The sequence below is a fragment of the Peterkaempfera bronchialis genome, from assembly GCF_003258605.2.
Taxonomy (GTDB): Bacteria; Actinomycetota; Actinomycetes; order Streptomycetales; family Streptomycetaceae; genus Peterkaempfera; species Peterkaempfera bronchialis.
On record NZ_CP031264.1, the window covers coordinates 1,139,075 to 1,194,889 of the forward strand.

Genomic DNA, 55,815 nt, shown 5'->3' on the forward strand with positions numbered 1-55,815 from the left:
GCGGCGCTCGGCGCGGTGGCGAGGGCCGAGACCAGCGCGGTGGCGAGGGCCAGGGCGGGGGTGAAGCGGGTCAGGACACGCATGCGTACCTCCTGAGACGGCATCCCGACCGTTCTTTCACGGCCACCACGCAGGGCACAACAGCGCCCCGTCACCATGCGTCACAACTCGGCCACCCACCACAGCCGCCCCCCGCACCCCCCACACCCCCACCCGGGTGAACCGCGCCGAGACGGCGCGAACCTGTGCGCGGAGCGGAATCCCGCACCGGGCCCGGCTCAGGACGGCCGGCCCGTCGGCATGCGTCAACCGCCGTTCCGACCCGGCGAGGGGCGCTGACGCTCTCCAGTGGCCCGACAACCACCGGTTGATCCCACTGTGGGGAGGCCCCTGTGTTCCAGTTGCGCCGGGCGACCGCCGATGGCCGGGGCCCGGTCGAGGCGATGATGCCCGCCCGCGCACGCTGGATGGCCGACAACGGCCTCGCCGACGCGGAGGCATGGCGGCGGTCGGCGCCGGAGCTTGCAGCGCAGGCGTGCGAGGAACCGACCTACATGTGGGTACTGCTCGACGGGGAGCGGATCGCAGGCTGCACCTCGGCCTACGACGAGACCGCGCCGACCGGCTGGATACGGCAGGAGCGCGCGGAGTCGGCGGTCTTCCTGGCGACAACCGTGACCGGTCCGGACTACCGGAGGTTCCGGCCGGGCCGACTGATCGCCTTGTGGGCGCTCGACCACGCCGCACGCATGGGGGTCGAGTGGGTGCGCCGTGGCACGACCAAGGACGGCTTGGTCCGGTACTACCGGGACGTGCAGGGCTGGGAGCGGCGGTACTCGGTGCCGGTCGGGGAAAGGACGGTGCACATGCTCGGGCGGCGCGCGGAGCGGGTGCCGGAGCTGCCGCAGCTGATGGCGGGCACCGTCCTGGCGTAGGGCGGCCGGGCGCGGCAGTGGATGCGCCCACTTCCGCCACGGACGTCGCAGACGGTTCCGTCACTCTTGGCGCCGCTGCCACCGCAGGCGCCGCACACCCCGGCGAGGATGCGGGCGCTCCACGCGAATGCTCGTAGGGCTGCGTCAAGGACGATAGTGAAGATCGCTTCCCGGTCCTGCTCTGTGTGCTGCCCGCTCCCCAGCCGGTCGGCGACGGCAGCCAGCGCGTCGGGACGGACCACCTCGGCGCAAGGAGACCTGGCCCGCGAAGCGAAGGTCAGCCACGCGACCGTGCACCGGGCCGAGGAGATCCTGGCCGAGTGGAAGGCCAAGGTCGACCGGCCGGTGCTGCGAACGCCCGGCGAGGTCTCCCGGGACGAGCCCATCGACGATCTTCGCAACCAGTTGCGCAAAGCCAAGCAGCAGGTCACCGAGGTGAACGGGAAGCTCGACGCGCTCGCCTCGGTGACCGCGAACCTGTACGTCGAAGAAACTGCAGCTCAAGCAGAAGCGGCAAATGGTCACGTCCCGAGGACGACAGGCTCCGGTGTCAGCTCGATCCCGGTGGCCTTGTGCACGTCCTGGGCGAGCGTGCCGAGCACCGCCCGCAAGGACGCGGCAGTGGCGCCGTCGTGGACGGTCAGGGTGAGCGTGCGCCGCTGGGAGCATCGGATCCCGTCGGCGAGTCGGTGCCCGGGACGGCAGCCGATGTGTTCCAGCAGCCAGCCCGCGCTGGCCCGCAGCCGGCCGTCGCTGTCCGTGTGGACGGGGCAGCCGACGGCCGACCAGCGAGGCGCATCGGCGGCGGTGACGGGCGGGTTGAGGAAGACCGAGCCGACCTGGCGGGCGTCGGGCCCGTACGGGTGAAGCAGGAGGCCGCGGCCGTGCCGGTTGGCCAGCACCGCCGCCGTGACCTCCGCCACCGGCGGCCGGGCGCCGACCGGGACGCCCAGCTCGTCCGCCAGCGGCCGGTAGGCCACCGCTGCCGCCTGATTGGTGCGGGTGAGGTGGAAGGTGGCGGTGAGGATCGTCCAGCGGCCGGGACGGGCCTTGAAGAGGCTCTGGCGGTAGCGCAGGTGGCAGCCGTGGGCGGGCAGGACCTGGAGGGCGCCGTCCTGCCAGTGCCAGGCGGTGACGTGGTGCAGGGTGTCGGAGACCTGCTGGCCGTAGGCTCCGGCGGTGCCGGGTATGCCGGCCAGACACTCGATCCCGGCCAGATGCTCGGCAGCGGCCCAGGCTACGAGGTCTGTGAGCGGGTGGCCGGCCTGGACGGTGACGGCCACCGTGCGGTCGTCCACCCGCTCGGCGGTGATGCCGCGGGTGTTCATCACCACGACGGTGCCCCGGTGCCCGGCGTCGGAGGCGATGACGTTGCTGCCGCCGCCCAGGACGGCCGGGGCCGGCTCGTCGTGCTGGTCGATGGCATGGACGGTGTCGGCCCAGTCGGCGGGGTCGGCGACGGTCAGGACGCGGTCGGCGGGGCCGCCGAGCCGCAGGGTGGTCAGGGGTGCGAGCGTGGTCGGTGCCACGGCCGGGTCCTCCCTAGGGTTCGGCGGTGATCGCCTTCAGGGCGAGGTCCCGCAAGGGCGTGAGGCGGGTGCGGTTGTCCTGGTGGTGGTAGACCGCGTTGGTGCAGATGACCAGGTAGCGGCCGGTGGCCGGGGCCAGGTAGAGGCTGGTGCCGGTGAAGCCGTGGTGGTAGGCGACCTGGCCGTTGTCAGCGATGATCCAGGCCAGGCCCCGGTAGATGCCCGGCTCGATCGCGGCCTGCGGGGTCATGCTGCGGGCCAGCCAGCGGCCCAGCTCGGTGTCGTCGCGGTGCCCGGTCAGGAGGGCGGTCGCGTAGGTGGCCAGGTCGGCGGTGGTGGTGAAGACGCCCGCGTGCCCGGCGACGCCGCCCAGCAGGGCGGCGTTGTCGTCGTGCGGGATGCCCCACAGCCGAGGTGTCCCGGCGAGTCGCTGTTCGGTCGGCGCGACGCGGCTGGAGCGAGCCACGGGCCCGTAGACGGTGCTGGTCATGCCGAGTGAGGTCCACAGGTCGGCGGCCAGGTCGTCCAGGCGGCGGCCGGTCGCCTGGGCGAGCAGGAGGCCGGCGAGGATGAAGCCGCGGTTGATGTACCGGTGCCCAGCACCGGGATAAGCGATCAGGTCCTCGCCGCAGATCAGGGCGGCCAGGTCTTCGGTTCGGCCTCGGTACTGGTCCAGGCGGGTGTCGGCCCGAAGGCCCGTGGTGTGAGCCAGGATCTGACCGACCGTCACCTGTCCGCCCGGCGCCTCGGCCGCGACGGCGGCCAGGAAGGTGCGGACCGGGGCGTCGAGGTCGATGCCGGTGCTGCCGATCAGCGGCCAGGTGGCGACCACCTTGGTCAGCGAGGCCACGTCGTAGACGGTGTCCGGGCCGGGGCGGGCGTCGCCGCACTCGGGTGCGACGACGCCCGCCGTCAGGAAGCCGGGCTCCCCCTCCAGGGTGCCGTGGGCGATGACGCCGCCGGGCACGGTGCCGTCGGCGGTCATCAGCTCCAGGCACTCGCGCAGGTCGGCGAGCTGGGCGGGCTTCCACGAGGTGGTCACGGCATCTCCTGATCGATCGTCAGCCTGGCACCGAGCGACGCGAGTTTGGGCAGCAGGCTGTCGTAGCCGCGTCGCAGGTGGTACATGCCTCGGATCGTAGAGGTGCCCTCAGCCGCCAGGGCTGCGATCAGTGCGGCGGTGGCCGCCCGGATGTCCTCCCCGGCCACGTCGGCGGCGGCCAGCGGGCTGGCACCGCGGACGGTGATCGTGGCGCCGTCGGCGTTGACGGCAGCCCCGAGGGCCCGCAGCGGGCCGATGTGGGTGGCGCGTTCGCGGTAGACGCGTTCCTCGATCCGGGAGGTGCCCGGGGCCTGGGTGAGGAAGGCGGTCAGCTGGGGCTGCACGTCGGTCGGGAAGGCGGGGTGGGGGCCGGTGGCCATCTGCACCGCGCGCGGGCCGGCAGGGCAGCGGGCGAGGGTGCCGCCGTTGACCGGGACCAGCTCGATGCCGGCGTCGGCGAAGACGGCCACCAGGCCGTCGGGGAACTCGGTGATCGGGAAGTTGTCGAGCTGGACGGTGCCGCCGGTGATCGCGGCGGCCAGGGCGAGGGTGGCGGCCTCCAGCCGGTCCGGCGGGACCTGGAAGGCGCCACCGGTGATGCGGTCGGTGCCGGTGACGTGCAGGGCGGTGGTGCCCTCCCAGGTGATGCCGACCCCGCTGGCCGCCAGCACGGCGGCGGTGACCAGCACCTCCGGTTCGACGCTGGGGTTGAGGATGGTCGAGGTGCCCCGCAGACGCGCGGCCAGCAGCATCGCGGTCACGGTGGCGCCCAGGCTCGGCCCCCAGGAGTGGGTGAGGACGTCGGTGGTGAAGGCGGCCTGGTCCCAGCTGGCGATGCGGGCCTTCACCTTGGTGCCGGTCACGGCCACGGTCGCGCCGGCCGCCTCCATCGCCGCGAGGTGGCGGTCGATCAGGCGGTGGCAGAAGGCGTCGCCGCCCGGCAGCGGGAAGCTGACCTGCCCGGCCCTGGTGAGGAGGGCGGCGGCCATGACGGGGGTGGTGCGGATGCGGCGGCCGAGTTGGTCGGGGATGACCGGGTACCAGGCGGCAGCGGGTGCGGTCTCGAAGCGGTCGCCGACCACCTTGGTCGGGGTGCCGGTGTGGTTGAGGATCTCCGCGCAGACCAGGGTGTCCAGGATCTCCGGGGCACCGGTCAGCGTCCGCGGCTCGTCGGCCAGCAGGGTGGCGGCGTACAGGTGCAGGGCGATGTTCTTGCTGCCCTGGACCGTCACCGTGCCCTCCAGGCGGTGGCCGCCGGTGACGCGGACGGCGCGGGAGTCGGTGGTGGGCGGCAGCGCGGGCTGGTCGTTCATGGTCACCTTCCTTGGCTTCCGGCGGGGAAGAAGCCCCCGACCTGGGTTTTGGGGTAGAGCACGGTGTGGGCGCCGATCAGGGTGGCGGGCTGCAGGACGGTACCGGCCGGGAGGATGACGCCGTCGCCGATGACGGCGCCGAACTTGGTCTGGCCGGTGGCGATGCGGTGGCCGTCCAGGTGGGCGCACACCTCCTCGGTGGCCGGCTCGCGCACCGGGCCGGAGGTGCAGCGCAGGCCGGTGGTGGAGACGAAGGCACCGATGTTGACGCCCAAGCCCAGGACGGAGTCGCCGACGAAGCTGGTGTGCTTCATGAAGACGCCGCCGACCAGCAGGCTGCGGGTGACCTCGGCGCCGAAGCCGATCCGGCAGTCGGGGCCAATGACGGTGTTGTCCCGCACCCGTGCGCCGGCCTCGATCACCGCACCGGGGCAGATCAGAGCGGGGCCGGTGACGAACGCGCCTTCGGCGATGACGGCTCCGGCCGCCACGATCACCTGGCCCCGGACGGTGGCGCCGGGCTCGATGACGCCCTCGGAGGCGGGCAGGGCGATCTCGTCCTGGCCGGCGAGCAGGTCGGTCACGGCCTTCTTGAGGCCGAAGACGGTGGGGCAGCGGTCGAGCAGGTGGAGCACGAGCGGGTCGGTGATGCGCTCGGTCTCGAAGTAGTACTCGGGGGTGGTGCGGTAGTCCACGCGCGCGAACTCGACGCTCATGGTGGGGACTTCGGTGAGGTTGTGCATGGCTGTTCTCCTCTCGGACGAGCGAGTGAAGAGGTGCCGGGCCTGGACCAGGGGCAGGTCCGGGGTGGCGGCGGCCGGGGCCGCCGAGGGCGCGGCCGGCTCGGGCTGGTGGGCGACCAGGCCGAGCAGCACGAGCACGGGGATGTGCGGCGCCGCCCAGGAGGCGGTCAGGTAGTCGCCAAGCCGGTCGCGGTCGGGCGCACGGTGGCGCGGGCCGGAGACGGCAGGGGCGGAGGGGCTGTCCGTCGGCATACAAGGGCCTTCGTCAGCGGGGACGGGAGTGGGTGTCCCCAGTGAAAGGCCCCGGCGAAGACCGGATCCGTAACTCGCTTACGAGCCCGTAACCGGATTACGGGTCAGCCGAGTTGCACGCCGGATCGGGCGGCGAAGTCGCGGATGCCGGGCAGCGAGCGGTCGTGGCGGAGCAGGTCGGTGGCGACCTCGCGGACCGCGCTGCGGCGGATCTCCTGCGGAGCGGCCTGCTCGGCGGCCAGCAGCGCGCGGAAAGCCTGCTCGGGCTTGCCCCACTGGTCGAACGCGCGGGCGACGTCGGTGAAGAACCGGGCTTGCCGCTCGGCGGTCGGCAGCGCGGCCGGGTTGACGGTGCGGGCCAGTTCGATCGCCTGGCCGGAGTCGCCGAGCTCGTAGTGCACCGACAGGTGGTGCAGGGCGACCCCCTGGATCCCGTCCACCTGACCGGACGCGCGACCGGCGGCGCGGGCGGTGTCGGCGGCCTCGGTGATCAGCGCGTGCGCGTACGAGCGGTCGCCGAGCTTCGCGGCGGTGTAGGCCGCCGTGGCGAACAGGTCGCCCTGGGCGGCCAGGCGGGCCGACTCGGGGACGCCGGCATCGCGCTGCAGGTCGTGGGCGGCGCGAACCGCGATGTCGGTGGCCCGGCTCAGGTGGCCCTGGCGCCGCCAGGCACTGGAGACCATGCGCTGGGCCTCGGCGATGATCAGCCCGTCGCCACCCGCCCGCGCGGCGGTCAGTGCCCGGTCCGAGGTGATCGCGACCATGCCGTTGTCGCCGATCTTGATGCACAGCCGAACCGCGATGTTGTAGAGCGCGGCCACGTTCCGAGCCGACTCCTCGGCAGGCCCGATGCTCTGAGCTGCGGCGATCCACCCTGGCAGGGCTTGGGCGAGGGCGTCGTAGCGGGCGGCGCGGAAGTCCTGGCGTGCGGTCAGGACAGAGGACTGGACCGAGGCCGCGGTGGGCTCGCGCCGGTCGGGGATGCTGGCGGTTCCGTAGAGCACCAGGTCCTCCAGCGGGGCCAGCGGTGCCGGGCTCGCGGCAGCAGGCTGGGCGCCGATGACCGGAGTGAAGACGGCGGCAGCGGCGGCCAGCAGTTCACGGCGTCGCACCTCGTCGTCATCCTCCTCGACAGCCGGACCGGGCGTCAGCCTAGCGGAGCTGACCTTTCGTCGAGGCGAACTGGGCGCGACCCGCACAGGTTGCGGGTGGGCCAGTAGCTCTTCCAGGGTCGTGCCGAGCACCCGTGCGAGCAGGGTGAGCATCTCGACGTTGCGGACCGGGATCAGGCCGCGCTCGACCCCGGATACCCACTCCTCGCTCCGGCCCGCCTCGGCCGCGAGATCGCGCTGGTACCAGCCCTTGCGTGTACGTAACTTGGCGATGAACTCGCCGAAGGTGACTTCCCTGCCCCCAGCCACGGCCAGCCCCCGCCGCTCGTATCCGGACAGCTACAGCAAGCAACCGTACCCACTGGCGCGAACTCGATGTAGAGGCAATGAGCCTCTTCCAACCTGGCTGTGAGGTAGAGCTGTTGGCATGACGGAACGATGAAGCTCCTGGTAGATGGGTTGTCGACCAAGATCAACCTTCTCTGCCAGGAGCTTCGCGTGCTTGTCCACCCGTCCGGGCTGGATCTGTCCACTTCCGCACCGCGGCTGCTGCGCAGGGAGTTGGCCGCCCGACGGCGGCGGATCGGCACCCGATGGCGGCGGCTGACCTGCGGCCGCCAGGCGCTGCCGGCCCTGGCCCACCTGCGCTGCGGTCACACCTTCGCCCAGCTCGCGGCCGGTTTCGGCGTCGGCTTGGCCACGGCCCACCGCTACGTCACCGAGGCCGTGGACGTCCTGGCCACCCTCGCCCCGACACTCCAGGAGGCCATGACCGTCGCCGCGCGCAAGGCGTTCGTGATCCTGGACGGCACCCTGCTGCCCATCGACCGCATTGCCGCCGACCGCCCGTTTCACTCGGGCGAGCACCGCAAGCACGGCGTGAACGTCCAGGTCCTCACCGACCCGTTCGGCAAGCCGTTCTGGGCCTCGCCGGCCCTGCCCGGCGCCGTCACCCGCATGTCCCACCAGATGATCTACCTCGGCCGCCCTCAGGAGGCGCTGGCGCTGTTGGAGGTCGCCGGAGCCCGCGCTGCCGTCGAGAAGGAGACTGTGGTCCGCGCCCTCGTCCACTCCCAGACCGGCCGTGTGCACGCGGCCCTCGGTGACGCCCGCAAAGCCGCCGCACACCTGGACGCCGCAGACGGACTCTTCGACCAGGTCCAGGAATCACCCCCGGCGTGGGCGGCCTACTTCGACGCGGCCGAGCACGCGGGTGCCCGCGCGGTCAGCGCCCGCGACCTCAGAGGGCTCGGCGTCAAGGGGTGGTCGGCGAGTCCGCACTTCGAAGCCGCTCTGCGGCTGCGCGCCCAGGCTGGGAAAGGGTGCGCACGATGGACCGACTCGGGCTCGCCGGAGCGCTGTTCGATGAGGGCGAACCCGAACGTGGCGTCGCCGCCGGGCATACGGCTCTGGACGCGACCGGCGCGCACTCCGCGCTGATCGCCGCCCGCGTCAATGCCCTGGTCGCCGCAGCCGCGCGCTACCGGACCCCCGCGGTGGAGGAACTACGGGTACGGGCCCGGGACTTGGCCACACGCACCGCGCAGGCGGCGCAGTTCGTGGCCTGAGCGGCGGAACCAGCCTCCGGTGGAGCGGTTTCATGGCGGACGCACGGGTGACGGCACCGACCCGGCGTCGTGCTTCTTCGAGCTGATGGGCGTGGTCGCTGGTCGCCGAGGAAGGGGTCCGGCGCCACCGGGTGGTACGTGCGCGGCGGCGAGCGGGTCCGGTCGGCCTTCGAGTTTTCGCGGACTCCGGCGCCGTAGGAGTCGCACCGGAACCGCTCACCCAAGGATGAGTACCGCCCCGTGGGCCTTCCCCCGAGGTGAAAGTTGCCTGAAGCAACCAAGTGGGGTTATGGTTGCTTCAGGCAACTAGACGGAGGTGGTCATGATCTCGCGGGACAGCTGCGGGGAGCTGCTTCTCCAGCTCAGCAGCACCGACGCGATGATCAGGACCCTGAAGCGTGAGCTGCGGCCCGGTGGGCCGCGTGGGGGCTTTGCGGTGCTGGCGGCGCTGCATCGGTGCGGTGAGCTGCGGGTGGGCGAGCTGGCGGAGCTGTTCGAGATCGATGTGTCGGTGGCCAGCCGCCACCTCGCCGATCTTGAGGAGCGGGGCTGGGCGGAGCGCACGCCCAACCCGCACGACCGGCGCTCCTGGTATGCCCGGCTGACCCCGGAGGGCGAGCACGCCGCTCTGGAGCGGTTCGCCCGGGCCCGGGACCTGCTGGCCGAGCTCCTGGCCGACTGGCCCGACGAGGACGCCGCAGAGCTGGCCCGCCTCCTCTCCCGACTCCGTACGAGCTTCGACGCACGACGCGTGCGCACACCGGACACCTCCCGCGCCGCAGCGGGAGCGAAAGGACTTTGATGGAAACCGCAGCCACTGCGGAGGTGCGGGAGGCCGCACCGACTGAGGCCGCAGCCGCGGCCGCCCCGATGACCCACCGGCAGATCATGGAGGCGCTCTCCGGTCTGCTGCTCGGCATGTTCGTCGCGATCCTGTCGTCGACCGTGGTGTCCAACGCCCTGCCGACGATCATCGCCGACCTGGACGCGAGCCAGACCGCCTACACCTGGGTGATCACCTCGACCCTGCTGGCGACCACCGTCTCCACCCCGATCTGGGGCAAGCTCGCCGACCTCACCAGCAAGAAGGTCCTGGTCCAGCTGGGACTGGTGATCTACGTCATAGGCTCGGCGGTGGCCGGTCTGTCGCACAGCGCCGGGATGCTGATCGGCGCCCGGGTGATCCAGGGCATCGGCGCCGGCGGCCTCACCGCGCTGGCCCAGGTGATCATGGCCGCGATGATCTCGCCCCGGGAGCGCGGACGCTACTCCGGGTACCTGGGCGCGGTCTTCGCGCTGGCCACCATCGGCGGCCCGCTGATCGGCGGCGTGATCGTGGACACCTCCTGGCTGGGCTGGCGCTGGTGCTTCTACGTCGGGGTGCCGTTCGCCGTGATCGCCCTGATCGTGCTCCAGAAGACGCTGCACCTGCCGGTGTACCGGCGGAAGGTCCGGGTCGACTGGGGCGGCGCCACGCTGATCGCCGCCGCCGTCTCGCTGCTGCTGGTCTGGGTCTCCTTCGCCGGTGACCGGTACGACTGGTTCTCCTGGCAGACCGGCGCGATGGTGGGCGGCGCCGCAGTGCTGGGGCTGCTCTTCCTGCTGGTGGAGTCCAGGGCCTCCGAACCGATCATCCCGCTGCGCCTCTTCCGCAACAGCACCATGAGCCTGGCCGTGGTCGCCAGCCTGCTGGTCGGCGTCGCGATGTTCGGCGCCACCACCTTCCTCAGCCAGTACTTCCAGCTGGCCCGGGGCGACTCGCCGACCATGGCGGGCGTGATGACGCTGCCGATGATCATCGGCCTGGCGCTCGCCTCCACCATCGCCGGGCGGATCATCACCCGCACCGGCCGTTGGAAGGTCTTCCTGGTCGTCGGCGGCTTCCTGCTCACCGTGGGCTTCGGCCTGATGGGCACCCTGCGCCACGACACCGGCTACTGGCTCGCCGCCGTCTATATGTTCCTGATCGGCGTCGGCCTCGGCACCACCATGCAGAACCTGGTGCTGGCGGTGCAGAACCAGGTCCGGCCGCAGGAGCTGGGCGCGGCCAGCTCGGTCGTGGCGTTCTTCCGCACCCTCGGCGGCGCCATCGGCGTCTCGGCGCTCGGCGCGGTCCTCTCGCACCGGGTCGCCGACTACACGGCCGACGGCCTGGCCGAGCTGGGCATGCAGAGCGCCCCCGGCCACGGCGCCATCCCCAAGCTCTCCGCGCTGCCCGCCCCGGTGCGCGGTGTGGTGGAGAGCGCCTTCGGGCACGGCGTCGGCGATGTGTTCCTGTACGCCGCTCCGGCCGCGCTGCTGGCGCTGGTCGCCATCCTCTTCATCAAGGAGGTGCCGCTGCGTACCGAGAGCGCCGAGCAGCAGCGCAACGGTGTGCAGACCCCGGCTCCGGCCACCGCCGCTCTGGCCCCGGCCCCGGCTCCGGCCGAGGGCGCGGCGCACGGCCGGCACGCCCAGCGTGAGCAGCCCGCTCCGGCGGCGGCGACGGTGGCCGCCGACGGCCCGGGCGGCGGGCTGGTCCGCGGGTTCGTCCGCCGCGCCGACGGCGCCCCGGTGGGCTCGGCCATCCTCACCCTGATCGATGTACGCGGCCACCAGCTCGGTCGGGCCACCGCGCGGCCCGACGGCGGGTACACCCTGCCGACCCCGGGCAGCGGCACCTTTGTGCTGATCGCCGCCGCCGGGGAGCATGAGCCGCAGGCCGCGACGCTGGTGGTCGGCGACCAGCCGGTCGACTTCGACCTGGTGCTGGCCGGTGCCGGCGGTCTGGCGGGCACCGTACGCGCCGGGGACGGCACGCCGGTCGAGGGCGCCATGGTCGTGGTGGCCGATGGGCGCGGCGAGGTGGTCGCCGCCGGGACGACCGACGCCGGCGGCGGATTCGCCTTCGCCGAGCTGGTCGCGGGCGCGTACACGCTCGCGGTGAGCGCCGCCGCGTACCGCCCCGCCGCAGTGCCGGTGGAGGTCGCGGGCAGCGGCCAGACCGTGCACGACCTCGAGCTGCTGCCCGGCGCCCGGGTGGCCGGGACGGTGCGGGTACGGGACGGCGGACCGGTCGCGGATGCGCGGGTCGCCCTGCTGGACGCGGGCGGCCAGGTGGTCGCCACCGCGACCACCGGACCGGACGGCCAGTACGCCTTCACCGATCTGACGGGTGGTCAGTACACCGTGACGGCCAGCGGCTACCCGCCCGTGGCGACCGCGCTGACCCTCGCCGCCGAGGGCGCCGACGCCCATGACCTGTGGCTGGGCCACCCCGCCTGAGCCCGGCGCAGACACCCGGGCCGAGGGGCATCCGGCCCGGCCGTGTCCCGCCCCACCCGCGTGGGACGGGACCGGGGGCCCGCCCGGGACCGAAGGGCATCCGGTCCCGGGCGGTCCCCGCCCGCCAGCGCGGGGCAACCGCGCCCGACGAAAGCAGGAGCACCATGCAGATCGGCGCCGAGGCCGCCGAGGCCGCCGGAACCACCGGGAGCGCCCCCAGCGGGCCACGCGGGCTGCACGCCCGGGTGTGCACCAGGGACGGCTGGGCCGTACCGCACGCGGTGGCCACGGTCACCGACGCGGCCGGCCGTCAGGTCGCCCGGGCGGAGGCGGACGACGACGGCACCCTCGCCACCGCCCCGCTGGCCCCCGGCCCGTACACGGTGGTGGTGACGGCGGCCGGCTATCTGCCCGCCGCCCGCACCGCGCTCGCCACCGGGTCCGGCGCCGCCGAGCTGGGCGCCCTGGTACTCACCCGGCAGGGCGGCGTGCAGCTGCCGCCGCCGGGCACCTGGACCGTCGACCCGGCGCACTCCGCCGTCGCCGCGACCGCGCAGCATCTGGGACTCTCCAGCGTGCACGGGCGGTTCGCGGAGTTCACCGGGCGGATCGTGATCGCACCCCGGGTGGAGGAGTCCACCGTGGCGGCGGAGATCAGGGCCGCCTCCATCGACACCGGCAACCCCACCCGCGACGCCCATCTGCGGTCGGCGGACTTCCTGGACGCCGACCGCCACCCGGTGGTCGGCTACGCGTCCAGCGGCCTCACCCCGGCCGGTCCGGACCGCTGGACGGTGCACGGGCAGCTGACCCTGGCCGGGGTCACCCGGCAGGTGGACCTGGACCTGGCGTACCTGGGCACCGGACCCGACCCGTGGGGCGGGGTGCGGGCCGCCTTCCGGGCCACCACCGAGCTGCGCCGCGAGGACTTCGCGATGAACTGGAACCAGGTGGTGCGGGCGGGCGTCGCCGCACTCGGCGCGACCCTCCGGGTGGAGCTGGACATCCAGGCGGTGCAGGGCGAGGCGCTTCCGCCGGAGTGACCCCGGGGCGGGCGCCGTCAGGCCAGGTCCACGCCCTCGCCGGGGGCCAGCCGCCGGTAGTGCGCCTCCGGCTGCACGGCGTCGATCAGCCGTGCGTAGACGGCCAGGCCGACATCCTGGAGCAGCCCGTCGTGGAGCGCAAAGGCCCGCTGCGGCTTGACCTCGCCCACATAGTCGATCACCTCCGACGCCTTGGACCACGGCGCGTGCACCGGCAGCAGCAGCGTCTCCACCGGCCGCCCGGGCACGGTGAGCGCGTCGCCCGGGTGGAAGACCGAACCGTCCACCACAAAGCCGGTGTTGGCGATCCTCGGCACCGCCGGGTGGATCACGGCGTGCAGTTCGCCGTGCGCCTCCACCTCGAAGCCCGCAGCGGTGAAGGTGTCGCCGTGGCCCACCACCGCCACCCGGTCCCCGTAGCCGGGCAGCTGCCGCGCCACCGCCCCGACCGTCCACAGCCGCAGCGCGGGGTTGCCGTCCAGCGCCCGGCGCAGCCGCTCCTCCTCGAAGTGGTCGAAGTGCTCATGGGTGACCAGTACCGCGTCGGCGCCGTCCAGCGCGGACTCCTCGGTCAGGCCGCCCGGGTCGATCACCAGCACCTGCCCGTCCTTCTCCAACCGGACGCAGGCATGCCCCATCTTGGTCAGCCGCACTGGCCGTCACCTCCTCCTCCGGGGGCAGCCGGCCGCCACCCGCGCACACACTTCCCATCATGCACCCGCAAGATCGGCCGCCGCCTGCGTGGCCGCGTGGGCGGCGAGGTCGGGGTGGTACGCCTGGTAGACGGTGATCGTCTCTTCGTCCCAGCGGGCGCGGATCGCACGGTATGGGGGGTGGTCGTCCATGCGGCCATCGTGGGGGCGGCGGGGGTCGGCGGTCGAACGGTTATCGGCTGCGCGTCGGGACCGGCGGAGCGGCGGAGCGCGGTGGGCGGTGGGCGGTCAGCGGAGTTGGCGGAGGCCCGGGGTGGCGGGGGTGGGGACGGGGGTGGGCGCTGCCGCCCAGGTGACCGGGACGGCGTCGGCGGTGCGGGCCTGGACGGCGGTGCGCCATGCCTCCAGGCGGGCGGAGAGCAGGGCCGGGTCGACCTCCGGGTCGACCGAGCGCAGTTCGACGCCTATGCGGGCGGTCGGCCAGTGGTCGGGGCCGGTGCGGTGGACGCCCATGTGGGCCAGCAGTACGCCCTCGGCCCAGAAGGCGCGGTCGAGCAGTTCCAGGGAGACGTCCACCGGGTCGGGGCGCTCGGGGACGGCGCAGAGCACCACCCGTTCACGGCCGCCGGAGGGGTTCAGCGGGCGGCTGTGCAGCACCCTCGGTCCGTAGGCGGCGTGCGGGCCGGTGGCCGCGATGTACAGGGTGCGGTCGGCGCCGTGCCGGACGGTACCGACCCCGGCGCTCACCAGTTCGCCCAGTGCGGGGAGGAAGGCCGCGGTGGCGGCGACTCTGGCGTCCAGATAGGAGGCGGCGGCCTCCGGACGGAACGCGGTGTCGGTCATCGCCTACGTCCCACCGCTCTCCCCTCCCGTCGCACCCTCGCCTGTCGTGTCCGCACCACACTGCCCGAACAGTTGACGCCGCGTCCACCACATCTTCACGCTTTCTGCCGGATTCCCGGCGTCGGAGGCGGGGCGGCAGGGGCCGGAGGGGCGGCAGAGCAGTGGGGCCGCAGGGGGCAGCAGAACCTAAGGGGGGCCGCGAGGGCGGCGGGGCAGCGCGGGAGGCAAGGGCCAGCAGGGGCCCGGGGCGGCGAGCTCTCAAAGGCGGCAAGGCAGCGGGGGCGCCGGGGCGGGCGGGGGCGGAGGGGCGGCAGAGCAGTGGGGCCGCAGGGGGCAGCAGAACCTAAGGGGGCCGCGAGGGCGGCGGGGCAGCGCGGGAGGCAAGGGCCAGCAGGGGCCCGGGGCGGCGGGCTCTCAAAGGCGGCAGAGCAGCGCGGCCGCCGGGGCGGGCGGGGGCGGAGGGGTGGGGGCGTAGGGTCGTGCGCATGCTGAACCGCGCAGATGTCGAAGAAGCAGCGGCCCGCATCTCCGGCCATGTCCGGCGGACCCCCGTGGCGGTGCTGGAGCCGGAGGACGCAGGCGTGGCGGTGGGGCCCTCGCTGTTCAAGCTGGAGATGTTGCAGCACTCCGGGTCCTTCAAGGCACGCGGCGCCTTCAACCGGCTGCTCGCCGCCCGGGAGGCGGGCGCGCTGCCCGAGGCGGGGGTGATCGCGGCCTCCGGCGGCAACCATGGGCTGGCGGTCGGGCATGCCGCGGCCCGGCTGGGCATCCAGGCGGAGATCTTCGTACCCACCACCGCCCCGCCGGTGAAGCTGGCCGCGCTCAAGGCGACCGGGGCGGTGGTCGGGCTGCACGGTGCCGAGTACGCCGAGGCATACGGGGCCGCGAAGGAGCGGGCGGCGGCCACCGGGGCGCTGTTCTGCCATGCGTACGACCAGCCGGAGGTGTGCGCCGGGCAGGGCACCACGGCGCTGGAGCTGCTGGAGCAGGCCGGTCCGGACGGGCTGGACACGGTGCTGGTGGCGGTGGGCGGCGGCGGGCTGCTGGCGGGGATCGCGGCGGCGGTGGACGGCCGGGCGCGGGTGGTCGCCGTGGAGCCGGAGGCCATTCCCACGCTGCACCGGGCGCTGGCGGCGGGCGGGCCGGTCGATGTGCCGGTCTCCGGGATCGCCGCCGATGCGCTGGGTGCCCGGCGGCTGGGCGGTCTGGCCCATGAGACGGCGGTACGGCACGGGGTGCGGAGCGTGCTGGTGCCGGACGCGGAGATCGCCTCGGCCCGGCGGGCCCTCTGGGAGCGGCGCCGCCTGCTGGTGGAACCGGCCGGGGCGGCGGCGCTGGCCGCGCTGCGCTGCGGCGCGTACCGGCCGGAGCCGGGCGAGCGGGTCGGCGTGGTGCTCTGCGGCGCCAACACCGACCCGTCGGACCTGGGGAGCGGCCTCGGCTGAGGTCAGTAGCCCTCCGCCGGGTCCACCACGTGGTGCAGCGGTTCGCCGTCCAGCCACCGCCGGAGGTTGTCCAGGAAGAGGTCGGCGAAGACCTGCCGGGACCGCTCCCACTCCCAGGAGACATGGGCGCTCACCCGTACCGAGGGGTGCTGCCAGAGCCAGTGCCCGGACGGCAGCGGCTCGGGGTCGACCACATCCAGTGAGGCCCGGGCGACGGTGCCGTCCCCGAGCGCGGCGCGCAGCGCGTCCTGGTCGACGATGGCGCCGCGGGCGATGTTCACCAGGTGGGCGCCGGGCTTCATCAGGCCGAACGCCTTGGCGTCCAGCAGCCCCCGGGTGGCGGGGGTGAGCGGCGCGGTCACCACCACATGGTCGGCGCCGTCGAGCACCTCCGCCAGGCCGCCGACCACCTGGACGCCCGGCACCGGGCTCGGGCCGCCGCTGCGGCGCAGCGCGCGTACCTCCATGCCGAAGGCGAGTGCGCGGACGGCGACCGCGCTGCCGATGCCGCCGAGCCCGATCAGACCCAGCCGCTTGCCGTGCAGGCCCTGGATTCCGTAGGGGCCGCCCCAGGAGCGGCCCTCGCCGGGTTCGCCCCAGCTCTCCGGCAGCCGCTTGGCGTGGGCGAGCATCACCGCCAGCACCCATTCGGAGATGGGGATCGCCCCGGCACCGGAGGAGTTGGTGACGGTCCGGCCGCCGGCGGCGAGCCGGGGCAGGTCGGCGCGGTCCAGACCGGTGCCGTACAGGTGCACCCAGCGCACCCCGCGCGCCAGGGCGTCGTCCAGGTTGGACGTGGCGGCGTTGAAGGTGAACAGCACCTCGCCGGTAAGACCGGCAGGCAGCGGGCCCTCGGTGGGGATCTCCACCGCCTCGGCCCGGCCGGCGAGGTCGGGGGGCAGCTCCGGGCCGGGGAGCAGGCCGGTGTGGTACAGGACGCGTAGCGGGGTCATATCGGAGCCAACGTACGGCGGGACCGAGCCATTTCAGCCGGTCGGCCAGGTCGGGTCGGCCAGTGGGCCGGTCGGTTCAGCCGGTGGGGTGGTCCGGCGTCCCGCCCCGGCGTTCCACCCGGCGCCGCTTGACGGTGCGGAAGCGGCGGGCGACCTGGCGGGCCAGGTCGGCGGCGCCGACCAGCCCGGCCTCATTGCCCAGCTCGGCGAGGACCAGCTGGGCCTCGGGGCGGAAGCCGCGCCCGGTGAGGGTGCGGGCGAAGGCGTCCTGGGCGGGGCCGAGCAGCAGGTCCCCGGCGGCGGAGACGCCGCCGCCGATCACAAAGCGGCCCGGGTCCAGGGCGGCGGCGAGGTTGGCGATGCCCACGCCCAGCCAGCGGCCGACGTCGTGCAGCAGTTCCACCGCGACCGGGTCGCCGTCCTGGGCGGCCTCGGTGACCAGCGGGCCGGTGATCGCGGAGACATCGCCGCCCACCCGCCCCAGCAGCGGTTCGGCCACCGGGGACTCGGCGGCGGCCAGCTCGCGGGCCTCCCGCACCAGGGCGTTACCGGAGGAGTACTGCTCCCAGCAGCCCCGGTTGCCGCAGGGGCAGCGGTGGCCGCCCGGCACCACCTGCATATGGCCGAACTCGCCTGCCATGCCCCACTTGCCGCGCTCCAGCAGGCCCTCCCTGACGATGGCGCCGCCGATGCCGGTCCCGAGGGTGATCATCACCAGGTCGTCCTCGCCGCGACCGGCGCCGAAGCGCCACTCGGCCCAGGCGGCGGCGTTGGCGTCGTTCTCCACGATCACCGGAAAGCGGAGCCGTTCGCTGAGCGCCTGCTGGAGCGGTTCGCCGCGCCAGTTGAGATGGGGGGCGAAGAGCACCGTGGAGCGGTCGGCGTCCACCCAGCCGGCCGCGCCGATGCCCACCGCGTGGACGTCATGCCGGTCGGCGAGGTCGAGGACCAGTTCCACGATGGTGTCCTCCACCACCCGGGGGCTCTTGCTCTTGTCCGGGGTCTCGGCGCGCAGCCGCTCCACCACCCGGCCGTCGGCGTCCACCACCCCGGCCGCGACCTTGGTGCCGCCGATGTCGACGCCGATGGTGGGCAGCCGCAGCGAGCTGAGGTGCACCGAGCGCCGGCGGCGGCTGGCGCTGCGGTACGCGGTGCGCCCGCCCCGGCCGCCGAGGCCGCCACCCGAGCCCGACCCCGAGCCGAGCATCGAGAACCGGCCGTACTTCTCCCGCTTGGCGTCGCCGTTGCCGCCGTTGCCGCTCACCGCTGCTTCTCCACCTCTGCCGTGCCGGTGTCCGCGTCCGTCGCCGGGGCGCGGCGGCCTCGGTCGCCACCGTTCTCCACCGTTCGATACGCCCCGGCGAGCATACGCAACCCGGGCCCGGCGCCGTCTGGGGCGGGAGTTGGCACGGGCGCGCGCCGGTGCACGGCAAGCCGGTCGCACAGTGTGCACGACCGGTGACAGGAGCGCAGCCGGGCGCTTACAGTCTGGGGACACCTCCCGCCGAGCGCGGAAGGCCGCCGGACCGGGAAAATGGGGGCACCACCGTGAAAACGCTGCTGCGCCGCTCCGCCGAGCCACCCGAGCCCGTGTACCAGGACGGGCTGCTCCAGGTCGTCCGAACCGGCCACGCCGGCCGACTGGCGCTCAGAGGGGATGTGGACGCCTCCAACGTCAACCGGCTGGCCGGGGTGCTCTCGGCGGAGGCCCGCCGCCCGGCCGACCCGCAGGGCGGGCCGGGGAGCCTGCATCTGGAGCTGTCGGACCTGGAGTTCATGGATGTCGGGGGGTGCCGGCTGCTGGTGCACACCGCGCTGGCGCTCTTCGGCGACGGCGAGCGGCGGCTGGTGCTGCACGGGCTGGCGCCGCATCTGCGCCGGGTGATGCGCGTGGTGGGGTGGGACCGGACCCCCGGGCTGGACATCGTCCTTGACGGCCCCTACGGGTTTCCGACGCCGTCCGCACACTGACGTTCAGCAGGTCATCACGTTCCCGTCACAACTGGACGGGGAGTCTGACAGTTCGGACACCCACCCTCTGTGTCATCACTTTCATACGGTACTTTCAACGTCCTAGCATCAGCCGCCGGCGAGACCCCTCACACATGCTCGCTCCCGGCCCACCCCGACCGCCCGTCAGCGCAGTCCGTCAGCGGACGCCCGGATGCTCGACCCGGCCGCCGCAGGGTCGGGCCATCTGCGCGCACCCCGAAAGGCTTATGCCCTCCGTGACGACCCCGCCATCGTGGGCTCCGCGCCGGCGCTCCGCCCAAGGGGACATACCCCAGCACCCCCTGCCCGACGGAGCGGACGTCAAACTCGTCAAACCCGCCCCGGACGACTGGGACGGCGGGGGTGTCGAACAGCCCACCATGGAACTGCGCGCCGCCTCCGTACCGCCCCAGGCCATACCGGCCGAGATCTCCATACCGCCCCAGGCCATACCGCCGGAGATCTCCATACCGGCCCAGGCATCCGCCCCCGCCGTGGAGGAGGCCGCACCGGGCCCGGTCTTCGTGGACAGCACCGGCCGCCGAGGCCGCAACTTCCGCCGGGTGGGATGGCTGATCGGCGTGGTCTGCGTGGGGTTCGCCGGGGTGCTTGCCACCGCCGTGATGAGCGCCGGCTCCGGCGCCCCCGAGCTCGACATCCCCGACCCCGCGCAGCGCGGCCCCGCCGCCGCCCCGCAGAGCCCCTCGGCGGCCGTCCCCGGCAGCGGCACGACCCCGGCCCCCGGCGGCAGCACCGCGCCCGGCGCGTCCAACGCGCCGTCCCCGGCGGGCGGAACCGGCCCGCAGCGGGAGACCGCGCCCGCCACCCGGACCAGCGCCGACCACCCCACCGACCCGTCGGCGACGGCATCCCCGCCGACCGGGACCACCGCCACCCCCGCCCGGACCGCCACCGCCCCGGCGACCACCGCCGCCACGGCCGCACCGCCGCCCCCGCCCGCCACCACCGCGCCGGGCTCCGCGACGGACCCCCACTCCCCCGTGCCCGGCGACCCCGACCCGTCGACGCCCGCCGACCACACCCAGCAGGAAGCACCCTGATGTCCCGCCACCAGCGTCTCCGGTCCGCCGCCCGATCGGGCCGCAAGGCCGTCCCCCCGCTGCGCTTTCTGCTCCCCTCGCTGGTCCTGGCCGCCCTGATGGGCATGCTGATGCTGCGCGGCCTGGTGACCAACGAGGTGTTCCACGACAGCCGGGTCGCCGAGTCGGTGGACAAGACCACCGTCCCGCGCCACCTGCTCACCGGCGGCCCCATCGTCGACTCCCGCGACGGCAAGGAGCGCAGCTACCGGCCCGCCGACCACACCATGGCGCTCACCTTCGACGACGGCCCGGACCCGGACTGGACCCCCAAGGTGCTGGACATCCTGGCCAAGCACGATGCGCACGCGACCTTCTTCGTGACCGGTTCGATGGCCACCCGCTACCCGGAGCTGATCCGCCGCATGGTCGCCGAGGGCCACGAGGTCGGCCTGCACACCTTCAACCACCCCGACCTCGCCCTGCACTCCACCACCCGGCTCTCCTGGGAGCTGGCCCAGACCCAGCTGGCGCTGGCCGGGGCCGCGGGCATCCACAGCTCGCTCTTCCGGCCGCCGTACTCCTCCAAGGCCAGCGCGCTGGACGACCTGACATGGCCGGTGGTCAAGGAACTGGGCAAGCGCGGCTACATCACCGCCTTCATCGACACCGACACCGACGACTGGAAGCGGCCCGGGGTCGACGCCATCGTCAAGGCGGCGCTGCCCAAGCACCCCGGCGAGGGCTCCGTCGTCCTGATGCACGACTCCGGCGGCGAGCGGTCGCAGACCGTGGCCGCGCTGGACCGGCTGATGCCGCTGCTGGAAGCGGAGAAGTACCGCTTCACCACGGTCACCGAGTCGCTGGGCGCCCCCAGCGCGCACACCCAGGTCACCGGGTTCCCGCTGTGGACCGGCAAGGTGTTCATCTGGTTCGCGTCCGCCTCGGTCGTCCTGATGCCGATCCTGGTGGCGCTGCTGGCGGTGGTCGGCGGCCTGGTGCTGGCCCGGTTCGCGCTGATGCTGCTGCTCTCCGCGCTGCATGTGCGGCGCACCCGCCGGGCCGGCTTCTCCTGGGGCCCGCCGGTCACCGAACCGGTCACCGTGCTGGTCCCCGCCTACAACGAGCAGGAGTGCATCGCCAACACGGTGCGCTCACTCGCCGAGAGCGACCACCCCATCGAGGTGATCGTGATCGACGACGGGTCCAGCGACGACACCGCCGACATCGTGGAGGCGCTGGCGCTGCCCTGGGTGCGGGTCATCCGGCAGGCCAACGCGGGCAAGGCCGCCGCGCTCAACACCGGCCTGGCGCACGCCTCCCACGACCTGGTCGTGATGATGGACGGCGACACCGTCTTCGAGCCGTCCACCGTGCGCGAACTGGTGCAGCCCTTCGGCGACCCCGGTGTGGGCGCCGTCGCCGGCAACGCCAAGGTCGGCAACCGGGACACCCTGATCGGCGCCTGGCAGCACATCGAATATGTGATGGGGTTCAACCTCGACCGGCGGATGTACGACGTCCTCGGCTGCATGCCCACCATCCCCGGCGCGGTCGGCGCCTTCCGCCGCTCGGCGCTGGTCGAGGCGGGCGGCATGAGCGACGACACCCTCGCCGAGGACACCGATGTCACCATGGCCCTGCACCGGGCCGGCTGGCGGGTGGTGTACGCGGAGCGCGCCCGCGCCTGGACCGAGGCGCCGCAGTCCATGGACCAGCTCTGGTCGCAGCGGTACCGCTGGAGCTACGGCACCATGCAGGCGATGTGGAAGCACCGGCACGCGCTGCTGGAGCGCGGCCGGGCGGGCCGGTTCGGCCGGATCGGGCTGCCCCTGGTGGCGGTCTTCATGGTGGTCGCGCCGCTGCTGGCTCCGCTGATCGACGTCTTCCTGGTGTACGGGCTGCTCTTTGTCGACCTGGGCAAGACGCTGCTGGCCTGGCTGGCCGTGCTGGCCGTGCAGGCGGTCTGCGCCGGGTACGCCTTCCGGCTGGACCGGGAGAAGCCCTGGCATCTGATCAGCCTGCCGATGCAGCAGATCGTCTACCGGCAGCTGATGTACCTGGTGCTGCTCCAGTCCTGGATCACCGCGCTGACCGGCGGCCGGCTGCGCTGGCAGAAGCTGCGCCGCACCGGCGAGGTCGAGGCCGCCCCCGTCGTCGCGGCCTGACGCCGCCCTGTCGCTTCCGCCCCGAAAGGCATCCCCCATGACCATGCCGGCAACGGCTCCCGCCCCGGCTGCGGCGGTCGCGTCCGCGTCCGGAGCCGCCAGGCCCTCCGGGCGCGACCGCTACCTGGACCTGCTGCGCGCGCTGGCACTGGTCCGTGTGGTGGCGTACCACGAGTTCGGCTGGGCCTGGCTGACGGTGGCCTTCCCGTCGATGGGCGTGATGTTCGCCCTCGCCGGGTCGCTGATGGCGCGCTCGCTGGAGCGGCCCGCGCTCAAGGTGATCCGCAGCCGGCTGCGGCGGCTGCTGCCGCCGCTCTGGGTCTTCGGCGCCCTGGTGGTCGCCGGCATGGTCGCCCAGGGCTGGGGGCCGGGCGGCAGCCCGGACGTCGGCCGCTGGTGGGCGAAGGCCGCCTTCTGGGTGGTGCCGCTGAGCGACCCGCCGTACTCGCCGGAGCTGCCCGGGATCAAGGGCGTACTGGAGAGCAGCTGGGCCGACCAGGTCGCGGTGCCGCTCTGGTACCTGCGCGCCTACCTGTGGTTCGTACTGCTCTCGCCGCTGCTGCTGAAGGCGTTCCGCCGGCTGCCGTGGCCGACGCTGCTGGCCCCGCTGGGCCTGGTCCTGCTGCTGGGCACCGGGGTGGTGGACGTCCCGGGCCGAGCCGGGGACGCGCTGCTGGACTTCGCCATCTTCGGCTCCTGCTGGCTGCTGGGGTTCGCCCACCACGACGGGCTGCTGACCCGGATTCCGCGCTATGTGGTGCCGTCCATCGCACCCTTCATCCTGCTGGCCGGGCTGTGGTGGGCGCTGGGGCACCAGGACTCTGAGAGCGGCTACAACCTGGACGAGATCCCGATCGCCCAGGCGATCTGGTCGTTCGGCTTCGTCCTGCTGCTGCTCCACCTGAGCCCCTCATGGACCAGCTGGCCGCCCCGGCTGCAACGCTGGAACGGGGTGATCAGCCTGCTCAACGCCCGCGCCATGACCGTCTACCTCTGGCACAACGTGGCCCTGATGGCGGCGATCCCGCTGCTCGACCCGCTGTGGCAGGTGCCGGTGCTGGAGCAGCACTTCGCCTGGCTGCTGGACAGCGACTGGCTGCCCTTCCTGCTGGTCTGGCCGCTGCTGGCGATCTGCATCGTGCTGGTCGGCTGGGTCGAGGACGTGGCCGCCAAGCGCAGGCCCCGGCTCTTCCCCTGGCCGCGCCGGACCGCCTCGCGCGCTCGGTGACGGCGTTCTGCGGGCCGTCGCCGGTCTACTGCTCAAGCTGCGGTGTACCGAGGCCCGGGCCGGTGATGTAGCGCCTGCGCCGGTCGGAGAACCGGGTCACGTCGGTGCTGTCGACAAACTGGTCGATCGCCCCGACGGGCGGAAGCCCCCGCAGCCGGGGGTCGTTGATCGTGGCCGTCAGGGCACCGGTGAAGCGGTTGCCGTCCATGACAAGGAACGGCCGGGTGTGGAAGCAGCGTGGCTCCGTCTCCAACGGTTCGGTCAGGCCCAGGTCGTTGTGCGTACCCGCTCCCAGCACGTCGGGTGCCGTCGCCTCAGGAGAGTTCCAGGGCCAGGTAGAAGTCGACCCGGTCGGCCAGGCGGGAGAGGTCGCGGCCGGTCAGCTCCTCGATCCGGCCGATCCGGTAGCGCAGGGTGTTGACGTGGACGTGCAGGGCGGCGGCGCAGCGCGTCCAGGAGCCGTCGGCGTGCAGGAATGCCTCCAGGGTGCGGACCAGGTCCGCCTGGTGTGCCAGGTCGTAGCGGACCACCGGGTCCAGCAGCCTGCTGCGGAAGGCCCGGCGGACCTCGTCGGGGACGGCGGCCAGCAGCAGTACATGGGAGGCCAGCTCCTCGGGGCCGGCGACGCAGATCCGGCCGGTCCGGGCGGCGGCGATCCGGCGGGCGTGGCGGGCCTCCTCCCAGGCGCCGCGCAGGGCGTCCGGCTGCGCGGCGGGGGCGGAGACGCCGACGGTGATCCGGCCCTGCGCGCCCAGCCCGGCCTCCAGCGGGCCCAGCAGTGCCCGCAGCGTCCCGGCGGGGTCGCCGTCCTGCGGTGCGGGCAGCACCGCCACGGCCGCCGGACCGGCCCCGGCGACCAGGGCCTGGTCCGCGAGGCCGGTCAGCGCCTCCTCCAGGGCGGCCCGCAGCGCGCCGTCGGGCAGGCCGGTGCTCTCGGCGGCGAGTACCAGCCAGGCGGCGGGCGGGCGCTGCGGTCCGGGGCCGGACATCGCCTCGGCGGCGTACAGGGCGCGGGCGACCTCCGCCGATCCGGCGTCCCGGCGCAGCAGGGCGGCGAGTTCGCCGGCCAGTCGGCGGCGCAGGGCGCGGCCCTGGTCGCGGCGGGTGCGTTCGGCGGCGACCAGCCGGGCGAGGCTGTCGGCGAGTTGGCGGCGCTTGCCGGTCCACTCGGTGACGTCGCCGGCGACGGCCAGCAGCCAGTCGGCGAGCGGGGTCTCGGCGGCCGGGTCGGCGGGGGCGGGCAGCAGGGAGTACGGGCGGCCGTGCAGCCGGGCGTGGTGCGGCGGGGCGCTGCGGCGGCGGCCGGCGGTGAGGTGGGTGCGCACCAGCCGTTCGCGGTCGGCGGGCGGCAGCCGGTCGGCGGGTCCGGCGACCACCCGGCCGGTGGGGGTGAGGACCCAGCAGTCCAGGTCGAGGTCGCCGCCGAGCAGGTCCAGTACGGCGTCCAGGCCGCTGCCGCCGGTGGCGGAGACCAGCAGCCGGTGGCGTTCCACCAGGGCGGCGAGGTCGGCGGCGCGGTCGGCGGAGACCTGCCGGCCGACGTACTCGGCGACCGCCGCGAAGGCGGTGTCCTCGGGGACGGCGAAGAGCGGCATCCGGTGGCGGCGGCAGGCCGCGACCAGGTCCTGCGGGACCGGGCCGACCTCGGCCTCGCCTGCGGCGAGGGCGACGGCCCCGGCGGCGGCGATCACCCGGACGAACCGTTCGGAGTCCTCCGGGGCCGCGCGCCAGAGCATGCCGGTGAGGACCAGTTCACCCCCGTGGAGGTAGCGGCCGGGGTCGTGCAGGTCGGTGGTCATCACCCCGGTGACCTGCCGGTCCAGCTCCTCCTCGGCGGCGAGCAGCCGCAGCCGGGGGGCTCCGGGGGCCAGCAGGGCGGCGACGCGCATCCGCTGCCTCCTCCGACAGCCGGGTCCGGGCCGGTCCAGGCCGGGCGGCGGTCCGTTTTGGAGAAAGCTACAGCAGGTCGGGCGGCGCGGCCCTCCGGGGTTCATGCCATCGGTGACTGCCCGTGAGCGCCCGATTGCGTGTGTACTGGCAGGCAGGGGCATGCCGATGTGCATAGGGAGACCCGGATGGAGTTCCTGCGGCCCGCCACCTGGGACGAGGCGCTTGCGCTGAAGGCGGAGCACCCGGCCGCCGTGCCGATCGCCGGCGGTACGGATGTGATGGTCGAGCTGAACTTCGACCGGCGGCGCCCGCCCGCGCTGCTGGATCTCAACCGGGTCGCGGAGCTGTCCCGCTGGGAGTCGGACGGTGCGGTGGTGCGGCTGGGCGCCTCGGTGCCGTACGCCCGGATCGTGGCGGAGCTGTCCGGGCCGCTGCCCGGGCTGGCGCTGGCGGCCCGCACCGTGGGGTCGCCGCAGATCCGCAACCGGGGCAGCGTCGGCGGCAACCTGGGTGCGGCCTCCCCGGCGGGCGACGCGCATCCGCCGCTGCTGGCGGCGGGCCGGGGGGTGCGGGTGGAGGCGGCGTCGGTGCGCGGCACCCGGCTGATCCCGATCGACGCCTTCTACCTGGGGGTGAAGCGCAATGCGCTGGAGCCGGACGAGCTGGTCCGGGCGGTGCGGATTCCGGTCGCGGACGGCCCGCAGCAGTTCTCCAAGATCGGTACCCGCAATGCGATGGTGATCGCGGTCTGCGCGTTCGCGCTGGCGCTGCACCCGAGGGACGGCACCGTCGGCACCGGCCTGGGCTCCGCCGCGCCCACCCCGCGCCGCGCCCCCGAGGCCGAGGAGTACCTGGCCGGGGAGCTGGCCGGGCGCGGCCTGTGGGAGAGCGGCGGCGGGCTGGACGGAGCGGTGGTGGCGCGGTTCGGCGAGCTGGTCGCGGCGGCGGCGTCGCCCATCGACGACGTACGGGGCAGCGCCGACTACCGGCGGCACGCACTGGCGGTGATGGCCCGCCGCACCCTCGGCTGGTGCTGGTCCGCGTATGCCGGGCAGCGGGAGGGGAGCGCCGTATGAGGGTCACCTTCATGGCCAACGGCCGCCGGGTGGAGGCCGATGACGTCTGGGAGGGCGAGAGCCTGCTGTATGTGCTGCGGGAGCGGCTGGGGCTGCCGGGCTCCAAGAACGCCTGCGAGCAGGGCGAGTGCGGTTCCTGCACGGTCTACCTGGACGGGGAGCCGGTCTGCTCCTGCCTGGTGGCGGCCGGTCAGGTGCAGGGCCGGGAGGTGCGCACGGTGGAGGGGCTGGCCGGGCCGGACGGGCTGGACCCGGTGCAGCAGGCGTTCCTGGACGCGGGCGCGGTGCAGTGCGGTTTCTGCACGCCGGGGCTGCTGGTGCAGACCCACGCCCTGCTGGAGCGCGACCCGGCGCCGGGCGACGCCGACATCCGCGAGGCGCTGTCGGGCAACCTCTGCCGCTGCACCGGATACCAGAAGATCATGGAGGCGGTGCGGCTGGCCGCCCTCCGCCGGGCCGAGCGGGGCGAGCGGGGCGGGCAGGCCGAGCAGAGCGGGCAGGCTGAGCGGGGCGGGGTGGCCGAGCGGGGCGGGCGGGGCGGGCGGGGCGGGCGGGCCGAGCAGAGCGGGGCGGCGGGCTGATGGGCACCGGTACCGGGCTGCGCGCCGAGAAGAACCTGCGGCAGATCACCACCGACCATCCGCACGGCGTGGGCACCGACGCGGTCCGCCCGGACGGCGTGCTGAAGGTGCGGGGCGAGTTCGCCTACTCCTCCGACCTCTGGGCGGAGGACATGCTCTGGGGCGCGACGCTGCGCGCACCGCACGCCCGCGCCCGGATCAGGGCGGTGGACGTCTCGGGCGCCCTGGCGCTGCCCGGGGTGCACGCGGTGCTCACCCATGAGGACATCCCGGGCGCGCTCCACTACGGACTGGAGATCCGGGACCAGCCGGTGCTGGCGGTCGACCAGGTGCGCTACCACGGCGAGCCGGTGGCGATCGTGGCCGCCGACCATCCGGAGACGGCCCGCCGGGCGGTCGCCGCCATCGCGGTGGAGTACGAGGTGCTGGAGCCGATCTGCACCGAGGAGCAGGCGCTCGACCCGGAGCGCTACGGGTATGTGCACGCCCCCGGGGAGTACCGGGGGAAGGCGTCGGGCAATGTGCTGCACCGGCAGCGGGTGGTGTCCGGCGGCGGTGTCACCGACGCGGTACGGGCGCTGGCCGAGGTGGTGGTGCGCGGCGAGTACCAGGTCGGCATGCAGGACCAGGCGTTCCTCGGCCCGGAGTCGGGGCTGGCGGTGCCCGCCGAGGACGGCGGGGTGGACCTCTATGTCGCCACCCAGTGGCTGCATGTGGACCGGCAGCAGATGGCGCCGGTGCTGGGCCTGCCGGAGGAGAAGGTGCGGATGGTGCTGGCCGGGGTGGGCGGTGCGTTCGGCGGGCGCGAGGACCTGTCGATGCAGATCCACGCCTGCCTGCTGGCGCTGCGCACCGGCCGCCCGGTGAAGGTGGTGTACAGCAGGGAGGAGTCGTTCTTCGGGCATGTGCACCGGCATCCGGCGCGGCTGCGCTATGAGCACGGCGCCACCCGGGACGGCCGGCTGGTCTATGTGGACGCCCGGATCGTGCTGGACGGCGGCGCCTATGCGTCCTCCTCCCCGGCGGTGGTCGGCAATGCGGCCTCGCTGGGGGTCGGCCCCTATGTGGTGCCGCACGTCCGGATGGAGGCGCTGGCGCTCTACACCAACAACCCGCCGTGCGGGGCGATGCGCGGCTTCGGCGCGGTGCAGGCGTGCTTCGCGTACGAGAGCCAGCTGGACCGGCTGGCCGCCGCGCTGGGCATGGACCCGGTGGAGCTGCGGCAGCGCAATGCGGTCTCCGAGGGCGATGCGCTGCCCACCGGGCAGCGGATCGACTCCCCCGCCCCGGTGGCGGAGCTGCTGCGGCGGGTGCAGGCGCTGCCGCTGCCGCCGGCCGCCGGGAGCGATCTGCGGGAGCTGCCGGGCGCGCTCTCCAACACCACCCATGGCGAGGGGGTGGTGCGCGGGGTCGGCTATGCGGTGGGGATCAAGAACGTGGGCTTCTCCGAGGGGTTCGACGACTACTCGACGGCCCGGGTGCGACTGGAGGTGATCGGCGGCGAGCCGGTGGCCACGGTGCACACGGCGGCGGCGGAGGTCGGCCAGGGCGGCGTCACGGTGCATGGGCAGATCGCCCGGACCGAGCTGGGGGTGGAGCGGGTGACCATCCAGCCCGCGGACACCCGGGTGGGCTCGGCCGGGTCCACCTCGGCCTCCCGGCAGACCTATATGACCGGGGGCGCGGTGAAGCTGGCCTGCGAGGCGGTGCGGGCGGAGGTGCTGGCGCGCGGCCGGGCCCGCCATGGCTGGCACCAGGGGGATCTGGCGCTCTCCGGCGGCAAGGTGGTGTCGGCCGCCGACGGGGTGCTGGCCACGGTGGCGGACCTGCTGGGCGAGGACGCCGTGGAGCGGACCCGCGTCCACCGGCACCGTCCGACCCGGCCCTTCGACCCGGAGACCGGCCAGGGGCTCGGCCATGTCCAGTACTCCTTCTGCGCGCACCGGGCGGTGGTGGACGTGGATGTGGAGCTGGGCCTGGTCAAGGTGGTGGAGCTGGCCGCCGCCCAGGACGTGGGGCGGGCGATGAACCCGTCGGCGGTGCTCGGCCAGATCCACGGCGGCTCGGTGCAGGGGCTGGGTCTGGCGGTGATGGAGGAGATCGCGGTGGACGGGGGGAGGGTCCGCAATCCGTCCTTCACCGACTATCTGATCCCCACCATCCTGGACACCCCGCCGCAGCCGGTGCAGCTGCTGGAGCTGGCCGACCCGCACGCCCCGTATGGGCTGCGCGGTGCGGGCGAGGCGCCGACGCTCTCCTCCACCCCGGCGATCGTCTCCGCGATCCGCGCCGCCACCGGCCTACCGCTGAACCGGGTGCCGGTGCGGCCGGAGCATCTCACCGTGCAACGGCCGCAGCCGGGCTGACATGCTCATGGGTGGGGGGTGACCCCTGGAGGAAGGAGCCTCCGAGATGCGGGACATCGCCGGGGAGCTGCACGGCTGGTACGCGTCGGGGCGCTCCTTCGCCGTGGCCACCGTGGTCGCGGTCACGGGCAGCGCGCCCCGCGACGCCGGCGCCGCGCTGGCCGTGGACGCGGCCGGTACGGCGGTCGGCAGTGTCTCGGGCGGCTGCGTGGAGGGGGCGGTGTATGAGCGCTGCCGGCAGGTGCTGGAGACCGGGCAGCCGGTGGTGGAGCACTTCGGGTACACCGACGAGGACGCCTTCGCGGTGGGACTGACCTGCGGCGGCGCCCTCGATGTGCTGGTGCAGGCGGTGCGGCCGAGGGCGGGCGACGAGGCGGGCGGCGAAGCGGACTCCGGGGCGGACGCCGAGGTGGAGGCGGGGCTGGCCGCCGCGCTGGCCGCCGCCGCTGCGGGCGAGCCGGTGGCGCTGGTACGGGTGGTGGCGGGCCCCGATCCGCTGCCGGCCACCGCCCTCGCGGTGACCGCAGACGGCCACCGCGGCCGGCTGGGCGATGGAGGGCGGGGCGGCGGACGGCTGGAGCGGGCGGCCGCCGCCGAGGCCCGGGCGCTGCTGGCGGTCGGGCGGACCGGGCGCCTGGTGCTGGACCGCAAGGGCAGGCCGTGCGGGGCGGAGGCGGCGGACGGGGTCACGCTGCTGGTGGAGTCCTTTGCGCCGCCGCCCCGGATGCTGGTCTTCGGCGCGGTCGACTTCGCGGCGGCGGTGGCGCGGATCGGGGTGTTCCTGGGCTACCGGGTGACGGTCTGCGACGCCCGTGCCGTCTTCGCCACCGGCCGCCGCTTCCCGGAGGCGGACGAGGTGGTCGTCGACTGGCCGCACCGCTATCTGGCGCGCGAGGCGGCGGCCGGGGCGGTGGACGGCCGCACGGTGGTCTGCGTGCTGACCCATGATCCGAAGTTCGACATCCCGCTGCTGGAGGCGGCGCTGCGGCTGCCGCTGGCGTACGTCGGCGCCATGGGGTCGCGCCGCACCCACCGGGACCGGGCGGCCCGGCTGCGCGAGGCCGGGCTCGGCGAGGCGGAGCTGGGACGGCTGCGCTCCCCGATCGGGCTGGACCTGGGGGCCCGTACGCCGGAGGAGACGGCGGTGGCGGTGGCCGCCGAGATCGTGGCGCATCGGAGCGGCGGTTCCTGCCTGCCGCTGACCTGCGGCGAAGGGCCGATCCACCGCGATCTTCCGGGGTCGGCGGGCTCTCAGGCGGCCTTGACCCGCTGAATGGGGCGCCTCTACAGTCACGGCAGTTTTGCACTCATGACGCATGTTCATATATGTGGACTGCTCAGACTGGAGAGGCGAGCTGACGATGACGGACTCCCCCCGGATCACCGGTGTCGAGATCACCCCCGTGGCCTTCCGCGACCCGGCGCTGCTGTGCGCGGTCGGGGTCCATGAGCCGTACGCCCTGCGGGCCGTCGTCGAGGTCACCACCGGCCAGGGGCTGTACGGCCTCGGCGAGACCTATGCCGACGAGGGGCATCTGCGGCGGCTGCGCGCCGCCGCCGACGCGCTCATCGGGATGGAGGTGCATGCGCTGGGCGCCATGCACCGGCGGGTCGCCCAGGTACTGGACGGCGACACCGGCAGCGACGGGCACGGGCTCACCGGGATGATCACCACCAGCAGCACCGTGGACCGGGTCTTCTCCCCGTTCGAGGTGGCCTGCCTGGACATCCAGGGCAAGGCCGCCGGCCGCCCGGTCTGCGATCTGCTCGGCGGCGCGGTGCGGGACTCCGTATCGTTCAGCGCCTACCTCTTCTACAAGTGGGCCGGGCACCCCGGCGCGCAGCCGGACGGCTGGGGCGAGGCGCTGGACCCGGAGGGGATCGTCGCCCAGGCCCAGCGGATGGTCGACAGCTACGGCTTCACGGCGATCAAGCTCAAGGGCGGGGTGCGGCCCCCCGAGGAGGAGGTCAAGGCGGTGCTGGCGCTCCGCGAGGCCTTCCCCGAGATGCCGCTGCGGCTGGACCCCAACACGGCCTGGACGGTGGAGACTTCGCTGTGGGTGGCCCGCGAGCTGGACGGCGTGCTGGAGTACCTGGAGGACCCGACCCCCGGCCTGGACGGCATGGCCCGGGTGGCCCGCGAGGCGTCCATGCCGCTGGCCACCAATATGTGCGTGGTCGCCTTTGAGCACCTCGCCCCGGCCGTCGCCCAGGGGTCGGTGCGGGTGGTGCTCTCCGACCACCACTACTGGGGCGGGCTGCACCGCTCCAAGCTGCTGGCCGGCATCTGCGAGACCTTCGGCCTGGGGCTCTCCATGCACTCCAACTCCCATCTGGGCATCAGCCTGGCCGCGATGGTCCAGCTGGCCGCCGCCACCCCGCAGCTGGGCTACGCCTGCGACACCCACTGGCCGTGGAAGACCGAGGACGTCGTCCAGCCCGGCGCGCTCTCCTTCACCGGCGGCGCGGTGCGGGTGCCGCGCGGCCCGGGGCTGGGCGTGGAGCTCGACCGCGAGGCGCTGGCCCGGCTGCACCGGCAGTACCTCGACTGCGGGCTGCGCAACCGGGACGACACCGGCTACATGCGGCGGATCGACCCCGGCTACGAGAAGAAGCTCCCCCGCTGGTGACACACCCGTTGACCCTCCGTACCGGCGACGGCTAGCCTGCCGCCTGGCGATCGCCCATACACAAGAACCACATCTCCATATGTGAACAGAGAACGGCGGCGATCACCCTCCCATCCCCCTTTTCCCCTTCTCCGCTTCCGCGGATCGCGGGCAGCCGGACCTCGGCAACGAGGAGTTCCCATGGCCTGGCTCGACTGGTCCGCCCTTGGCGGCTACTTCGTGGTGATGCTGCTGATCGGCCTCTGGTCGCACCGGCGCATCAGCGACGTGAGCGACTACTTCACCGGCGGCGGACGGATGCCCTGGTGGCTCTCCGGCGTCTCCCACCACATGTCCGGATACAGCGCCGCCGTCTTCGTCGCCTATGCGGCGGTCGCCTACAGCTACGGCATCACCGTCTACGTCTGGGCGTTCCTGCCCCTCGCCCTGGGCACCGGGCTGGGCGCCTGGCTCTTCGCCCCCCGCTGGAACCGGCTGCGGCAGCGCTATGCCGTGGCCTCCCCGCTGGAGTACCTGGCCAAGCGGTACAACGTCCCCACCCAGCAGGCGCTGGCCTGGAGCGGAGCCCTGCTGAAGGTCTTCGACGTGGCCGCCAAGTGGGCCTCGGTCGCGGTGCTGCTCCAGGTCTTCACCGGTCTGTCGATGAACGTCGGCATCCTGCTCACCGGCGTGGTCACCCTGCTGTACTGCACCGTGGGCGGGCTCTGGGCCGACGCGCTCACCGACTTCGGGCAGTTCATCATCCAGGGCGTCGCGGCGCTGGCGATGATCTGGGTGGTGCTGGACCGGCTCGGCGGCGTCTCGGGCCTGGGCACCCTCTGGCACCGGCTGCCCGAGGGGCACGGCCACCCGCTGGTCGGGCCGTACACCGCCGGCTTCCTCAGCGCCTATGTGGTGGTCAAGATCTTCGAGTACAACGGCGGCATGTGGAACCTGGCCCAGCGCTATATGGCCACCGACTCCCCCGCCGCCGCCCGCCGCTCGGCCGGCCTCTCCGCGCTGCTCTATGTGATCTGGCCCGCCGTGCTGCTCCTCCCGCCCGTCGCCGCACCGGTCCTGATGCCGCATGTGGCCCAGCCGCAGCAGGTGTACGCCCTGATGGCCAAGGACTACCTGCCCGCCGGGCTGGTCGGCCTCACCCTCGCCGGGATGTTCTCCCACACCATGGCGATGGCCTCGTCCGACGCCAACGCCATCTCGGCGGTGGTCACCCGCGACATCATCCCGGTACTCACCCGCCGGTTCCGATCCCTGACGAGCCGTCCCATGACCACCCAGGCGGGACTGCTCACCGCCCGGGTGTGCACGGTCGTCTTCATCACCGTCAGCATGCTGGTCGCCATCGAGGCCGACCACTTCGGCGGCGTCCTGGGCATCATCGTCGGCCTGGTCGCGGCCGTGATGGGGCCCATCTCCATCCCGATGCTGCTGGGCCTGCTGCCCGCCTTCCGCCGGTGCGGCGCCGTGGCCGCGCTGGCCTCCTGGGCGCTCGGCCTGCTGGGCTACGTCCTGGTGAGGTTTGTGATCGGCAGCACCGACCAGACCGCCGTGATCGCCACCCCGCTGATCACCTCACTGGTGGTGTACATCGGCGCCGGGCTGCTGCGCCCCGAGCCCAACCCGGCGGCGGACGCCATCGTCGCGGCCGTCTCGCCGGGCTCCGACGGCGACTCCCCGGCTCCGGCGGCGGGGCAGGTCACCGCCCCGTCGGGCACGGGCGACTGAGCCGACCCGCGTTCCCGCACCTCCGAAACCTTTCGTTCCTGACACCCCATTGCCACCCCGGCACACTCTCGCCAAGATTTGTCAGGGCAGTTGGCAAATTCCTAGGGAGCCGCATGAACAGGCATCTTCCACAACAGGTGAGCCGCAGGTCGGCGCTGGGGCTCGGGCTCGGGCTCACCGCCCTGGCCACTCCCCTGGGCTCGGCGCTCGGGCTCTCCGGCGAGGCATGGGCGGCCCCGTCCGGCGTCGGCCAGAGCCGGGCGACCGACTCCGGGTCCTATATCTCCTTCACCCCGAGATCGGGCTCCTTCCCCCTCGTCCGGGCGGGCCGGGCGGTACCCCTGGTGGTCAGCTCCGGCGACCACCAGGGCGTCATACGGGTGGTCGGCGACCTCCAGGCCGACATCGAGCGGGTCACCGGCATCCGCCCCGCCGTGTCGCGCGACGCACTGCCCCGGCAGCGCGAGATCGCCATCGTCGGCACCCTCGGCCGCAGCCCGCTGATCGACCGTCTGGTGGCCGAGCGCAAGCTCGACGTCTCCGGTATCGCGGGCAAGTGGGAGACCTCGCTCCAGACGGTGGTGGAGAAGCCGCTGCCGGGCGTCGACCGGGCGCTGGTGATCGCGGGCAGCGACCAGCGCGGCACCATCTTCGGCGCCTATGACGTCTCCCGGGGCATCGGCGTCTCCCCCTGGTACTGGTGGGACGACGTCCGCCCGCGCCACCGGGACGAGCTCTATGTGCTGGCCGGCCGCCACACCCAGGGCACGCCCGCCGTGAAGTACCGCGGCTTCTTCATCAATGACGAGAACCCGGCCCTGGGCACCTGGGCCCCCGAGTACTTCGGCCCGGGCAAGGCGCCCGGCTTCGAGGGCGGCTTCAACAGCGCCTTCTACGCCAAGATCTTCGAAGTGATGCTCCGCCTCAAGGCCAACTACCTCTGGCCGGCGGTCTGGGGCCGGGCGTTCGCCGAGGACGACCCGCTGAACCACGCCACCGCCAAGGCATATGGCGTTGTCATGGGCACCTCCCACGAGGCCCCGATGATGCGCGGCATCGAGGAGTGGAACCGGCACGCCGTCGCCGCCGTCCGGGACAGCAGCGGCGCCATCACCACCCCCGGCCACGACCCCTACGGCGGCACCGGCGAGTGGTCCTTCCGCCGCAACTCCGAAGCGCTCAAGGCGTACTGGGCCGACGGCATCCGCCGCATGGTCGACCAGGGCTTCGAGGGCGTCGTCACCCTGGGCATGCGCGGCAACGGCGACACCAGCCTGCCGGACGGCGACGGCATCGAGCTGATGAGCGAGATCATCGCCACCCAGCGCACCATCCTGACCGAGGTCACCGGCAAGGACGCCGCCTCCATCCCCCAGGTGTGGACCCTCTACAAGGAGGTGCAGCGCTACTGGGACCGGGGTCTGCGGGTCCCCGACGACGTCACCGTGGTGCTCACCGACGACAACTGGGCCAACGTCCGCAAGGTGCCCGACCTCAAGAAGGACGCCCGCAGCGGCGGCTACGGCCTCTACTACCACTTCGACTACGTCGGGGCCGGCCGCAACTACAAGTGGGTGGACACCACTTCGCTCCCCAATATGTGGGACCAGCTCAACCAGTCCTTCACCTACGGCAACCACGGCCTCTGGGTCACCAACGTCGGTGACCTCAAGGGCAATGAGCTGCCCACCCAGTTCTTCCTGGAGTACGCCTGGGACCCGCACCGCTGGCCCCTGGACCAGCTCCCGGCGTGGGAGCAGCAGTACGCGCGGCAGAACTTCGGCGAGCAGCAGGCGGCGGCCGTCGCCGGGGTACTGAGCACCTACGCCCAGCTCCAGTCCCGCCGCAAGCCCGAGCTGCTCAACCGGAAGATCACCCTCGACCCGGCCAAGGACCCGGCCAAGGACTCCTCCGCGATCGTCTACGACGACCAGGCCACGCCCTTCAGCCTCACCGACTACCGGGAGCTGGAGCGGGTCACCGAGGACTGGCAGCGGCTGGCGGCCGAGGCCGGCCGGATCGGCCGCAAGCTGCCCAAGGCCGACCAGGACGCCTGGTACGAGCTGGTCGGCTATGAGGTGGAGGCCACCGCCAACCTGTATGCGCTGCGGGAGGCGGAGTTCACCAACCTCCACTACGCGGCCCAGGGCCGCGCGGCCACCAATGACCTGGCCGCCGCCGCAGAGGCGGGGCTCGCGCAGGACCAGGCGCTGGCCGCCCGGTTCAACACCAAGGTGGCGGGCGGCAAGTGGAAGGGGTTCCAGACCCAGCCGCACATCGACTACGGCGACATCGACCGGTACGGGCCCAACGCCCCCTGGCAGCAGCCCGAGATCGACAACGTCGCCATCCCTGATGTGCTCTTCCCGGCCGTCAAGCGGATCTCCCTGCCCGCCACCGCCGAGATGGGCGTCGCCATCGACGGCTCCGACCGGTGGTGGCCCGAGGAGCGGGGCGAGGCGGTGCTGCCGGTCTTCAGCCCGTACCAGAGCCAGCCCGCGCAGTACATCGAGGTGTTCAACCGGGGTCGACGCTCCTTCGACTACCGCGTCCAGCCGTCCGTCTCCTGGCTGACCGCCGACCGCCCCCGGGGCAGCGTCGACCAGCAGGTGCGGGTCACCCTGCGGGTCGACTGGGCGCGGGCGCCCAAGGGCACCAGCCGGGTCCCGGTCACCGTCACCGGACCGGGCGGCCGGACCGTGGTGGTGCACGCCGTGGTCGACAACCCGAAGACGCCCCGGGCGCAGCTCTCGGGCTTTGTCGAGGCCAACGGCTATGTCTCCATCGAGGCCGCGCACTACTCCCGGGCCGTCGGGGACGGCGGGATCGGCTGGCAGCGCATCCCCGGCATCGGCCGGACCGGCGACGGCATGGAGCCCTTCCCGGTCACCGCCGCCCGGCAGACCCCGGGTGGCCGCAGCCCCCGGCTGGAGTACGAGGTCAGCCTGTTCACCACCGGGCCGGTCACGGTCTGGGCCTATCTGTCGCCGCGCAACAACGCGCTGGCGACGGACGGGCTGACGTACGCCGTCTCCTTTGACGACGACCAGCCGCAGCGGGTGAATGTCACCGCCGTCACCGGCGCCGACGACGGCACCATGAACCCGCAGTGGGCACGGAACACCTCCGACAACGTCAACCTCACCAGCACCGGGCACCGCATCGGCCGCGCGGGCGTGCATGTGCTCAAGTTCTGGATGGTGGACCCGACGGTGGTGCTCCAGAAGCTGGTGGTGGACACCGGCGGCCTCAAGCCCAGCTACCTGGGCCCGCCGGAGAGCCTTCGGCTGCGCTGAGTACGGCAGGGGGCGTCCGTGGACACGCGGGCGCCCCCGTCGTCGTACCTGGGCGGGGTGCGGCCGGGCCGGGGCGGACCTGGTTAGACCGCCATGGCGAGCATCACCGGGGCAGCGCGGGTGGCGAGCAGTTCGGCGGCGGCGCGCAGCCGGTGGGCCAGGTGCACGGGCAGCGACACGGCGAGGCAGCCGGCGGTGCCGCCCGCGGTGAGCGGGACGGCGGCGCAGACGGTGCCCACCGCGTACTCCTGGAGGGCGAGCACCGGCATGGTGGCGGGCTGCCGGTCGAGCCGGTGCAGCAGCTGCTCGGGGTCGGTGACGGTGCGTGAGGTGAGCCGGACGGCGGGGTGCCGGGAGAGGTGGTCGCGGCGGGCCCGGTCGTCCAACTGGGCGAGCAGGCACTTTCCGGCGGCGGTGGCGTGGGCGGCGGCCCGGAAGTCCACCCACTCCTGGACCGGCGGGGCGGCGGGGCCGGTGGCGGACGCCTCGACCAGCGCCTCCCCGTCGTGGTAGCGGCCGAAGTAGACGGCGGCGCCCAGCTCGTCGCGGAGCCTGCGCAGCCCGGCGTCGAGCCGGGCCCGGGCCGACCGCTGCGGCGCCCGCTCGGCGAGCAGCGCCAGGGCGCCGCCGAGCACATAGCCCTCGCCGTCCGGCCGGTGCAGATAGCCCTCACACTCCAGCATGGTCGCGGTGCGGTGGACGGCGGCGAGCGGCAGGTCGAGTTCGCGGGCGAGCACCCCGAGGGTGGCGCCGCCGCGGTGGCGGTCCACCGCCTCCAGCAGGCGCAGTGCCTGCCGGACAGAGCTCCGCCGGGCGAGCCGGACGTCTTCACGGGCCACCCGATGTCCCCCCGCTCCGTGACCGCTCCATGACCGCTCCATGACCGCACCTGGCATCCCCGGTCCGGACGCCACAGCGTGTCGGACCGGCTCCGAGCAGTGACCAGGGTATCCGCCGCCCGGGGCCTCGGCAGTGCTCTCACCGCAGATTGCCCAGCGGGAACCCGGTGCTCAGCCTCAGGCATATGCCAGACGCATCCGGAGCGCGGGACTCGACGGCGGCGGGGCGGTACGGCCTCGCCCACCGACCTTTTTGCAGCTGCCCCACACCAGGACGCCTCGCTACCGGACACATGTCGGCGGGCGGGGTGTTAGGTCAAGGGGCGGCAGGCCGCTCACTCGTTGGAGTGAGGGCGTGCGACCGCTGGTGGAGCCCACGACCGGGCCGTTCGCATCGGCCGCCTTTCCCGAGTGCGCGCGGGCCGGGCGTCAGCCGCTTCGCCGTGGACGTCTACCTCTGTTGACGGCGGCAGGGGCCGGTTCTAGCTTTCTCGGGGTGGCACCACTCCTCGGGAGGTCACCCGTGCCCGACCGCCCTCCGGCCCCCGACCGCCCTCCGGCCCCCGACCGCCCTCCGGCACTCGATCGGCTGAACGCCGCCCCCGACGGCACACTGCACGCGACGCTCCGCGAGGTCTGCGCCAGCCGCGCCTGGGCCACCGCCGTCGCCGCCGCCAGACCCTGGGCGGACCGCGCGGCGCTGCTGGCCGCCGGCGATGCGGCGGTGGCCCGCCTCACCGCCGCCGACCTGGCCGAGGCGATGGCCGGGCACGCCCGGATCGGTGCGCCGGGCGGCGGGGGCGCGACCGCCCGCCGGGAGCAGACCGGAGTCATGGGCGCCGACCCCGCGCTGCTGGCGGAGCTACGGGCGGCCAATGCCGCGTACGAGGCCAAGTTCGGCCATGTCTTCCTGATCCGCGCCACCGGCCGGACCGCCGCCGGGATGCTCGCGGCGCTCCGCGAGCGGTACGGCAACGACGCCGCCACCGAGACCGAGCTCATCCGGGCCGAGCTGCGCTCCATCAACGCCGTCCGGCTCGCCCGCCTGCTGGACGGGACCGCGCCATGACCGGCATCTCCACCCATGTCCTGGACACCGCCCTGGGCCGACCCGCCGAGGGCGTGCGGGTGGAGCTGTCCCGGCAGACCGAGGACGGCGGCTGGCAGCTGCTCGCGGTCTCCGCCACCGATGCCGACGGCCGCTGCCGGGACCTCCCTGAGGTGGCGACCGGGGATGACGTGCTGCGGCTGCGTTTCGACACCGGCGGCTATCTGCCGGGGCGGCCGTTCTTCCCCGAGGTGTCGGTGGTCTTCACCGTCGCGCCGGACCAGTCCCACTACCACGTGCCGCTGCTGCTCAGTCCGTACGGATACTCCGTCTACCGAGGGAGCTGACGCCCGATGGCCCATGTGCTCGGCCAGAACCAGTACGGCAAGGCGGAGACCCGGGTGGTGCGGATCACCCGGAGCGGCGCCCGCCACGAGATCAAGGACGTCAGTGTCTCGGTGGCCCTCTCCGGCGACCTCGACGCGATGCACCTGTCCGGCAGCAACGCCCACTGCCTGCCGACCGACAGCGTCAAGAACACCTGCTACGCCCTGGCCAAGCAGTACGGCATCGACTCCGCCGAGGGGTACGGCATCCGGCTGGCCCGGCACTTCGTGGCCGAGGTGGCGCCGATCCACCGGGCCCGGGTGCGGATCGAGGAGTACGTCTGGGACCGGATCAGGACGCCGCGCGCCCCCGCCCGCGCCACCGGAGCCGAGGAGGCCGACCACTCCTTTGTGCGGCGCGGCGGCGAGGTGCGGACGGCGGAGGTCCACTGGGACGGTAAGGCCCTCCAGGTGGTCTCGGGGTTGAAGGGGCTGGTGGTGATGAACTCCACCGGCTCGGAGTTCCGGGGGTACCTCAAGGACCGGTACACCACCCTCCAGGAGACCGACGACCGGGTGCTGGCGACCGAGGTGACGGCCCGCTGGCGGCACTCCTTCACCGGCGCCGAGGGCGAGGCCGAACCCGGCTGGGACACCGGCTGGGCGGAGGTGCGCGACCAGCTGCTGGAGGCGTTCGCCGAGACCTACAGCCATTCGCTCCAGCAGACCCTGCACGCCATGGGCACCCGGGTGCTGGACCATCAGCCCGGGGTGGCGGAGATCCGGCTGCAACTGCCCAACCGGCACCACTTCCCGGTCGACCTGGAACCATTCGGCCTGCGGAACGAGAACGAGGTCTTCCATGCGGCCGACCGCCCATACGGCCTGATCGAGGGGACCGTGCACCGGGAGGGCGCGGTCCCCGCCATCCCCGTGGAGTAGGAGAGCCGCCCATGGCCGCGCAGCCATCGCCGCCGGTACGCCGCACCGTGATCGAGAACTGCGCCGTCGCCACCGTGGACGCGGACTCCACCGAGTACCCCCGAGGGCATGTGGTGGTGGCGGGCAATCTGATCGAGTCCGTCGGGCCGGGTCCGGCCCCGGTGGCGCCCGGAGAGGCGGTGCGCCGGGTCGACGGGACGGGCCATCTGCTGACTCCGGGGCTGGTCAACACCCATCACCACTTCTACCAGTGGATCACCCGGGGCCTGGTCCAGGACAGCATCCTCTTCGACTGGCTGGTGGCGCTGTATCCGATCTGGGCGCGGATCGACGACCGGCTGGTGCACGCGGCGGCGCAGGGGTCGGCCGCCGCGCTGCTGAAGTCCGGCTGCACCACGGCGGCGGACCACCACTATGTCTTCCCGCGCGGCGGCGGCGATCTGCTGGGCGCGGAGATCGAGGCGGTGGCGGAACTCGGCCTGCGGTTCACGGCGGCCCGGGGTTCCATGTCGCGCGGGCGCAGCGACGGCGGGCTGCCGCCGGACTCCGCCGTGGAGCGGACCGAGGAGATCCTGGCCGCCAGTGAGGAGGCGGTGGACCGCTGGCACGACCCCTCCTTCGGTTCGATGCTGCATATCGCCATCGCCCCGTGCTCCCCCTTCTCGGTCACCAGCGAGCTGATGCGGGAGGCGGCGGAGCTGGCCCGGCGCAAGGGGGTGCGGCTGCACACCCATGGGTCGGAGACGGCCGAGGAGCAGCGGTTCTGCGAGGAGCGGTTCGGGATGCGGCCGACCGAGTACTTCGAGAGCGTCGGCTGGCTGGGCGAGGACGTCTGGATGGCGCACTGCGTCCATCTGGCCGACGCGGACATCGCCAGGTTCGCCGCGACCGGGACGGGGGTGGCGCACTGCCCGTCGTCCAACGCCCGGCTGGCCGCCGGGATCGCCCGGGTGCCGGAGCTGCTGGCCGCCGGGGTGCCGGTGGGGCTGGGGGTGGACGGCACGGCGTCCAATGAGTCCGGCGAGCTGGGCACCGAGCTGCGTACCGCGCTGCTGGTCCACCGGCTGCGCAGCGGCGCGGGCGCGATGACGGCCCGTCAGGTGCTGCGGATGGGCACCATGGGCGGGGCCAGGGTGCTCGGTCGGCAGGCGGAGCTCGGCTCCATCGAGCCGGGCAAGCTCGCCGACCTGGCCCTGTGGAAGGTGGACGGGGTGATGCACTCCTCCATCGCCGACCCGGTGGCCGCGCTCGCCATGGGCGCGCTGCCGCCGCTCACCCTGCTGCTGGTCGACGGGCTGCCGGTGGTGGAGGACGGCCGCCTGGTACGGGTGGCGGAGGAGGCCGTCGCCGGGGCGTGCGCGGCGGCGGCACGGGAGCTGGCCTCCCGCGCCGCCGCCGACTGACGAAGAACCGGGCCGGGGGTCAGGCGCGGCAGAGGATCTCGCCGTTGAGCACGGCGAACCAGCCGTCCTCGGCGGCGCCCCACTCCTGCCAGCCGTCGGCGATGCGGCGCAGGTCGTCCTCGGTGGCGCGGCCGTCGGCGACCGCCTGCCGGGCAATCGCGGAGGCGGTCATCCGCTCCGCCCAGAGCCCGCTCCACCAGGCCCGGTCCTCGGGCGTGGCGAAGCACCAGGTGGAGGCGGACGGGGTGATCTCGGTGAAACCGGCCCGCAGCGCCCAGGAGAAGAGCCTGCGTCCCGCGTCGGGCTGCCCGCCGTTGGAGGCGGAGACGGCGCGGGTGACGTCCAGCCAGGTGTCGAGCGCCGGGACCTGCGGATACCAGGTCATCGCCGCATAGTCGGAGTCCCGGGCGGCGACGAGCCCGCCGGGTCGGCAGACGCGGCGCATCTCGCGCAGCGCCCGTACCGGGTCGGTGACGTGCTGGAGTACCTGATGGGCGTGGACGACGTCAAAGGAGCCGTCCGGGAAGTCCAGTGCATGGACGTCGGCCACCGCGAAGTCGACATTGGCGAGCCCCCGGTCGGCGACGGTGCGCCGGGCCTGGGCCAGGACCTCCTCGGAGGCGTCGGCGGCGGTCACCCGCCCGCTGCCGACCCGCTCGGCCAGGTCCGCCGTGATGGTGCCGGGGCCGCAGCCGATGTCCAGCACGGCCGCGCCGGCGGTGAGGTGCGGCAGCAGGTAGCCGGCCGAGTTCTCGGCGGTGCGCCAGGTGTGCGAGCGCAGCACGCTGGCGTGGAATCCATGGGTGTAGACAGCCTTCGACGTCATGGGAAGCCACCTTGGTCGATGCGGTTCCGGTCACCACGACGATAGATGCTCGTCCCACTTCCTGAGAATCAGATATCACCATACGAGACATCGCGGAAATGCCCCTGGGCACGCGCCCGACGGCCCGGTACGCTCATCACATACCTACTGGTCGGTAGCAGTGTGGAGGGAGTCGCGGTGCGCGCGATACGGATCACCGAGTTCGGCGGGCCCGAGGTGCTGAAGCCGGTCGAGCTGCCCGACCCGGTGGCCCGGCCCGGGCAGTTGCTGGTGGAGGTGGCGGCGGCGGGGGTCAACTACGCCGACACGCACACCGTCGAGGACTCTTATCTGTCCCGGTCCGCCCTGCCGATGGTGCCGGGCGCCGAGGTGGTCGGCCGGACCCCGGAGGGCCGCCGGGTGGTGGCGCTCACCGAGAACGGCGGCTACGCGGAGAAGGCCGTGGTCCGGGAGTCCCTGGCCCATGACGTACCCGACGGGGTGACCGACGGTCAGGCGCTGGCCCTGGTGGTGCAGGGCCTCACCGCCTGGCACCTGCTGCGCACCTGCGCCCGGATCGCCGAGGGCGAGTCGGTGGTGGTGCACGCGGCGGCGGGCGGCACCGGCTCGCTCGCCGTCCAGTTGGCGGCCCGCTTCGGCGCCGGGCGGGTGATCGCCACCGCCTCCTCCGAGGCCAAGCGGAGGCTGGCCCTGGAGCTGGGCGCCGACGCCGCCGTGGACGGTGCCCCCGAGGGGCTTGCGGAGCGCCTGGTGGAAGCCAACGGCGGCCACCGCGTGGACGTGGTGCTGGAGATGACCGGCGGACCGGTCTTCGACGCCTCGCTGGCCGCGCTGGCACCGTTCGGCCGCCTGGTGACCTATGGCATGGCCTCCCGGGTGCCCCCGACCCCGGTGCGGGCGGCGCAGCTGATGGCGCACTCCCGGTCGGTGGTGGGCTTCTGGCTGATGCACGCCGTCGGCAGGCCCGGGATGGTCGCCGAGCCGATGGCCGAGCTGATGGCCATGACGGCGGACGGTCGGCTGAGGCCGCAGGTCGGCGAGGCGTACGGGCTGAGCGAGGCGGCCCGCGCCCATCGGGACCTGCGGGCCCGCCGCACCGTCGGCAAGCTGCTGCTGGACCCGACCCGCTGACCCCGGCGCGCTGACCCCGACCCGCCGACCTCGGCGCGCGGGCGGCGGCAAGCGGGCGGCGGCCGGGCGCCGTCAGCCCGCGCGCAGGTGCTCGGCCAGCCAGGGCAGCGCCACCGGGAGCTCCTGGCGCCAGGTGCGGAAGTTGTGGCCGCCGCTCCCCAGGATGATGGAGGAGACCCGCAGCGGCGGGGTGGCCGCCGCGATGAAGCGCTGGGTGGCGTGGTAGTCGCCCTCGCCCTCCCGGCTGGTGGCGACCAGCAGCGACACCTCCGGTACCGGCAGGTGCCTCAGCCGCCACATCAGGTCGTTCTCCCTGCGGAGCCGGACGCTGCCGCCGAAGAGGTCGCCGGTGGTGGCGTCGTGGGCCGCGTGGTAGTAGCCGGAGAGCGAGACGGCCGCCCCGTAGACGTCGGGATGGCGGAGGGCGAACTTGAGCGCGCAGTACCCGCCGGTGGAGTCGCCGATCACACCCCAGCTGCGCGGTCCGGTGGCCACCCGGTAGGCGGCGGCGACGGCCTGCGGGACGTCCCGGACGAAGTAGGTCTCGGCCTGCGGGCCGTGCGGGACGTCCACGCACTCGGTGTCGCGCGGCGGGGCGACCGTCGGCCGCAGCAGGACCAGCACCGTCGGCTGCATCCGGCCGGCCCTGATCCGGTCGAGGGCCACACCGGGGTAGTCGAGCCGGGTGATCAGGTTGCGGGCGTCGCCCGGGTAGCCGGTGAGCACCACCGCCACCGGCAGCCGCCGGTGCTGCCCGCCGGGCCGGAAGTACTGCGGGGGCAGATAGACATAGCCCTCGCTGGAGAGGCCGGAGCGCCCGCCGGCGATCCTGACCTTCTCTATCATCCCGGCCTCCCGGGGCGCCCCGCCGTCCGGGCCGGTCAGCGGGACCTTGCCGAGCGGTTCGACTCCGGGGGCCGGGTCGGCGGTGTGCTCGGCGGGGGTGCCCGTCCCGAAGTGGTTCTGCACGGCGACCGGCTGGTCGGCGCCGGTGCCCAGCAGGTCGCGCCAGGAGGCGTAGAAACCGAAGTAGCCGTTGGCGGCCAGCCCCAGGGCCGCCAGGAATGCCAGCTGGGTGGCCATGAGGGTGCCCAGCCGTCCCAGTACGGCGGCCCAGTGCCGCCGGGCCAGCCTCGGCCACATCCATACCGTGCCCACCACGCAGCCCAGGGCGGCGAGGATCGCAATGATCAGCAGCGTTCGACTTGTCAGACCCATGATCTCCGGTCGCTCCGTCCCCCCGGCGGGAAACCCCCGCGCGTGACCGGCGGCACCAGTACCGCCGGCTCCTCCCCTGAACAAGCTTTACCCCACCGGGCGGGGACGGTGTCGCCGCTCAGGGGGAAACCGTCACCGCCGATCGGCGGGGGCCAGTGGTTGCATCCCCCGCGCCCGGCCGGGCGGCCGGGCGGCGCGGCGGCCACGATATCGTCACCCCAGGCGGCCCCTACCGCCGTCCGCCGCCTGATCCGGGGAGCCGCAGGACCATGAGCGACAGAGCACCGCTGCCGGCCTTCGCCGGCCGGACGTACCTCTTCCGCGTCGACAACGGCGCGGAGTTCCGCAACGCCTACTCCGCCGACGGCAGCCGGCTCCGCTGGGAGGGACTGGGCGAGTCGGCGGGCCAGGGGGACGATGTGGCGCTCCATGTGGCCGAGGTCGCACCGGAGGTCTACTTCGTCAACTGGACCGAGCGCAGCGGGCTCACCGTCAGCCATGTGATGGACCTCGCCAACCTCACCGTCCGGGTCTTCTGGACGTACGAGGGCGAGGGCGGCCGGGTGGGCGAGCTGCACACGGGACGGCTGCACCCGATCGACTGAGCAGGTCGGCCGGGGGCGGGCCGGCCGAGCGGGAGTCGGCCGAGCGGGAGTCGGCCGAGCGGGAGTCAGCCGAGCGGGGGCAGTGCCTCCCGGGCGTGCCGGCCGAGGCGGTCCAGCCCGTCCAGCATCGAGGCGGCCTGCGCGGGGCTCAGCGTGCCGGACACATGGCGGTCGAGCTCCCGGACATGGCGGCGGGCCGCCGCGACCAGCGTGCGCTCCCCCTCCCCGGTGAGGGTGACCAGCTGCACCCGCTTGTCGCTCTGCGAGCGGCATCGCTCCACCAGTCCGGCGGCGACCATGCGGTCCACCAGCCGGGTCGCACCGCCGCTGGTCAGGACGAGGTCTCTGGAGAGGTCGCCCATGGGCACCCCCTCCGGGGCGGCGGCCAGATGCAGCAGCACCTCGAACATGGGGTGGCTGATGCCGCTCTCCCGCTCCATGGCGCCCCCCAGCAGCCGCTCCAGGCGCGCGGCGGTGCCCAGCAGGACTCCGAACGCCCGGATCCGCGAGTCGCCCACCGCATCGGCGGCCGACCGTATGTGTTGCCGCTCTGCCACATCCGCCCTCTCGCCCGGGTCGTCGGGCTTCACCGTACCGCCTGGCGGCGGACCGGCCGCCGGGGCGAGGAACGGCGGACGGCCGCGCCCCGCCCCGGCAGGCGGGGTGGGGCGCGGCCGTGGAGCGCACCGGTCGATCAGGGTCGATCGGCAGCGGTGGGCCGATCAGTACCAGTGGTGGGTCTGCCAGAAGGCCCAGGCGGCGTTCGGGCTGCCGTAGCGCTCGTTCATGTAGTTGAGGCCCCACTTGATCTGGGTGACCGGGTTGGTCCGCCAGTCGGAGGCGACGGACGCCATCTTGGAACCGGGCAGGGCCTGGGGCAGGCCGTATGCGCCGGAGGACGGGTTGGTGGCCCGGACGTTCCAGTCGCTCTCATGCGTGATGATGGCGTTGAAGGACGCCCACTGGCTGGCCGGAACCATGGAGCGGGCCAGCTCCTTCACCGCACTCGGGCTGGTGTCGGTGACGGGGGTCACCGGGGCCCGGTGGGCGTTGCGGGAGGCCGCCTCGTTGGCGGCGATGCGCGCCTGGGTGTTCAGGTGCGCGATGTGCAGCCGGTGCAGGCGGGCCTGCTCGGCCTTGGACACCGCGTCGGCGGCGGCACGGGCCTTGGTGTTGAGGTGCGCCACGTGCAGCACATGCAGGTGGTGCAGATGCGCCAGGTGCGCCACATGGGCCTCGTGCGCGGTCGGGGCGGCCGCCGAAGCGCTGGTGGGGACCGCCATCGCGGCGGCGGAGGCGAGGCCGGCGGCGGTGAGGGCGATGGCGGTACTCCGGCGCAGTCGGCCGGTTATGGAGGGAAGACGCATGGGGGGAAGACCTCAATCGGTTGGCTCGGCCCTGGTGCGCACGGCGGCGTCGCGGCACAGGGCCGCAGAAGCCTTGGTGGCGCCAGGACCGGGGGCACCCCGGTTTCGGTTGGTGCCGGACGGGCACGCCCCGCACGTCCGCTGCCCGGTGGTCCGGGCGGTGCGGTGGGCGGGGCGCCTAGCAACTGGGCACAGTCTTAGCCCCGCGCCGGGAACGATCCAAGACCCGTTGCTACGGCCGCCGATCGTAGGCGGCGCTTCCCCGGTGAGTGCGGCGGACGGCGCGGCGTACCCGGCCTCATGGCCCTGAAACCTCATGGTGGAAATTTCCCCGCATCCGCCCGCTTCCCCCCTCTGACCTGGCAGAACGGGCGGCAGCCGCCGACTGCGGCGGAGGGCGGCCGATTCCCTCCATGATGAAGATCAGATGAAGGGAGGCGTCGGTACGGCGGATCAACTACCGCGCCTCGTTGACCGCTGCGGGCCTGTGAGCGGCATCACTCGGGAAGGCCGTTCCAGGCCCTCCCCCGGGCTTGGATCGCCCCTGGGCGAGGACGGCACAGCGGTGTCGTCACGCGGGGATTCCGGGGGGAGGAGGATCCGGCGGCGCCCGGCGGTGGCCAGGGCGCGCCGCGACGGCGCCGGATGTGGCGGCGGCGCGGGGCCGGATCACAAGGGAGCGCCTGCCCGGGTACGGGCGGAGGCACAGGGTCAGCCGTGGCGGTGACAGGATCTGCGCACGGAGCGCACAGGATCCGGATAGCGGGGGCTGACCAGCGGGTTCATAGCGGCAAGACTAAACGATCAACGGTCGCCGGGACCAGCCCCCGGCCGGGTCGGCGCGGGCCGCCGGGTGGTTTCACGCGGGTTGCGGTGATGCGTCCCCGCTCCCCGCACCGGACCCGGCACCGGACCCGGCAGCGGCACCGCAGCGCACGGCCCGGCCGCTCCACCGACGGGCGCCCCCGGACGGCGCGGGTTACGGTGCCAGCGGACGGCCCCTGCTGCCATGGACCGGGAGGCAGAGATGACCTGTGCGGACTCACGAGACACCGGCCTGCTGGTGCTGCGCGTGACCCTCGGCGGTGTGCTGGTGGCGCACGGCGTACAGAAGCTCTTCGGCTGGCTGGGCGGTGGAGGCCTGGACGGCACGGCGGGTGCCATGGACCAGATGGGATTCCGCCCCGGTCGGCAGAGCGCGCTCGCCGCGGGCCTGGGCGAGGCCGGCAGCGGTGCGCTGCTGGTGCTGGGGGCGGCGACCCCGGCCGCGGGTGCGGCGGGCCTGGGCACCATGACGGCCGCCGCCGCGGTGCACGCCCCCAACGGCTTCTTCGCGGCGGGCGGCGGCCTGGAGTACCCGGTCCTGCTGGGCGCCGCCTCCGGTGCGCTGGCCCTCACCGGCGCGGGCCGCTACTCGCTGGACCACCTGCTGGGCCACCGCCTCGACCGGCCCGGCACGGGCATCGCCGCCGTCGCGGTCGCGGCGGCCGTCTCCGGCGTGGTGCTGGCCCGCCGCCGCCGGGCACTGCACGCCGAGGCCGCCGAGATCGAGGCCCGCGCCGCCGACGTCGACGTCCTCCCCTGACTCGCCGGACTCCCCTCGGCAAGGGCCCGGCCGGACCATTCGGCCTGCCCGCTCGGAGGTTCGCCACCCCGGCCATCCCCCCAGGTCCGCGCCGGGCGGAAGTGCGGGCGGCTGTTCGATCGCGCGTAGTAGCTTGATCGTGCAGATCCGCACCCTGCCGAGAAGGAACCCCTGATGTCCGACCCGCACCCGTACCGCGCAGCCGACGATCGCTACGGCACCATGCAGTACCGCCGCAGCGGCCGCAGCGGCGTGCTGCTGCCCACCGTCTCGCTCGGCCTGTGGCACAACTTCGGCGACACCGCACCGCTGGAGACCCAGCGGGCCGTGCTGCGCCGCGCCTTCGACGCCGGCATCACCCATATCGACCTGGCCAACAACTACGGCCCGCCGGCCGGCTCGGCGGAGGCCAACTTCGGCCGCCACTTCGCCGCCGACTTCCGCCCCTACCGCGACGAGCTCTTCATCGCCACCAAGGCGGGCTACGACATGTGGCCCGGCCCGTACGGCGAGTGGGGGTCCCGCAAGTACCTGCTCTCCAGCCTGGACCAGTCGCTGGCCCGGATGGGCCTGGACCACGTCGACGTCTTCTACTCGCACCGCCCCGACCCGGACACTCCGCTGGAGGAGACCATGGGTGCGCTGGCCTCGGCCGTGCGCCAGGGCAAGGCGCTGTACGCGGGGCTCTCCAACTACAGCCCGGAGCAGATGGCCGAGGGAGCCGCGATCCTGCGCGACCTGGGCACCCCGCTGCTGATCAACCAGCATGCCTACTCGATCCTCAACCGGGATGTCGAGGGCGGTCTGCTGGAGCGGTCCGACGAGGTCGGGGCGGGCGTGATCGCGTTCTCGCCGCTGGCACAGGGCCTGCTCACCGACCGCTACCTCAACGGCGTGCCCGCCGACTCGCGGATGGCGGTGGGCCACTTCCTCACCCGGGATGCGCTCACCGAGCAGCGGCTCACCATGCTCCGCGCCCTCGACAAGCTGGCCGGGGAGCGCGGCCAGACGCTGGCGCAGCTGGCGCTGACCTGGCTGCTGCGCGACCGGCGGGTCACCTCGGTGCTGATCGGGGCGAGCAGCGTGGCCCAGCTGGAGCAGAACCTGGCCGCTCTGGGCGGTGCCGACTTCTCCGACGAGGAGCTGGCCGAGATCGACCGCATCACGGTCGAGGGCGGCATCCCGGTGCCGGGGCGCTGACCCACCGCGGATACCCGGCGGCCGCCGTCCCACCGGTGCGGTGGGCGGCGGCCGTTCTGCCTGTGCAGCGGGGGTGCGGCAGGTCAGGCGTTCTTGATCGCGGAGATGTCCAGGACCAGCTTGGCCTTGTCGCTGATCAGCACGCCGCCGCCCTCCAGGGCCGCGTTGTAGGTGAGGCCCCAGTCGCTGCGGTTGATCTGGGTGCCGCCCTCGAAGCCGACCCGGAGGTTGCCGAACGGGTCGGTGGCCGAGCCGTTGAAGGCCAGGTCGAGGGTGACCGGGCGGGTGGTGCCCTTGATGGTGAGGTCGCCGGTCATCCGGTAGGTCTCGTCGTCGACGCGCTCGGCGGCGGTGCTGCGGAAGGTGATCTCCGGGTGGGTCTCGGCCTCGAAGAAGTCGCCGGTGCGCAGGTGCTCGTCGCGCTGCTGCTGCTTGGTGTCGATGGAGGCGACCTTGATGGCCAGCTCGGCGGTGGAGCGGGCGGGGTCGGCGCCGTCGAGGTGCAGCTTGCCCTCGTACTCGCCGAACTCGCCGCGCACGGTGGTGACCATGGCGTGGCGGACGGTGAAGCCGATGCTGCTGTGGGTGGCGTCGATGGTGTAGTCGCCGGTGAGCGCCGACAGGTCCTGCCCTGCGGGGGCGGCGGCCGGAGTGGTGGCGTCGTCGTCGGTCTTGGTGCGGTTGAACAGGCCCATGGCGTCCTCCAAAGGTTTAGCCTTCAACTACAACCCCACCGTAGCGCCATCTGATTCGAGTTTCAACCAACCTGGCCGATGTCACACCAGAGCACCCCGCCCGCCTCACGGCCGCACGCGGGGCGTCCTCGCCCGGGACGTCCTCCCCCGGGGTTCAGTCGTCGGTCTCGGTGGACCGGCCGAGATAGGTCAGCGGGCCCGCGTCGGGGACGGCGATCTCATGGAATCCGAGGCGGTCGTAGAAGGAGCGGGCCGCAGTGTTCTCGGTGAGCATGCCGAGGTGGACCTGCCGGGCGCCGGAGCGGCGGGCAGCGCCGAGAAAGGTGAGCAGCAGGGCGCGACCGTACCCGGAGCGCTGATAGGCGGGCAGCAGGTCGATGTGGAGGTGGGCCGGGTACTCCTCAAGACCGGGGACGACCATGCGCTCCGGCAGGTGCAGCAGGGCGGCCATCTCCTCGTCCGGGCCGCTCGGCCGGCCGTCCGGGGCGGGGTGGCGGTGGGCGACCCTGGGCAGCCAGGCCCGGCGGAAGGCGGCGGCGAAGCGGGCGGTGTCCGAGGTCCCGAGGACATAGCCGACCGCCTGCGTACCGTCGTCCAGCACAAAGGCCAGCTCCGGTTCGAGTTGCAGATAGGGCCCGGCGAAGATGTCGCCCATCAGGTCGGGGTCCCGGTAGTGGCCGGTGGCGTCGGCGCCCGCCGCAGCGGTGCGCCGGCACACCTCGTACACGGAAGCCCGGTCGGTGGGAAGGTAGCCGCGGATGAGCGGGGCCCGCCGGGCCCTGTCGGTCGGGGGCTGATACAGCATGCCGAGGTCCTTCCTGGGGTTGCCAGGGGCATAGTCCGTGGGAGCGCTCTCATGCGATCAAACCAAACGACCGGGGCTGCGGCAAGGGCGAAGTGACGGACCGTCGGATACGGCGGAAGGGCAGGGCGCCCCGCGCGGGCCCTGCCCTCCACCGGCCGGGGTCAGCCCCGGGGCTCCTCCGGGATCCAGCTGCCGTGGAACCCGGCCGGCACATGGCGCGGCAGCCGCACCTCGGCCTGCAAGGAGAGGTCCGCCGCGTTCAGCACCACCAGCCGGGCCGGACCGGCGGCGCGGTCGGAGACCAGGGAGAGCAGCCACCCCTCGTCCTCGCCGTGCGCTCCGGCCGCGCGGACGAAGACCGCCTCCCCGGGGGCGTCCCCCGCGCCCAGCGCGCGCTCGCGGGCGGCACCGGTACGCATGTCGTACTTGACCACCGCATCGTCGGAGACCGTCCACAGATAGCGGTGGGCACGGCCGGTCCGGGCGTCGTCATGGGTGGGGAACTCCACCGCGCGGTCGTCCAGCCGCTCCTCCCGCACCGAGCCGTCGGCCGGGGAGAGGGTCCAGCGGTGGAGGGCGCCGCCCCCGGTGGCGGCGGCTGCGGCGGCGGGGTCGGCGGCGCCGCCGACCCTGGACCAGAGGGCGGCGAAGGACTCGGGGGCGTAGCGCACCGCGTCCAGCACGATGCGGCCGTCGGCGTCCTCATGGGCGTTGCCGATGTGGAAGACATAGCAGGGGTCGATGGCGTACCAGGTCACCTCGGCACTGCCGGTGCGCTCCATCACGCCGAGCCGGGCCCCGTACCCCTCGTCCCAGCGGTAGGGCATACCGCTGCCGACCAGCGCCAGGTCGAAGACCACCGGCAGGTCCAGCCAGATCACATGGCGCTCGGTGAGGGCGAAGTCATGCATCATGGTCGGCCCGGGCACCCGCACCTCGCGGCTCTCCAGCAGTCGGCCGTCGGCCGAGAGCCGGTGGTGGGTGAGGTACGGCGCGGTGAAGCCGTAGCCGAAGAAGTGCAGCTCACCGCTGACCGGGTCCTCCTTGGGGTGGGCGGTCATACCGGTGCGCAGCCGGCCGCCGAAGTCCTCCGGCCCCACGGTGTCCAGCTCCGGGGTCAGCCGATAGGGCAGACCGGTCTCGCAGAGGGCGAGGAGCTTCTCGCCGTGCCGCACCACATGGGTGTTGGCGGGGGTGGCGGCCAGGTCCAGGGTGAAATCGTCGCGGACGAAGGGGGCGCCCTCCAGCTTCCGGGTGCGGACCCAGCGGTTGCGGTACCACTCGGCGCGGCCGTCGCGCAGCCGTACCCCGTGGATCATCCCGTGGCCGGCGAACCAGTGGCCGCCGTCCTGCCCGGCGAGCGGGTTGGGGCCGTTGCGCAGATAGCGGCCGTCCAGCTCGGCGGGCAGCGTGCCGACGACCTCCAGCCCGGTGGCGTCGGTCTCGTCGGGGACGGGCGACAGATGGCCTTCGAGGTAGTACGGGGCGCTGGTCTGCTGCTCGGTCATGGCGGGCCTCCGTTGGGGTGGCGGGGTTGCAGGCGGTGTCTGAACCGTTCGCGCCGGTCAGGCGGACGGGGTGAGGGCGGCTGCGGCGCGGCGGCGGGCGGCGGCCTTGCGGTACTGGAAGGTGAACGCCACCGGGATCGCGAAGCCCAGCAGCTTGACGGTGATCACGGCGGCGGTGGCGTGCGGGGCGGCGGCCAGCAGGACGGCGAGCGCCGCGCCGGTGGCGGTGAAGGACGCCGCCCAGACGGCGGTGATGACCACGTTGGCGTGCCGGAATCCGGGGTGGTCCCAGAGCTCCTGCGGGGTCATGGTGCGGGCGATGCCGAGGGTGAAGGGGCGGCCGACGGCCATCGAGCCCCAGGCGGTGACCGCCAGCCAGCCCATGGCGAGCGCCGGGCCGTAGGGGGTGAGCGGCGAGTGCGGCACTGCCCAGGAGAAGGCGGTGAGCACCGCGAAGAAGAAGGCCGCGCTGATCTCCATCACCAGCTCGTCGGCACCGCGCCCGGCGCGGCGGTCGGAGAGCAGCAGCCAGACCGCCAGCAGCAGCGCGGCGGGTGCGCCGTAGCGCCAGTCGCCCTTGGTGGCGATGACGGCGAAGGCGATCCACGGCAGAAAGGTGCGGAGGTAACGCATGTCCGGACTCCTCAGGTTCCAGTAGCGACATGTCAAAGCTAGAAGGTCCGGCCACGACATGTCAACAGTGGAATGTTAGGATCGCCCCATGAGCCTTCGCCATGCCGTCCTGGGCCTGCTGGCCGACCACTCCGGCAGTGGTTACGACCTGCTCCGCACCTTCCAGACCTCGCTCGCCAATGTCTGGTCGGCGACGCAGAGCCAGCTCTACACGGAGCTCAACCGGCTCGCCGACGCCGGGCTGGTCACCGTCACCGCCGAGGGTCCGCGCGGGCGCAAGGAGTACGCCCTCACCGGGAGCGGGCGCGAGGAGCTGCGCCACTGGCTGCTGGAGGTGGAGCCGGAGCGCCAGCGGCGCAACGACGCACTGCTGCGGGTCTTCTTCCTCGGGCAGGTCACCCCCGAGCAGGGCCGCGCCTATCTGGACCGCGAGGGGAGGACGGCCGGCGAGTACCACGAGCGGTTGCAGGAGCTGGCCGCGTTCATCGAGGAGGAGTCGGACGCGCTGGCGGTCCACGGCCGGCTGGCGCTGGAGTGGGGGCTTCGCTTCACCCGGATGCAGCAGGAGTGGGCCGAGTGGGCCGCCCGTCAGCTCGCCGAAGAGGCGGCTTCACCCGATACGGCGCCGGCCTCCACCGGCTGACGGCTGACGGCCGAGCCGGCCGGGGTCACTCCCCGGCCGGCTCGGCCGTGCCTTCGCCCTCGGGGGCCCGGGGCGGCCTGCCCCGACGCGGCGGCGGGGCGTCCCGTACGGGGCGCCCCGCCTGTTCGAGGGCCCGGCGCAGCAGGTACTCGATATGCGCATTGAGGCTGCGCAGTTCGTCGTCGGCCCAGCGTTGCAGGGCGTCATGGACCTGGGGATCGATCCGCAGCAGGAACTTCTTGCGCTCGGCCACCGCTGTCCTCTCCTCGCCCACCCGGCGACCGCCGCCGCCCTGCCGGCGACGGCCGCCGGGCCGTTGTCACTGGTACAGGGTGCCGGTGTTGACCACGGGCTGGGTGGAGCGGTCGCCGCAGAGCACCACCAGCAGATTGCTGACCATGGCGGCCTTGCGCTCCTCGTCCAACTCCACCACGTCGCGCTCGTTCAGCTGCTCCAGCGCCATCTCCACCATGCCCACCGCGCCCTGCACGATCCGGGTGCGGGCGGCCACCACGGCCCCGGCCTGCTGGCGCTGGAGCATCGCCTGGGCGATCTCCGGTGCGTACGCGAGGTGGGTGATGCGGCACTCCAGCACCCGCACCCCGGCCGGGGCGACCCGCTCCTGCACCTCGGCGCCCATCTCGTCGCCCAGGTCGAGACCGGAGCGGAGCGAGGGGCGGCCGTCCTCGGCGTCATAGGGGTAGGAGGTCGCCAGATGGCGGACGGCGGTCTCGGCCTGGGTGGTGACGTACTCCTCGTAGTCGTCGACCTGGAAGACCGCGGCGGCCGGGGACTCCACCTTCCACACCACCACGGCGGCGATCTCCACCGGGGTGCCCTCCGCGTCGTTGACCTTGAGCACCGAGCTCTCGAAGTTGGAGACCCGCAGGGAGACCCGGGTCTTGGTGGTGAAGGGGTTGACGCAGTGCAGGCCCTCCTGGCGGAGCGTGCCGGTGTACCGGCCGAAGAGCTGGAGCACCCGGGCCTCATTGGGGTTGACCACGACCAGACCGGAGAGCGGGACCGCGCAGGCGACGGCGGTCGCCAGCGCGACACCGGCCGCCGGGCCGGGCGCATGCGCGGCGGCGGCCAGCAGACCGGTGGTGAGGCCGCCGATGACGGCCAGCAGCGCCACCCCGGCTATCAGCAGATAGCCGCTCACCGAGTGCGCCGGGCGCTCCGGGACCTCGCCACCGCCACCCTGCGCATCGGGGACGTACTCGGTCGGGACGGTCGAGGCTGCCTGCTGATCGGTCATCACAGGTCCCCCCTTCTCCGCCCGGTTCGGGCGGATCGCAACGCCATGAGGTGATGGCAAAGTGATATCACATTAACCGCGAAGGGCCCAGGGGGCCGTCGCCGGCGCTCCCTGGGCCCGTACGGGGTCGGTCGAGGCGGTCAGTGCCCCCGGTCGATCCACTCCTGGAGGTGCGGAGCCTCGGCACCGACCGTGGTCGAGTCGCCGTGGCCGGTGCGGACCACCGTCTCCGGCGGCAGGCTCAGCAGCCGCTCCCGGATGGAGTCGATGATCGTCGGAAAGTGGGAGAAGGACCGGCCGGTGGCGCCGGGGCCGCCCTGGAAGAGGGTGTCCCCGGTGAAGACCGTGGCGAGCGAGGGCGCGTACAGGCAGACCGCGCCCGGGGCGTGCCCCGGGGTGTGCAGCACGGTCAGCTCGGTGCCCGCGACGGTGAGGACCCGGCCGTCGGCCAGCTCGCCGTCGGGCTCCCGGTCCGGGTGGGTCCGCTTCCAGAGCGGCAGGTCGTCGGGGTGCAGCAGCACCGGTGCGCCGGTGCGGGCGGCCAGCGCGGGCGCGGCGTCGATGTGGTCGTTGTGCGCGTGGGTGCAGACGATCGCGACCAGCCGCCGGTCGCCGACGGCCGCCGCGATGGCGTCGGCGTCATGGGCGGCGTCGATCACCAGCGCCTCGCTGTCGTCGCCGACGATCCAGACGTTGTTGTCCACCTCCCAGGTGCCGCCGTCCAGCGAGAAGGTGCCGGAGGTGACCAGGTGGTCGATGCGGGCGGCCATCAGAAGACCACCACCGAGCGCAGCACATCGCCGTGGTGCATCCGGGCGAACGCCTCCTCCACGCCGTCCAGCGGGATGGTCTCGGTGACGAAGGCGTCCAGGTCCAGGCGGCCCTGGAGGTAGAGGTCGATCAGCATGGGGAAGTCGCGGGACGGCAGGCAGTCGCCGTACCAGGACGACTTGAGCGCGCCGCCCCGGCCGAAGACGTCCAGCAGCGGCAGCTCCAGGCGCATCTCCGGGGTGGGCACGCCGACCAGCACGACGGTGCCGGCCAGGTCGCGGGCGTAGAAGGCCTGCTGGTAGGTCTCGGGGCGGCCCACCGCCTC

Annotated in this window: 51 protein-coding genes and 1 pseudogene (2 of these 52 only partly in view); 26 read left to right on the forward strand and 26 right to left on the reverse strand. The window is 73.6% G+C overall.

Annotation, left to right across the window (positions count from 1 at the left end; all coding sequences use genetic code 11):
* Positions 1 to 83 carry the beginning of a gamma-glutamyltransferase gene (gene ggt, locus C7M71_RS04960; protein ID WP_111491807.1) on the reverse strand. Its footprint begins 1,723 nt before the window's first position, so 83 of the gene's 1,806 nt are visible here — the first part of the coding sequence; it begins with the start codon at positions 81 to 83; its stop codon lies beyond the left edge, outside the window.
* A gap of 309 nt (positions 84 to 392) precedes the next feature.
* Between ggt and C7M71_RS04965 the strand changes: the two genes are divergently transcribed.
* The gene (locus C7M71_RS04965) at positions 393 to 935 is read left to right on the forward strand and encodes a GNAT family N-acetyltransferase (RefSeq protein ID WP_111491806.1); all 543 of its coding nucleotides are present in this window, start codon (positions 393 to 395) and stop codon (positions 933 to 935) included.
* Between the two features lie 521 nt (positions 936 to 1,456).
* Here the strand turns inward: C7M71_RS04965 and C7M71_RS04975 are convergent.
* The 5 genes from C7M71_RS04975 to C7M71_RS04995 all read right to left on the reverse strand — a co-directional run bounded on the left by C7M71_RS04975 (position 1,457) and on the right by C7M71_RS04995 (position 7,235).
* Positions 1,457 to 2,464 carry a UDP-N-acetylmuramate dehydrogenase gene (locus C7M71_RS04975; RefSeq protein ID WP_111491805.1) on the reverse strand — a complete coding sequence of 336 codons (1,008 nt, stop codon included), beginning with the start codon at positions 2,462 to 2,464 and terminating at the stop codon, positions 1,457 to 1,459.
* A 13-nt stretch (positions 2,465 to 2,477) separates the two neighbouring features.
* Complete coding sequence (locus C7M71_RS04980) at positions 2,478 to 3,506, reverse strand: serine hydrolase domain-containing protein (RefSeq protein WP_229758546.1); 1,029 nt, start codon at positions 3,504 to 3,506, stop codon at positions 2,478 to 2,480.
* Positions 3,503 to 4,819 (reverse strand): UDP-N-acetylglucosamine 1-carboxyvinyltransferase, encoded by a 1,317-nt coding sequence (locus C7M71_RS04985; protein ID WP_111491804.1) that lies wholly within the window; start codon positions 4,817 to 4,819, stop codon positions 3,503 to 3,505. Before C7M71_RS04985 ends, C7M71_RS04980 begins: the two co-directional genes overlap by 4 nt.
* Positions 4,820 to 4,821: 2 nt before the next feature.
* Entirely contained in the window at positions 4,822 to 5,814 is a 993-nt protein-coding gene (locus tag C7M71_RS04990) for an LbetaH domain-containing protein (RefSeq protein WP_111491803.1), read from the reverse strand.
* Between the two features lie 104 nt (positions 5,815 to 5,918).
* Positions 5,919 to 7,235 (reverse strand): helix-turn-helix domain-containing protein, encoded by a 1,317-nt coding sequence (locus tag C7M71_RS04995; protein ID WP_111491802.1) that lies wholly within the window; start codon positions 7,233 to 7,235, stop codon positions 5,919 to 5,921.
* 189 nt (positions 7,236 to 7,424) lie between these two features.
* Here C7M71_RS04995 and C7M71_RS05000 point away from each other — a divergent pair.
* From C7M71_RS05000 to C7M71_RS05015, 4 genes and pseudogenes are all read left to right on the forward strand, one after another.
* Positions 7,425 to 7,877, forward strand: a pseudogene (locus tag C7M71_RS05000) (transposase family protein); the annotation flags it as partial.
* Positions 7,878 to 8,816: 939 nt separating this feature from the next.
* Complete coding sequence (locus tag C7M71_RS05005; RefSeq protein ID WP_111491801.1) at positions 8,817 to 9,296, forward strand: MarR family winged helix-turn-helix transcriptional regulator; 480 nt, start codon at positions 8,817 to 8,819, stop codon at positions 9,294 to 9,296.
* Positions 9,296 to 11,758 carry an MFS transporter gene (locus C7M71_RS05010; RefSeq protein WP_407675863.1) on the forward strand — a complete coding sequence of 821 codons (2,463 nt, stop codon included), beginning with the start codon at positions 9,296 to 9,298 and terminating at the stop codon, positions 11,756 to 11,758. Before C7M71_RS05005 ends, C7M71_RS05010 begins: the two co-directional genes overlap by 1 nt.
* A 164-nt stretch (positions 11,759 to 11,922) precedes the next feature.
* The gene (locus C7M71_RS05015) at positions 11,923 to 12,801 is read left to right on the forward strand and encodes a YceI family protein (protein ID WP_111495261.1); all 879 of its coding nucleotides are present in this window, start codon (positions 11,923 to 11,925) and stop codon (positions 12,799 to 12,801) included.
* A gap of 17 nt (positions 12,802 to 12,818) precedes the next feature.
* Here the strand turns inward: C7M71_RS05015 and C7M71_RS05020 are convergent, their stop codons facing one another.
* The 3 genes from C7M71_RS05020 to C7M71_RS05025 all read right to left on the reverse strand — a co-directional run bounded on the left by C7M71_RS05020 (position 12,819) and on the right by C7M71_RS05025 (position 14,297).
* Positions 12,819 to 13,454 carry an MBL fold metallo-hydrolase gene (locus tag C7M71_RS05020; RefSeq protein ID WP_111495259.1) on the reverse strand — a complete coding sequence of 212 codons (636 nt, stop codon included), beginning with the start codon at positions 13,452 to 13,454 and terminating at the stop codon, positions 12,819 to 12,821.
* A 57-nt stretch (positions 13,455 to 13,511) separates the two neighbouring features.
* Positions 13,512 to 13,646 (reverse strand): DUF4291 domain-containing protein, encoded by a 135-nt coding sequence (locus C7M71_RS31460; protein ID WP_162824135.1) that lies wholly within the window; start codon positions 13,644 to 13,646, stop codon positions 13,512 to 13,514.
* Between the two features lie 96 nt (positions 13,647 to 13,742).
* Positions 13,743 to 14,297 (reverse strand): hypothetical protein, encoded by a 555-nt coding sequence (locus tag C7M71_RS05025; RefSeq protein ID WP_114914194.1) that lies wholly within the window; start codon positions 14,295 to 14,297, stop codon positions 13,743 to 13,745.
* Between the two features lie 485 nt (positions 14,298 to 14,782).
* On the opposite strand from C7M71_RS05025, the gene C7M71_RS05030 reads away from it, so the two are divergent.
* The gene (locus C7M71_RS05030; RefSeq protein WP_111494571.1) at positions 14,783 to 15,742 is read left to right on the forward strand and encodes a threonine/serine dehydratase; all 960 of its coding nucleotides are present in this window, start codon (positions 14,783 to 14,785) and stop codon (positions 15,740 to 15,742) included.
* Between the two features lie 2 nt (positions 15,743 to 15,744).
* On the opposite strand, the gene C7M71_RS05035 is transcribed toward C7M71_RS05030, so the two are convergent.
* Together C7M71_RS05035 and C7M71_RS05040 are read right to left on the reverse strand one after the other, a co-directional pair.
* Complete coding sequence (locus C7M71_RS05035; RefSeq protein WP_111494569.1) at positions 15,745 to 16,695, reverse strand: D-2-hydroxyacid dehydrogenase; 951 nt, start codon at positions 16,693 to 16,695, stop codon at positions 15,745 to 15,747.
* 76 nt (positions 16,696 to 16,771) lie between these two features.
* Positions 16,772 to 17,902 (reverse strand): ROK family glucokinase, encoded by a 1,131-nt coding sequence (locus C7M71_RS05040; protein ID WP_111494573.1) that lies wholly within the window; start codon positions 17,900 to 17,902, stop codon positions 16,772 to 16,774.
* A 341-nt stretch (positions 17,903 to 18,243) separates the two neighbouring features.
* On the opposite strand from C7M71_RS05040, the gene C7M71_RS30510 reads away from it, so the two are divergent.
* The 4 genes from C7M71_RS30510 to C7M71_RS05060 all read left to right on the forward strand — a co-directional run bounded on the left by C7M71_RS30510 (position 18,244) and on the right by C7M71_RS05060 (position 23,123).
* Positions 18,244 to 18,666, forward strand: a complete 423-nt coding sequence (locus C7M71_RS30510) for an STAS domain-containing protein (RefSeq protein ID WP_162824136.1) — start codon at positions 18,244 to 18,246, stop codon at positions 18,664 to 18,666.
* 257 nt (positions 18,667 to 18,923) lie between these two features.
* The gene (locus C7M71_RS05050) at positions 18,924 to 19,748 is read left to right on the forward strand and encodes a hypothetical protein (protein ID WP_162824137.1); all 825 of its coding nucleotides are present in this window, start codon (positions 18,924 to 18,926) and stop codon (positions 19,746 to 19,748) included.
* Positions 19,748 to 21,895 carry a bifunctional polysaccharide deacetylase/glycosyltransferase family 2 protein gene (locus tag C7M71_RS05055; protein ID WP_111494920.1) on the forward strand — a complete coding sequence of 716 codons (2,148 nt, stop codon included), beginning with the start codon at positions 19,748 to 19,750 and terminating at the stop codon, positions 21,893 to 21,895. Before C7M71_RS05050 ends, C7M71_RS05055 begins: the two co-directional genes overlap by 1 nt.
* 37 nt (positions 21,896 to 21,932) lie before the next feature.
* Entirely contained in the window at positions 21,933 to 23,123 is a 1,191-nt protein-coding gene (locus C7M71_RS05060) for an acyltransferase family protein (RefSeq protein ID WP_111494918.1), read from the forward strand.
* 25 nt (positions 23,124 to 23,148) lie between these two features.
* Here the strand turns inward: C7M71_RS05060 and C7M71_RS05065 are convergent, their stop codons facing one another.
* Positions 23,149 to 23,421 (reverse strand): hypothetical protein, encoded by a 273-nt coding sequence (locus C7M71_RS05065; protein WP_111494916.1) that lies wholly within the window; start codon positions 23,419 to 23,421, stop codon positions 23,149 to 23,151.
* A gap of 16 nt (positions 23,422 to 23,437) precedes the next feature.
* Positions 23,438 to 25,012, reverse strand: a complete 1,575-nt coding sequence (locus C7M71_RS05070; RefSeq protein WP_114914196.1) for a PucR family transcriptional regulator — start codon at positions 25,010 to 25,012, stop codon at positions 23,438 to 23,440.
* A 186-nt stretch (positions 25,013 to 25,198) separates the two neighbouring features.
* On the opposite strand from C7M71_RS05070, the gene C7M71_RS05075 reads away from it, so the two are divergent.
* The 7 genes from C7M71_RS05075 to C7M71_RS05105 all read left to right on the forward strand — a co-directional run bounded on the left by C7M71_RS05075 (position 25,199) and on the right by C7M71_RS05105 (position 36,687).
* A complete protein-coding gene (locus C7M71_RS05075) occupies positions 25,199 to 26,089 on the forward strand; it encodes an FAD binding domain-containing protein (RefSeq protein ID WP_111495491.1) in 891 nt (296 codons plus the stop codon).
* Complete coding sequence (locus C7M71_RS05080) at positions 26,086 to 26,670, forward strand: (2Fe-2S)-binding protein (RefSeq protein WP_114914197.1); 585 nt, start codon at positions 26,086 to 26,088, stop codon at positions 26,668 to 26,670. Before C7M71_RS05075 ends, C7M71_RS05080 begins: the two co-directional genes overlap by 4 nt.
* A complete protein-coding gene (gene pucD, locus C7M71_RS05085; RefSeq protein ID WP_111495249.1) occupies positions 26,670 to 29,036 on the forward strand; it encodes a xanthine dehydrogenase subunit D in 2,367 nt (788 codons plus the stop codon). Before C7M71_RS05080 ends, pucD begins: the two co-directional genes overlap by 1 nt.
* Before the next feature lie 46 nt (positions 29,037 to 29,082).
* Positions 29,083 to 30,309, forward strand: coding sequence for an XdhC family protein (locus tag C7M71_RS05090; RefSeq protein WP_114914198.1), 1,227 nt, complete (start codon positions 29,083 to 29,085; stop codon positions 30,307 to 30,309).
* 88 nt (positions 30,310 to 30,397) lie between these two features.
* Positions 30,398 to 31,666: a glucarate dehydratase family protein gene (locus tag C7M71_RS05095; protein ID WP_111493441.1), complete on the forward strand. Its 1,269-nt coding sequence runs from the start codon at positions 30,398 to 30,400 to the stop codon at positions 31,664 to 31,666.
* Positions 31,667 to 31,846: 180 nt separating this feature from the next.
* Complete coding sequence (locus C7M71_RS05100; RefSeq protein ID WP_111493439.1) at positions 31,847 to 33,391, forward strand: sodium:solute symporter family protein; 1,545 nt, start codon at positions 31,847 to 31,849, stop codon at positions 33,389 to 33,391.
* Between the two features lie 113 nt (positions 33,392 to 33,504).
* Entirely contained in the window at positions 33,505 to 36,687 is a 3,183-nt protein-coding gene (locus tag C7M71_RS05105) for a glycosyl hydrolase 115 family protein (protein WP_111493437.1), read from the forward strand.
* Between the two features lie 83 nt (positions 36,688 to 36,770).
* On the opposite strand, the gene C7M71_RS05110 is transcribed toward C7M71_RS05105, so the two are convergent.
* A complete protein-coding gene (locus tag C7M71_RS05110; RefSeq protein WP_229758548.1) occupies positions 36,771 to 37,526 on the reverse strand; it encodes an IclR family transcriptional regulator in 756 nt (251 codons plus the stop codon).
* A 523-nt stretch (positions 37,527 to 38,049) separates the two neighbouring features.
* Here C7M71_RS05110 and uraD point away from each other — a divergent pair.
* From uraD to C7M71_RS05130, 4 genes are read left to right on the forward strand one after another with little or no spacing between them, the layout of a single operon-like run.
* A complete protein-coding gene (gene uraD / locus C7M71_RS05115; protein ID WP_114914199.1) occupies positions 38,050 to 38,595 on the forward strand; it encodes a 2-oxo-4-hydroxy-4-carboxy-5-ureidoimidazoline decarboxylase in 546 nt (181 codons plus the stop codon).
* On the forward strand, positions 38,592 to 38,921 hold the full coding sequence (gene uraH, locus C7M71_RS05120) for a hydroxyisourate hydrolase (protein ID WP_111494775.1): 330 nt from the start codon (positions 38,592 to 38,594) through the stop codon (positions 38,919 to 38,921). Before uraD ends, uraH begins: the two co-directional genes overlap by 4 nt.
* Positions 38,922 to 38,927: 6 nt before the next feature.
* Entirely contained in the window at positions 38,928 to 39,842 is a 915-nt protein-coding gene (gene pucL, locus C7M71_RS05125) for a factor-independent urate hydroxylase (protein ID WP_111494773.1), read from the forward strand.
* A gap of 11 nt (positions 39,843 to 39,853) precedes the next feature.
* Entirely contained in the window at positions 39,854 to 41,245 is a 1,392-nt protein-coding gene (locus C7M71_RS05130; RefSeq protein WP_111494771.1) for an 8-oxoguanine deaminase, read from the forward strand.
* A gap of 19 nt (positions 41,246 to 41,264) precedes the next feature.
* Here the strand turns inward: C7M71_RS05130 and C7M71_RS05135 are convergent, their stop codons facing one another.
* Complete coding sequence (locus tag C7M71_RS05135; RefSeq protein ID WP_111494769.1) at positions 41,265 to 42,071, reverse strand: methyltransferase domain-containing protein; 807 nt, start codon at positions 42,069 to 42,071, stop codon at positions 41,265 to 41,267.
* 177 nt (positions 42,072 to 42,248) lie between these two features.
* Between C7M71_RS05135 and C7M71_RS05140 the strand changes: the two genes are divergently transcribed.
* Positions 42,249 to 43,202: a quinone oxidoreductase family protein gene (locus tag C7M71_RS05140; protein WP_114914200.1), complete on the forward strand. Its 954-nt coding sequence runs from the start codon at positions 42,249 to 42,251 to the stop codon at positions 43,200 to 43,202.
* A gap of 72 nt (positions 43,203 to 43,274) precedes the next feature.
* Here the strand turns inward: C7M71_RS05140 and C7M71_RS05145 are convergent, their stop codons facing one another.
* Complete coding sequence (locus tag C7M71_RS05145; protein ID WP_114914201.1) at positions 43,275 to 44,420, reverse strand: alpha/beta hydrolase; 1,146 nt, start codon at positions 44,418 to 44,420, stop codon at positions 43,275 to 43,277.
* A gap of 269 nt (positions 44,421 to 44,689) precedes the next feature.
* Here C7M71_RS05145 and C7M71_RS05150 point away from each other — a divergent pair, with 269 nt between their 5' ends.
* The gene (locus C7M71_RS05150; RefSeq protein WP_111495493.1) at positions 44,690 to 45,025 is read left to right on the forward strand and encodes a MoaF-related domain-containing protein; all 336 of its coding nucleotides are present in this window, start codon (positions 44,690 to 44,692) and stop codon (positions 45,023 to 45,025) included.
* Positions 45,026 to 45,090: 65 nt separating this feature from the next.
* Here the strand turns inward: C7M71_RS05150 and C7M71_RS05155 are convergent, their stop codons facing one another.
* Both C7M71_RS05155 and C7M71_RS05160 read right to left on the reverse strand, forming a co-directional pair.
* Positions 45,091 to 45,543: a MarR family winged helix-turn-helix transcriptional regulator gene (locus C7M71_RS05155; RefSeq protein ID WP_229758549.1), complete on the reverse strand. Its 453-nt coding sequence runs from the start codon at positions 45,541 to 45,543 to the stop codon at positions 45,091 to 45,093.
* A 204-nt stretch (positions 45,544 to 45,747) separates the two neighbouring features.
* The gene (locus C7M71_RS05160; RefSeq protein WP_229758550.1) at positions 45,748 to 46,392 is read right to left on the reverse strand and encodes an aggregation-promoting factor C-terminal-like domain-containing protein; all 645 of its coding nucleotides are present in this window, start codon (positions 46,390 to 46,392) and stop codon (positions 45,748 to 45,750) included.
* A gap of 1,027 nt (positions 46,393 to 47,419) precedes the next feature.
* On the opposite strand from C7M71_RS05160, the gene C7M71_RS05165 reads away from it, so the two are divergent.
* Positions 47,420 to 47,977, forward strand: a complete 558-nt coding sequence (locus C7M71_RS05165) for a DoxX family protein (RefSeq protein WP_114914202.1) — start codon at positions 47,420 to 47,422, stop codon at positions 47,975 to 47,977.
* 174 nt (positions 47,978 to 48,151) lie between these two features.
* Positions 48,152 to 49,177 (forward strand): L-glyceraldehyde 3-phosphate reductase, encoded by a 1,026-nt coding sequence (gene mgrA, locus C7M71_RS05170; RefSeq protein WP_111489314.1) that lies wholly within the window; start codon positions 48,152 to 48,154, stop codon positions 49,175 to 49,177.
* A gap of 83 nt (positions 49,178 to 49,260) precedes the next feature.
* Here mgrA and C7M71_RS05175 read toward each other — a convergent pair whose 3' ends face one another.
* The 4 genes from C7M71_RS05175 to C7M71_RS05190 form a co-directional block, all read right to left on the reverse strand.
* Positions 49,261 to 49,872 (reverse strand): YceI family protein, encoded by a 612-nt coding sequence (locus tag C7M71_RS05175; RefSeq protein WP_111489315.1) that lies wholly within the window; start codon positions 49,870 to 49,872, stop codon positions 49,261 to 49,263.
* Between the two features lie 154 nt (positions 49,873 to 50,026).
* A complete protein-coding gene (locus C7M71_RS05180; RefSeq protein WP_111489316.1) occupies positions 50,027 to 50,677 on the reverse strand; it encodes a GNAT family N-acetyltransferase in 651 nt (216 codons plus the stop codon).
* Between the two features lie 161 nt (positions 50,678 to 50,838).
* Positions 50,839 to 52,185: a carotenoid oxygenase family protein gene (locus tag C7M71_RS05185; protein ID WP_111489317.1), complete on the reverse strand. Its 1,347-nt coding sequence runs from the start codon at positions 52,183 to 52,185 to the stop codon at positions 50,839 to 50,841.
* A 57-nt stretch (positions 52,186 to 52,242) separates the two neighbouring features.
* Positions 52,243 to 52,818, reverse strand: coding sequence for a hypothetical protein (locus tag C7M71_RS05190; protein ID WP_111489318.1), 576 nt, complete (start codon positions 52,816 to 52,818; stop codon positions 52,243 to 52,245).
* A gap of 88 nt (positions 52,819 to 52,906) precedes the next feature.
* Between C7M71_RS05190 and C7M71_RS05195 the strand changes: the two genes are divergently transcribed.
* Positions 52,907 to 53,461, forward strand: a complete 555-nt coding sequence (locus C7M71_RS05195; protein WP_111489319.1) for a PadR family transcriptional regulator — start codon at positions 52,907 to 52,909, stop codon at positions 53,459 to 53,461.
* A 25-nt stretch (positions 53,462 to 53,486) separates the two neighbouring features.
* On the opposite strand, the gene C7M71_RS05200 is transcribed toward C7M71_RS05195, so the two are convergent.
* The 4 genes from C7M71_RS05200 to C7M71_RS05215 all read right to left on the reverse strand — a co-directional run.
* Positions 53,487 to 53,735 carry a toxin-antitoxin system HicB family antitoxin gene (locus tag C7M71_RS05200; protein ID WP_111489320.1) on the reverse strand — a complete coding sequence of 83 codons (249 nt, stop codon included), beginning with the start codon at positions 53,733 to 53,735 and terminating at the stop codon, positions 53,487 to 53,489.
* Between the two features lie 45 nt (positions 53,736 to 53,780).
* Positions 53,781 to 54,719 carry an SPFH domain-containing protein gene (locus C7M71_RS05205; protein ID WP_111489321.1) on the reverse strand — a complete coding sequence of 313 codons (939 nt, stop codon included), beginning with the start codon at positions 54,717 to 54,719 and terminating at the stop codon, positions 53,781 to 53,783.
* A gap of 140 nt (positions 54,720 to 54,859) precedes the next feature.
* Positions 54,860 to 55,489, reverse strand: coding sequence for an MBL fold metallo-hydrolase (locus C7M71_RS05210; RefSeq protein WP_111489322.1), 630 nt, complete (start codon positions 55,487 to 55,489; stop codon positions 54,860 to 54,862).
* Positions 55,489 to 55,815, reverse strand: the 3' end of a protein-coding gene (locus tag C7M71_RS05215; RefSeq protein ID WP_111489323.1) for an S-(hydroxymethyl)mycothiol dehydrogenase. 759 nt of this gene lie beyond the right edge of the window; the window shows 327 of its 1,086 coding nt (coding positions 760–1,086); its start codon lies off the right edge, out of view; the stop codon is at positions 55,489 to 55,491. Before C7M71_RS05215 ends, C7M71_RS05210 begins: the two co-directional genes overlap by 1 nt.

Bases quoted from the DNA above. Each gene is read 5' to 3' on its own strand.
- C7M71_RS04985 (WP_111491804.1), bottom strand. From the start codon at position 4,819: ATGAACGACCAGCCCGCGCTGCCGCCCACCACCGACTCCCGCGCCGTC.
- C7M71_RS04990 (WP_111491803.1), bottom strand. From the start codon at position 5,814: ATGCCGACGGACAGCCCCTCCGCCCCTGCCGTCTCCGGCCCGCGCCAC.
- C7M71_RS05005 (WP_111491801.1), top strand. From the start codon at position 8,817: ATGATCTCGCGGGACAGCTGCGGGGAGCTGCTTCTCCAGCTCAGCAGC.
- C7M71_RS05010 (WP_407675863.1), top strand. From the start codon at position 9,296: ATGGAAACCGCAGCCACTGCGGAGGTGCGGGAGGCCGCACCGACTGAG.
- C7M71_RS05015 (WP_111495261.1), top strand. From the start codon at position 11,923: ATGCAGATCGGCGCCGAGGCCGCCGAGGCCGCCGGAACCACCGGGAGC.
- C7M71_RS31460 (WP_162824135.1), bottom strand. From the start codon at position 13,646: ATGGACGACCACCCCCCATACCGTGCGATCCGCGCCCGCTGGGACGAA.
- C7M71_RS05025 (WP_114914194.1), bottom strand. From the start codon at position 14,297: ATGACCGACACCGCGTTCCGTCCGGAGGCCGCCGCCTCCTATCTGGAC.
- C7M71_RS05030 (WP_111494571.1), top strand. From the start codon at position 14,783: ATGCTGAACCGCGCAGATGTCGAAGAAGCAGCGGCCCGCATCTCCGGC.
- C7M71_RS05035 (WP_111494569.1), bottom strand. From the start codon at position 16,695: ATGACCCCGCTACGCGTCCTGTACCACACCGGCCTGCTCCCCGGCCCG.
- C7M71_RS05040 (WP_111494573.1), bottom strand. From the start codon at position 17,902: ATGCTCGGCTCGGGGTCGGGCTCGGGTGGCGGCCTCGGCGGCCGGGGC.
- C7M71_RS05055 (WP_111494920.1), top strand. From the start codon at position 19,748: ATGTCCCGCCACCAGCGTCTCCGGTCCGCCGCCCGATCGGGCCGCAAG.
- C7M71_RS05060 (WP_111494918.1), top strand. From the start codon at position 21,933: ATGACCATGCCGGCAACGGCTCCCGCCCCGGCTGCGGCGGTCGCGTCC.
- C7M71_RS05070 (WP_114914196.1), bottom strand. From the start codon at position 25,012: ATGCGCGTCGCCGCCCTGCTGGCCCCCGGAGCCCCCCGGCTGCGGCTG.
- C7M71_RS05075 (WP_111495491.1), top strand. From the start codon at position 25,199: ATGGAGTTCCTGCGGCCCGCCACCTGGGACGAGGCGCTTGCGCTGAAG.
- C7M71_RS05080 (WP_114914197.1), top strand. From the start codon at position 26,086: ATGAGGGTCACCTTCATGGCCAACGGCCGCCGGGTGGAGGCCGATGAC.
- pucD (WP_111495249.1), top strand. From the start codon at position 26,670: ATGGGCACCGGTACCGGGCTGCGCGCCGAGAAGAACCTGCGGCAGATC.
- C7M71_RS05090 (WP_114914198.1), top strand. From the start codon at position 29,083: ATGCGGGACATCGCCGGGGAGCTGCACGGCTGGTACGCGTCGGGGCGC.
- C7M71_RS05095 (WP_111493441.1), top strand. From the start codon at position 30,398: ATGACGGACTCCCCCCGGATCACCGGTGTCGAGATCACCCCCGTGGCC.
- C7M71_RS05100 (WP_111493439.1), top strand. From the start codon at position 31,847: ATGGCCTGGCTCGACTGGTCCGCCCTTGGCGGCTACTTCGTGGTGATG.
- C7M71_RS05105 (WP_111493437.1), top strand. From the start codon at position 33,505: ATGAACAGGCATCTTCCACAACAGGTGAGCCGCAGGTCGGCGCTGGGG.
- uraH (WP_111494775.1), top strand. From the start codon at position 38,592: ATGACCGGCATCTCCACCCATGTCCTGGACACCGCCCTGGGCCGACCC.
- pucL (WP_111494773.1), top strand. From the start codon at position 38,928: ATGGCCCATGTGCTCGGCCAGAACCAGTACGGCAAGGCGGAGACCCGG.
- C7M71_RS05130 (WP_111494771.1), top strand. From the start codon at position 39,854: ATGGCCGCGCAGCCATCGCCGCCGGTACGCCGCACCGTGATCGAGAAC.
- C7M71_RS05135 (WP_111494769.1), bottom strand. From the start codon at position 42,071: ATGACGTCGAAGGCTGTCTACACCCATGGATTCCACGCCAGCGTGCTG.
- C7M71_RS05145 (WP_114914201.1), bottom strand. From the start codon at position 44,420: ATGGGTCTGACAAGTCGAACGCTGCTGATCATTGCGATCCTCGCCGCC.
- C7M71_RS05150 (WP_111495493.1), top strand. From the start codon at position 44,690: ATGAGCGACAGAGCACCGCTGCCGGCCTTCGCCGGCCGGACGTACCTC.
- C7M71_RS05160 (WP_229758550.1), bottom strand. From the start codon at position 46,392: ATGCGTCTTCCCTCCATAACCGGCCGACTGCGCCGGAGTACCGCCATC.
- C7M71_RS05165 (WP_114914202.1), top strand. From the start codon at position 47,420: ATGACCTGTGCGGACTCACGAGACACCGGCCTGCTGGTGCTGCGCGTG.
- mgrA (WP_111489314.1), top strand. From the start codon at position 48,152: ATGTCCGACCCGCACCCGTACCGCGCAGCCGACGATCGCTACGGCACC.
- C7M71_RS05175 (WP_111489315.1), bottom strand. From the start codon at position 49,872: ATGGGCCTGTTCAACCGCACCAAGACCGACGACGACGCCACCACTCCG.
- C7M71_RS05180 (WP_111489316.1), bottom strand. From the start codon at position 50,677: ATGCTGTATCAGCCCCCGACCGACAGGGCCCGGCGGGCCCCGCTCATC.
- C7M71_RS05185 (WP_111489317.1), bottom strand. From the start codon at position 52,185: ATGACCGAGCAGCAGACCAGCGCCCCGTACTACCTCGAAGGCCATCTG.
- C7M71_RS05190 (WP_111489318.1), bottom strand. From the start codon at position 52,818: ATGCGTTACCTCCGCACCTTTCTGCCGTGGATCGCCTTCGCCGTCATC.
- C7M71_RS05195 (WP_111489319.1), top strand. From the start codon at position 52,907: ATGAGCCTTCGCCATGCCGTCCTGGGCCTGCTGGCCGACCACTCCGGC.
- C7M71_RS05205 (WP_111489321.1), bottom strand. From the start codon at position 54,719: ATGACCGATCAGCAGGCAGCCTCGACCGTCCCGACCGAGTACGTCCCC.
- C7M71_RS05210 (WP_111489322.1), bottom strand. From the start codon at position 55,489: ATGGCCGCCCGCATCGACCACCTGGTCACCTCCGGCACCTTCTCGCTG.